Genomic DNA, 41833 nt, shown 5'->3' on the forward strand with positions numbered 1-41833 from the left:
ACGGCTTTCGCGGCGGGCCAGGAAATCCAGCCCGTCCGGCGTTTGAGGACGAGGCCCGTCCAGGGCCGAAGCGGGGTCTGGGGGCGCAGCCCCCAGGGACGCTCACCACAACCCCGGCGGGCTGCACACACCGGCGCCGACAAGCGACCCATGGCCGACGCGCCGCAGGCATTTGGCACTCCGCTTGACCGAGTGCTAATCCCGGTCATAGTCTCGGCTCTGGCACTCCCCACTGGAGAGTGCCAACTACGCGACGGGCAGGTCCGGCACCCGCGACGACGGATCGACCTGGTCGCCACCTCAGACAGTTAACCCCGTGAGATCTCCGAAGGGGGAGGTCGGATCGTGACGACCGCCAGCTCCAAGGTTGCCATCAAGCCGCTCGAGGACCGCATCGTGGTCCAGCCGCTGGACGCCGAACAGACCACGGCCTCGGGCCTGGTCATTCCGGACACCGCCAAGGAGAAGCCCCAGGAGGGCGTCGTCCTGGCCGTGGGCCCGGGCCGCATCGAGGACGGCAAGCGCGTCGAGCTCGACGTCAAGGTCGGCGACGTCGTTCTCTACAGCAAGTACGGCGGCACCGAGGTGAAGTACAACAACGAGGAGTACCTCGTCCTCTCGGCCCGCGACGTGCTCGCGATCGTCGAGAAGTAAGACACCTCGTACCACCTCGAAGCATCTTTGCTCGAACTGCGCCCCTGGCCCCCGCATCCCATAAGAAGCCGGGCGCCCGGGGCGCAGTGATGTCACCCAGAATTCCGAGAGGGCTCCCGCTGCCATGGCGAAGATCCTGAAGTTCGACGAGGACGCCCGTCGCGCCCTCGAGCGCGGCGTCAACAAGCTTGCCGACACGGTGAAGGTGACGATCGGCCCCAAGGGCCGCAACGTCGTCATCGACAAGAAGTTCGGCGCCCCCACCATCACCAACGACGGTGTCACGATCGCCCGCGAGGTCGAGATCGAGGACCCGTACGAGAACCTCGGCGCGCAGCTGGTGAAGGAGGTGGCGACCAAGACCAACGACATCGCGGGTGACGGTACGACCACCGCCACCGTGCTGGCCCAGGCCCTGGTCCGCGAGGGTCTGAAGAACGTCGCCGCCGGTGCCTCCCCGGCCGCCCTGAAGAAGGGCATCGACGCCGCCGTCGCGGCCGTCTCCGAGGACCTGCTCGCCTCGGCCCGCCCGATCGACGAGAAGTCCGACATCGCCGCCGTCGCCGCGCTGTCCGCCCAGGACCAGCAGGTCGGCGAGCTCATCGCCGAGGCGATGGACAAGGTCGGCAAGGACGGTGTCATCACCGTCGAGGAGTCCAACACCTTCGGTCTGGAGCTGGACTTCACCGAGGGCATGGCCTTCGACAAGGGCTACCTGTCGCCGTACTTCGTGACGGACCAGGAGCGCATGGAGGCCGTCCTGGAGGACCCGTACATCCTCATCAACCAGGGCAAGATCTCCTCCATCGCGGACCTGCTGCCGCTGCTGGAGAAGATCATCCAGTCCAACTCCTCCAAGCCGCTGCTGATCATCGCCGAGGACGTCGAGGGCGAGGCCCTGTCGACCCTGGTGGTCAACAAGATCCGCGGCACCTTCAACGCCGTCGCCGTCAAGGCCCCCGGCTTCGGTGACCGCCGCAAGGCGATGCTGCAGGACATGGCCGTCCTCACCGGCGCCACGGTCATCTCCGAGGAGGTCGGTCTCAAGCTCGACCAGGTCGGCCTGGACGTGCTCGGCTCCGCCCGCCGCGTCACCGTCACCAAGGACGACACCACGATCGTCGACGGTGCGGGCAAGAAGGAGGACGTCGAGGGTCGCGTCGCCCAGATCAAGGCGGAGATCGAGACCACCGACTCCGACTGGGACCGCGAGAAGCTCCAGGAGCGCCTCGCGAAGCTGGCCGGCGGCGTGTGCGTCATCCGCGTGGGTGCCGCCACCGAGGTCGAGCTGAAGGAGCGCAAGCACCGTCTGGAGGACGCCATCTCCGCGACCCGCGCCGCGGTCGAGGAGGGCATCGTCTCCGGTGGTGGCTCCGCGCTGGTCCACGCCGTCAAGGTCCTCGAGGGCAACCTCGACAAGACCGGCGACGAGGCCACCGGTGTCTCCGTGGTCCGCAAGGCCGCCGTCGAGCCGCTGCGCTGGATCGCCGAGAACGCCGGCCTCGAGGGCTACGTCATCGTCTCCAAGGTCGCCGAGCTCGAGAAGGGCAGCGGCTACAACGCCGCCACCGGCGAGTACGGCGACCTGATCAAGGCCGGCGTCATCGACCCGGTCAAGGTCACCCGCTCCGCCCTGGAGAACGCCGCCTCCATCGCCTCCCTGCTGCTCACGACCGAGACCCTGGTCGTCGAGAAGAAGGAAGAGGAAGAGCCGGCCGCCGCGGGCCACGGCCACGGCCACGCCCACTGAGCGACACGCTCGTAGAAGGCCCGGCACCCCTCGGGGGTGCCGGGCCTTCGCCGTACCCGTTCGCGGAACCGCGCCACGGCCGACGGGGTCTTCCCACGCAGCAGTCGGAGCAGGAGGGGGAAGATCCGGATGAACCAGGTGCTCTACGGGGAACGGTCCCGGAACCCGCTGGCGCGAACCGTGGAACTCACCGAGGGCGGCCTCCGCAGAGGACTCTGGACCACCCCGCTGGACGAGCTGAACCTCGGCGCCATGGCCGAGGCCTTTCTGCGGGGGAGCTGGCTCGGCGGCGGTGGCAGCGAACGCCCCCTGTCGTCCCTGCCGCAGGACCGCGGAGTCGTGCCGGTCACCCGTGCGACCGGCACCACCACCCCGCTGAAGACACGTCAGGCCGCGGAATTCGCCCGCGCGCTGGGCGAACTGGCGGTGCGCAGGTGTGGCGGACCGGACCAGGTGTACGCCCTCGCCGCGCGGGCGCGGGCCGAGGGCGTACCGCTGTGGATCGCCCGACGGTACGCGCCGGGGCCCGCCGGCCCCGTGACCGTCGCCGTGGACCGGCGCTCGGTACGCGTGGACGTCTGGGGCCCGCACGCTCCCGCCGTACGGCTCAGGGCACCGCACGGCTACCTCGCCGACTCCGGCGAGCGGGCGCACGGCCTGGTCCTGACCGTCGGTGACGTCACCGCCCGGCTCGAACTGCGCAGGAAGCTCCGCAAGTCCAAGAGCAGGGTCGAGATCCATCTGCCCGACCGGCAGTGGACCCTGCGCCGGGAGAACGCGGTGAGCTCGTCGCTGCTGCGCGACGGCACCCGGATCGCACTCCTCACCCGCCCACCGCGTGGCGCGTCCCCCGCGCCCGGCACCGTGCTGCTCCCGCTCGCCGACGTGCACCACGACAGCCCCGACCCGCTCGACGCCGTCATGGCCCACGCGGTCGCGGTGTCCTTCGGCCTCGGCGACACCACGGGCGGGGCCAGGTTCCGCGCTGTGAGCTCCCGCCGGGACACCGAAGAGGACATCTGGGACCACCCCTGGTTCAGCAACCTCGGCAGGGACCGTCACGACAACGAACCCGGCGGCGGCGACGGCTGGGGCCGCGACGGCGGCGACGGTGGCGACGGCGGGGGAGGCGGCGGCGACGGCGGTGGTGGTGACGGGGGCGGAGGCGGAGGCGGCGAATAGCCGAGCCGAGGAACGGGGTCGCGCCGAGCCCGGTCCGGCGGGCCCCCGGGACGTACGGCGTTCGGGCCCACCTCGGGCGGAGTCAGTCCCGTTCCGGCGTCCGCCACCCCCGCCCGCCACTGCTGAGGATCGGACCAGCGCTCACGGGGAGCGGGGGCAGCCGGTTTCGGGGCAGCGGGCACCAGGCACCTCAGGGAGACGGCGGCGGACGCGGGGAAACCCACGCCGCGGCGTTCCGGGCCTCCCCTGACGACAGGCCCAGAATCCTGGTCGTCGCCTCTGACAACGGACGCGCCGTACCGGCGGGGATCACATCTCCGTCGGCTCCAGGGCCCCCAGTTGTGCCATCAGGCCCAGGCGGTCGTACTGCCACCAGCCCTCGGCGATCCTGCCGTTGCCGTCGAAACGGAAGATGGTCGTGCCGGTCATGGAGACCTTCCTGCCGGTGGCCGGGATGCCCAGGAACTCGCCCTTGTGCGTCGCCTCCCAGGACCACCGTGTGCACACCCGGTCACCCTGAGCGATCTGGTCCTCGATCCGGAGGGTGAAGTCGAAGCCGCTGCGCCACACGTCCATCTCGCGCCGGAAGTGGTCCAGGCCGATGAGATCCTGCTCGTTGGCGGGATCATGATCGTGGTAGTGCTCCGCGACCAGGCCCGCCATCGGCGACAGATCGCCCTTGCCGGCCAGCACCTCGAAGAACCGCCGCGCGGAGTCCGCGTTCAACTGAGCGTCCCGCACCACGTCCAGGTCCGTGAACGTCGGCGTCTCCTCACAGAGCTCCACCATCTCCCGGAAGATCAGATCCGTCTCCGGCAGCCCCGAATTGCGCATCGCCTCCTCGTACGACGGAAACTCCACGATCTCGACGACGTGCGCCGCGTCCGAGTGGTCCCTGCCGACCACCGCGTGCGTCGCCGTCCGTTTCCCCTTGGTCTGCTCGACCCACTTGTCCAGGAGCCGGTCCATCTCCTCGAACCGACTCGTCCTGCAGTCGATGAGCTGTACGAAGGTCATGCCGCCAACCTCCGGCCCCCCTGGGTCCGGATACTGTCAGCACCCATCCTCCCACCGGGTCGCCGACCCCACAGCTCGCCGAGGCGGAGCGGGACGGGGACGGGCACCGGTCCGCTACTGCGGCCCGTACTTGCGGCCGGTCCGTGAGGAGATGCCGCCCAGCATGCCCCGCGGCACCAGCTTCGCCGCTCCCATGAGCGTCTTGTAGCGCGGGTCAGGGATAGACACCGTCTTGCCGCGGGCCAGATCGGCCAGGGCCGCCGTCGCCACCTTGTCCGCGTCCAGCCACATCCACTTCGGGATGTTGTCCGTGCCCATCCCGGCCCGGTCGTGGAACTCGGTGCGCACGAACCCCGGGCACAGCGCCATCAGCCGTACTCCGCTGTCCGCCAGGTCCTTCGCCGCCCCCTGGGTGAACTGCACGACCCACGCCTTGGACGCCCCGTACGTCCCGCGGGGTACGAACGCCGCCACCGAGGCCACGTTCACGACACCCCCGCGACCGCGCTCCCGCATCGCCTCCGCCGCTGCCGAGGTCAGCCGCAGCACCGCCTCGCAGTGCACCTTGAGCATTCTCAGCTCGTCGGCCATGGGCACGTCCAGATAGCGTCCCTTGTTCCCGAAACCGGCGTTGTTGATCAGCAGGTCGACAGGATTCTTCCGGTCGCGGAGCCGGTCGGCCACCGCCTCGATGCCGGTGTCCTCCGCGAGGTCGGCGGTCAGCACCTCCGCCTCGATCCCGTGCCGGTCGTGCAGCTCGGTCGCCTGCTCCCGCAGCCGGACCGTGTCGCGGGCCACCAGCACCAGGTCATGTCCGTCGGCCGCCAGCCGCCGCGCGAACGCGGCACCGATCCCCGCCGTCGATCCCGTAATCAGAGCCGTTGTCATGGCGCAAGAGTAGGTCCCCGGAGCGGAGTGGTCCGCTCACGCCGCCGCCTGTGCCGGGGTGCACCGGAGCCCGCCCGGCTCAGTCCGCCTCCTCTCCGTGCTCCTGCCGGCCCCCGTGCCCCGCGTGATCCGGCGGACCGCCGGCCGACCGGCCCTTCTCGACCACCACGAACTGGCCCATCATTCCCTCGTCTTCGTGGTACAGCAGATGGCAGTGATACATGTACGGCGTGTCCGGGTCGGCCGGGCCGGTGAAACGAAGCGCCAGCTTCATCGTGGTGCCGTGCGGGACGAACACCGTGTCCTTCGGCCCGCGCAGAGCCGGCGGCGGAGCCTTCCCGTTCACCTCCATCACGCGGAACTGCACATCGTGCACATGGAAGTTGTGCGGCATGCCGTTCGAGTTGCGTATCGTCCACACCTCCGTGGCCCCGCGGGTGACGGTCTCGTCGACGCGCCCCATGTCCATCTCCCGGCCGTTGATCCCGGACAGCTTCAGATCGAAGTGCCTCCCGCGCACGGCCTGTTCACCGTCGGGCAGCTGCGAGGCAACCAGCGCGGCGGGGACCTCCGGGGACGACCGCAGCCGCTCGGCCGCCCGCAACTCCAGTACGTCGAAGGTGTCGTCGCCCCCGCCGAACCGCCGCTGCCACGCGCCCCCGTAGTTCTCCTGCGGGAAGCTGCGGAGCATCACCCGCTCACCCGGTTCCATGCGCACGACGATCTCGGCGCGTTCACCCGGCGACAGCTGTATCCGCTCCATGACGGCGGGCCGCTCCAGCAGGCCGCCGTCCGTGGCTATCAGGGAGAAGCCGCGGTCGTCGGGGAACCCGAAGGCGTAGGTGCGGGCGGTGGACGCGTTGAGCAGCCGCAGCCGTATCAGCTCGTCGTGGATCTGCCGGTAAGGGCGCAGGGTGCCGTTGACCATGGTCTCGTCGCCGAGGAAACCCACGTTCTGCATCAGCCCGCGGTCGCCCGCCAGCCGCGGGCCGTCGAAGCGGACGTCCTGCACGACGACCGGCAGATCGTCGACGCCGTACCGCTTCGGCAGCGGCAGGCGCGCCGACTTGTCGTCGTCGAGGAGGAACAGACCCGCCAGCCCGCGCCGGACGTGGTCCTCGGTCCTGCCGTGCGGATGCGGGTGGTACCAGAGCGTCGCCGCCGGCTGGTCCACCGTCCACCGCGGACTCCATGTGGCTCCCGGGTCGATCATCTGGTGCGGGCCGCCGTCCATGCGTGCCGGCAGATGCATGCCGTGCCAGTGGACCGAGGACGCCTCGTCCAGACCGTTGTCGACCCGCACCCGTACCTTCTCGCCGCGTTTCGCGCGCAGCGTCGGGCCGAGATAGGAGCCGTTGAAGCCCCAGGTCGGCGTCTTCACCCCGTCCCGGAACTCCGTCTCACCCGCCTGCATCCGCAGGTCGAAGACCCGGGTGCCGTCCTTCTCGACGGCCGACTCGGCCAGGGGCGGTATCGCCAGGGCGTTGTCGAACGGCGCCTTGCCTGCCGTGTTCACCTTCGCGTCGGTCCACAGCCAGGCGAACAGGGCGCCCACGGCCACGGCCACCGTGGTCACCAGTGAGCCCAGCACGATGACAAGGCGCTTCCAGCGGAAGGCGCGGCGCGGTACACCGGGCGGATCTCCCCCGTCCGGTGCCGCGTGGTGCGACGTGTGGCGAGTCATGCTTCGAGCCTCGTGGATCATGACCCGCCGGTCATCGGGGAACTGCCCCGACCCGCCCCTGAGCCAACCCCCGCGGGACGCCGGGGGTTTCCCCCTAGGAGCCGTGCGGCACTTGGCCGAGGGCCGCGATGTCCCTCCCCGAGGCTCGACTCGGACTCAGAACGGACGATTGGTCAGTTCTGCTTCGCCTCCCCGTACTTCTCCATCCATGTCCGTGCCGCGGCCAGCGACTCCGGGTGCAGTGCCTCGCCCGCCGCCAGCAGGCGAGGCAGCAGCGTGCGCTCCGTCGTCATGGCCCGGAACTGCAGGGCGACCGTCACCTCGTGATCGGGCCGGTGCAGGACCCGCACCTCGTCACCCGCCCGTATCTCACCGGGCCGGATCACCCTCAGGTACGCGCCCGGCGCTCCCCGCTGCGTGAAGCGCTTCACCCAGCCCTTCTCTCCGATGTGGCCCTGGAAGGTCAGGCAGGGGATGCGGCCGCTGGTGATCTCCAGTACGACCTCGGGGCCGATACCCCAGCGTTCACCGATCCGGGCGCCGGACACGTCGATCCCCTCCGTGGTGAGGTTCTCGCCGAACGCGCCGTTCGCCAGCGGGCGGCCCAGCTCGCGCTCCCACACGTCCAGGTCCTCGCGGGCCACGGCGTAGACGGCCTGCTCGTCGCCTCCGTGATGCCGCGTGTCGCACACCGCGTCACCGGCCAGCCCGCCGGCGCCCGCCCCCTTCGCTCCCGGCGCCGCCACCCGCACCGGCCCCTCCACGGGCCGCTTGTCGATTCCGGTCAGGCCCTCCGGCTGGTCGGTGTACGGCACGGCCTTCGGGCGCCCGAGGTTCACAGAGAGAAGCTTCATGGGCCGCACGGTAAGCGACGGCGGTCAAAGCGTCGACGCATTATTCGGCGTCGCATCAAAGGACCCCTTATCCTTGAGGGGTGATCGAAGCCCGTCATCTCCGTGTGCTGCGTGCTGTGGCCGCCACCGGCTCCTTCTCCGCCGCGGCCCGCGAACTGGGCTGCACCCAGCCCGCCGTCAGCCAGCAGATGAAGGCGCTCGAAGGGTCCGTCGGCACGCCTCTGCTCATCCGCAGCGGCCGCGAGATGCGTCTGACCCAGGCCGGTGAGGCGCTGGTGCGGCACGCCGCCGGGATCCTCGCCGGACTCACCGCCGCCGAGGAGGAGGTGGCCGCCATCGCCGGGCTGCGGGCGGGACGGGTCCGGCTGGTCTCGTTCCCGAGCGGCAGTTCCACGCTCGTGCCGACGGCCCTGGCGGCCCTGCGCGACGCGCACCCCGGCACCCGCGTGTCCCTGGAGGAGGCCGAGCCGCCCCGTTCCGTGGAGATGCTGCGCGAGGGGGACTGCGACGTGGCCCTCGCCTTCCGTTACGAGGGAGCGGCCGGCGCCGAGGAGTGGGACGACCTGGTGGTGCGCCCGCTGCTCACGGACCGGCTCGTCGGGCTCGTGCCCGAACGGCACCCGCTGGCCCGCGCCCGGTCGGTCGCGATCGGTGAGCTCGCCGAGGAGCCCTGGATCGCGGGCTGTCCGCGCTGCCGGGGGCAGTTGGTCGAGGTGTGCGAGTCGGCCGGTTTCACGCCACGCATCGATTTCGCGACCGACGACTATCCCGCGGTGGCCGGCCTGGTCGGCGCCGGCCTCGGTGTCGCCGTACTGCCGCAGCTCGCGATCGAGTCCGTGCGGCCCAGGGGGGTGCGCACCGTCTCCCTGGAGCCCGCCGTGCGGCGGGAGATCGTCGCGCTGACTCTCCCCGACCTCGCCCAGGTGCCGGCGGTCACGGCGACGCTGGACCAACTGGCGCGGGCGGCCACCCGGTAGCGGGGTCCGGCACCGGCGGCCGTGTCGCGGCGTGGAACGGGTGCCGTGTCGCGGCGTGGGGCGGGTGACCTCCCACGATCACCTCCCGTCCCAGCCCCTTGTGACCACCTCCGGCGAAAAAACAAGGGCACGCGTGCGTGCCCGATGTGCAGAAACGTTCCTTCAGGTGTTCGAAGCCGCGTGCTCGCCGGCTGTCGACGCCGATGCCGACACCAGCCGGTTCCGCGCCCGGCCCATCAGCTCTTCGCGCTCGTCCTCGGTCAGGCCGCCCCACACGCCGTACGGCTCGCGCACCGCCAGTGCGTGGGCGGCGCACTCGGCGCGTACCGGGCACCTCATGCAGACCTCTTTGGCCGAGTTCTCGCGAGCACTTCGAGCCGCACCACGCTCGCCCTCCGGGTGGAAGAAGAGCGAGCTGTCCACCCCGCGGCACGCAGCCAGGAGCTGCCAGTCCCACAGGTCCGCGTTCGGTCCGGGAAGGCGGGAGAAATCTGCCATTGCGTGACCCCTTGTAGCCGTTCTGGGCGGATCCGGTGTCCACGACCGTACAACTACGATCCAAGGAGATGAAAATATGACTCATTGCGAATCTAGCTCCAGACACTGGCAAACGGGAAGAAAAGGGTCTGAATGGGGCATGGGTTGTGATGAAAGGTTGAGGGTCTGCCGCGCGTATCTGCACCGTGTCCGCCTCCTCACGTAGAGTGCCGAAGATGGCAGACGGCCCCGTAACTCTTTCGAGTGACCGTCGTTGAGAGTGCGAGGCGGTTGAAGGAACAAGCGCTCGGGCAGGCGTCCGAGACGGTCGACCGCACAGGTGACGATTTCGTACCAGCCTGGAGGCTCAAGGTGACGCGCATCAGCTGCGGAGGGCGGCCATGACTTCCGTCCTCGTCTGCGACGACTCCCCGCTTGCCCGAGAGGCGCTCCGCCGCGCGGTCGCGACCGTGCCCGGCGTCGAGCGCGTGACGACGGCTGCCAACGGCGAGGAAGTCCTCCGCCGCTGGGGCGCCGACCGCTCGGACCTGATTCTGATGGACGTACGCATGCCCGGTCTGGGCGGCGTGGAGACCGTCCGGCGGCTGCTGTCCGCTGACCCCGGCGCCCGCATCATCATGCTGACCGTCGCCGAGGACCTCGACGGCGTGGCCCTCGCGGTGGCCGCCGGCGCCCGCGGCTATCTGCACAAGGACGCCTCCCGCGCGGAGCTGCGCGCCACGGTGACACAGGCTCTCGCCGACCCGACCTGGCGGCTCGCCCCGCGTCGGCTGCGCTCCGCCGAGATGGGCGCCGCGCCGACGCTCACCGCGCGTGAGATCCAGGTGCTCGAAGGGATGAGTCACGGCCGCTCCAACGCGGAGATCGGCCGTGAGCTGTTCCTCTCCGAGGACACCGTCAAGACGCACGCCAGGCGGCTGTTCAAGAAGCTCGGCGCGTCGGACCGGGCGCACGCGGTGGCGCTCGGATTCCGGTGGGGTCTCGTGCGCTAGGGCCTGTCCTTCGGATCGGACCGGCCGCGGCGCGTGCCGCGGAGCGGCTGCCCGTGAGGCGGCTCCCGGCGAGCGGGGGCATGTGGATGCCCCCGCCCGGGCGGTACGCGTGCGTGGCGCCGCCGAGGACGGGCGGCGCCTTCGGTGACGGCTTCCGGCCGCACGTGGTCTCGCCGCCCGGTTTCTCGCGGCACGCGCGTATGCGGTGCACGGTCTCGTCGTACGAGCCCTGGCCGGAGGCGATGCCGTGCGAGCCCCGGACCGGCACGGTGTCGCCGTACCGGTCGCGGCCGTGCGTGATCCCGTCGTGGGCGTCCCGGCAGCGCGAGGTCTCGCCGTACGTGCCGTGCGAGCGAGGGCCGCGCCCCGGCCGGACGCGTACCCGGACCCGCGGACCCCGATCCATCCGAACGACAGGTCCGATGACCGGCCGCGCGCTGTGCGCGGAGGGCGCCGAAAGCCCCGCCCACCAGGGCTTCGGCGGTGGTCGCCGGATGCCCGCTGCTCGTTTCGCCGCGGATGCCGCATCCTTGAGGTGTGGAGTTCCTCGGGGACGAGTCGGTCGAGCGGAAGGGGAGGGCGCAGGGGATGAGTTCCGGCGCACCTGCTCATAACGCTTCGGTGCACAACAAGGGACGCGGTGCCGCGGACCCCGTGTCCGCAGGGCACCATGGACCGATGCGCGACGACGAGGCGGGCACTGCCCAAGGGGCGATCGGCGCGCTCGTCCACCGCGCCGTCGACGGGGACGAGCAGGCCACGCACGATCTGCTCGCTCATGTCCACCCCCTGGCGCTGCGCTACTGCCGCACCCGGCTGTCCCGGCTTCCCGGTGACGCCCGGCACTTCGTCGAGGACCTCGCCCAGGAGGTCTGCGTGGCGGTGCTGCTCGCTCTGCCCCGCTACCGGGACACCGGGCGCCCCTTCGAGGCGTTCGTCTTCGCCATCGCCGCCCACAAGGTCGCCGACCTGCAGCGCGCGGCGATGCGGCACCCGGGCTCCACGGCCGTGCCGTCCGACGAGATGCCCGAGCGCCCCGACGACTCCCTCGGCCCTGAGGAGCGCGCCCTGCTGAGCAGCGACGCCGAATGGGCCAAGAAACTCCTCGCCAACCTGCCCGAGAACCAGCGCGAGCTGCTCCTGCTGCGCATCGCGGTCGGCCTCACGGCGGAGGAGACTGGACAGATGTTGGGAATGTCACCCGGCGCCGTCCGGGTGGCGCAGCACCGGGCGCTGAGCCGGCTGCGGGCCCTGGCGGAGCAGTAACCGCCGCTGCCTCACCGCGTCTTGGACACCCTGCGTTCGGCGAATGAACCGGCGCACGACCGTTTCCGTACGAATCTACGAAGCCCGGAGCCGTGCGAAACCGTGGAATGAGACACCCACGCTTCCCGTTAGCATGGACATCCGCACCGATCAAGGCCATTTGGGGAAGGTGTCATGACTGCAAACGTCGACGGAGTGCCCGGAAAATTCGCGACACTCGGGCTGACCTACGACGACGTGCTGCTGCTGCCGGGCGCATCCGAGGTGCTCCCCAACGCGGTCGACACCTCGTCCCGCATCTCCCGCAATGTCCGGGTCAACATCCCGCTCCTGTCCGCCGCCATGGACAAGGTCACCGAGTCGCGCATGGCGATCGCGATGGCCCGTCTGGGCGGCGTCGGTGTCCTGCACCGCAACCTGTCCGTCGAGGACCAGGTCAACCAGGTCGACCTCGTGAAGCGGTCCGAGTCGGGCATGGTCACCGACCCCATCACCGTGCACCCGGAGGCCACGCTCGCCGAGGCCGACGCGCTGTGCGCCAAGTTCCGGATCAGCGGTGTCCCGGTCACCGACCCGGCCGGCAAGCTGCTCGGCATTGTGACCAACCGCGACATGGCCTTCGAGAGCGACCGCAGCCGCCAGGTGCGCGAGGTCATGACCCCGATGCCGCTGGTCACCGGCAAGGTCGGCATCTCCGGTGTGGACGCCATGGAACTCCTGCGCCGGCACAAGATCGAGAAGCTGCCGCTGGTCGACGACGAGGGTGTCCTCAAGGGCCTGATCACGGTCAAGGACTTCGTCAAGGCGGAGAAGTACCCGAACGCCGCCAAGGACGCCGAGGGCCGCCTGCTCGTCGGCGCCGCCGTGGGTGCCAGCCCCGAGGCCCTGGAGCGCGCCCAGGCGCTCGCCGAGGCCGGTGTGGACTTCCTGGTGGTCGACACCTCGCACGGCCACAACAGCAACGCCCTCAGCTGGATGTCGAAGATCAAGTCGAGCGTTTCCGTCGACGTGATCGGCGGCAACGTCGCCACGCGCGACGGTGCGCAGGCGCTGATCGACGCCGGTGTCGACGGCATCAAGGTGGGCGTGGGCCCGGGCTCGATCTGCACCACGCGCGTGGTGGCCGGCATCGGTGTCCCGCAGGTCACCGCGATCTACGAGGCCTCCCTCGCCGCCCGCCCGGCGGGTATCCCGCTGATCGGCGACGGTGGTCTGCAGTACTCCGGCGACATCGGCAAGGCGCTCGCCGCCGGTGCCGACACGGTCATGCTGGGCAGCCTGCTCGCGGGCTGCGAGGAGTCGCCCGGCGAGCTGCTCTTCATCAACGGCAAGCAGTTCAAGTCGTACCGCGGCATGGGCTCGCTCGGCGCCATGCAGTCGCGCGGCCAGGGCAGGTCGTACTCCAAGGACCGCTACTTCCAGGCCGAGGTCGCCTCCGACGACAAGCTCGTGCCCGAGGGCGTCGAGGGCCAGGTGCCCTACCGCGGCCCGCTGGCCAACGTGCTGCACCAGCTCGTCGGCGGTCTCCGCCAGACCATGGGCTACGTGGGCGCCGCCACCATCGAGGAGATGGAGTCCAAGGGCCGCTTCGTGCGGATCACCTCGGCGGGCCTGAAGGAGAGCCACCCGCACGACATCCAGATGACGGTCGAGGCGCCGAACTACAGCAGCAAGTGACACGCACGTACGAGCAGCGAGTGACACGCACGCGCGCGTGAGGCGTACGACAGGGGCGGCCCCGGAGCACCGGGGCCGCCCCTGTCGTACCCGTCGGGGATACTGGAAGGCGCTGCAACGCATCAGGGAAAGGCCACAGACGTGACTGAGATCGAGATCGGGCGCGGCAAGCGCGGCCGCCGGGCGTACGCCTTCGACGACATCGCCGTCGTCCCCAGCCGCCGTACGCGGGACCCGAAGGAGGTCTCGATCGCCTGGCAGATCGACGCCTACCGCTTCGAGCTGCCCTTCCTGGCCGCCCCCATGGACTCGGTCGTCTCGCCGGCCACCGCCATCCGCATCGGCGAGCTCGGCGGCCTCGGCGTGCTGAACCTCGAGGGCCTGTGGACGCGGTACGAGGACCCGCAGCCGCTGCTCGACGAGATCGCCGAGCTGCCCGTGGAGGCGGCCACCCGCCGCCTCCAGGAGATCTACGCCGCGCCGATCAAGGAGGAGCTGATCGGGCAGCGCATCAAGGAGGTGCGCGACTCCGGCGTGGTCACCGCCGCCGCGCTCTCCCCGCAGCGCACCGCACAGTTCTCCAAGGCCGTGGTCGACGCGGGCGTGGACATCTTCGTCATCCGCGGTACGACGGTCTCGGCTGAGCACGTCTCCGGCTCGCACGAGCCGCTGAACCTGAAGCAGTTCATCTACGAGCTCGACGTGCCGGTGATCGTCGGCGGCTGCGCCACCTACACCGCGGCCCTGCACCTGATGCGCACCGGCGCGGCCGGCGTCCTCGTCGGCTTCGGCGGCGGCGCCGCGCACACCACGCGCAACGTGCTCGGCATCCAGGTCCCGATGGCCACCGCCGTGGCCGACGTGGCCGCGGCCCGGCGTGACTACATGGACGAGTCCGGCGGCCGGTACGTGCATGTGATCGCGGACGGCGGCGTGGGCTGGTCCGGCGACCTGCCCAAGGCGATCGCCTGCGGTGCCGACGCGGTGATGATGGGCTCCCCGCTCGCCCGCGCGACCGACGGTCCGGGCAAGGGGCACCACTGGGGCATGGAGGCCGTCAACGAGGAGCTTCCGCGCGGCAAGAAGGTCGACCTCGGCACGGTCGGCACGCTGGAGGAGATCCTCACGGGCCCGTCCCACACCCCGGACGGTTCGATGAACCTCTTCGGCGCTCTGCGCCGCGCGATGGCCACGACCGGCTACAGCGAGCTGAAGGAGTTCCAGCGCGTCGAGGTCACGGTGGCGGACTCGCAGCATCGGCGATAGTCCCCGCGAGACATCAAGGGCCGGTCACCCGACGGGGTGACCGGCCCTTTCGCGTGTCCGGGCGGCGGGTGGGGGCGCTCGTGGCGGCGTGTCCGGGTGGGCGGGTGCCCGGGTGGAGTGTGAGGGCGCTGATGGCGGCGTGTCCCGGTTACGGGACGGGGCGCTCATGGCAGCCGGGGGCGCGCCATGGGCCGTCGCGCACGCCCACCGGGTGCTGGCGCACCCGTACCTCCCCGCGCGCTCTCCTACAACCGATACGCCGCCCCTGTGGGCGTGGCCCCGCGCGTGTCGAGCAGGAGCTGCGCCTTCACCGACAGGCCCTGGAGGTCGTAGGTGCGGTGCTGCTGGAGCAGGATCGTCAGGTCGGCCTCGGCGGCGGCCTCGTAGAGGGAGTCGGCGCGGGGCAGGGGACGGTCGAGGACGCTCCAGGACGGGACGTGCGGGTCGTGGTAGCTCACGGAGGCACCGAGTTCCATCAGCCGGACCGCGATCTCCTGGGCGGGACTGCCCTGCTGGTCGGCGAGGTCCGGCTTGTACGTGACACCGAGGAGCAGGACGCGTGCGCCCCGTGCCGACTTGCCGTGCTCGTTGAGGAGCGCGGCGGCTCGCTGCACGACGTAGCGTGGCATGCGGCTGTTGACCTCCTGGGCCAGTTCCGCCATGCGCAGCGTGCGCCCGGCGTGGGCGGTCAGGTCCTGCGGGACGGCATGGCCGCCGACGCCGGGGCCGGGACGGAACGCCTGGTAGCCGAACGGTTTCGTCTCCGCACAGCGGATGACGTCCCACAGATCGACGCCCATCTCGTGGCAGAGGACGGCCATCTCGTTGACGAGCGCGATGTTCACGTGCCGGAAGTTCGTCTCCAGGACCTGGACGGTCTCCGCTTCCCGGGGTCCACGCGCGCGTACCACCTTGTCGGTGAGCCGTCCGTAGAAGGCCGCGGCCGACTCGGTGCAGGCGGGTGTGAGGCCGCCGATGACCTTCGGCGTGTTGGCGGGGGTGAAGTCGCGGTTGCCGGGGTCGACGCGGCTGGGGGAGTAGGCGAGGTGGAAATCGCGTCCCGCGCGGAGACCGGATTCCGACTCGAGCAGGCGCCGGAGGACCCCCTCCGTCGTGCCGGGCGGCACGGGGGACTCCAGGATCACCGTGGTGTGGGGGCGCAGCCGCGCGGCGAGGGTGCGGGCGGCGGTCTCCACCTGCCCCAGATCCAGTCCGCCGTCCGCGGCGCGCGGGGTCGGCGCGCAGATGACCGCGGTGCGCACGCGCCCGAGCTCCGCCGGGTTCGCGGTGACGCGGAATCCCTGCGCGAGCATGCGGCGCACCTCGGCGGGGCTGAGGGAGCCTGCCTCGGGGCCGGTCCGGTAGCCGATGGTCGGCATGCCGGAGGCGACGGCGGCCTGGGCCAGGGGCAGGCCGTACGGGCCGAGTCCGATGACGGCGAGATCTGCGGGCATGGCGTGGGCCGTCCTTCCCAGTAGCCGAAGTGGGACAGGTGCGCAAGCCCTGTGGACAGAACGAGCGAGCGCAATGTCAGACTAGGAGTAAATATGACCGATTTGCGGGATTGATCGGCCGAGTTTTGGTGAGTCGTTCCGCGCGGTTGTCCACAGGCTGGGGGGTGCGTGGTGGCTGAAGTCGGGCAAGCCGGTCAGAATTTGGGCATGAGGGAGGGGAACCGGGCTTCGCCCGACGGGTGCGGCCGACGCGACCGATGAGCGGGAGGCAGCGGTGAGGACAGCGACACTGGGGCCGGCGCAGCGCGCCGAGTCACTCGCAGCCATGGCCGAGCGCGAGCTGGACGTGCTGGTGGTGGGCGGCGGCGTCGTCGGCGCGGGCACCGCGCTCGACGCCGTGACGCGCGGTCTGTCCACGGGATTGGTCGAGGCGCGTGATTGGGCCTCGGGCACCTCCAGCCGGTCCAGCAAGCTGATACACGGCGGCCTGCGCTATCTGGAGATGCTGGACTTCGGGCTCGTGCGGGAGGCGCTGAAGGAACGCGGCCTGCTGCTGGAGCGGCTCGCTCCGCATCTGGTGAAGCCGGTGCCGTTCCTCTATCCGCTCCAGCACAAGGGCTGGGAGCGGCTGTACGCCGGTTCGGGCGTCGCGCTCTACGACGCCATGTCCATGGCCCGCGGACACGGCCGGGGCCTGCCCCTGCACCGCCACCTGAGCCGACGTCACGCCCTGCGGGTGGCCCCGTGCTTGAAGAGGGACGCGCTGGTCGGAGCCTTGCAGTACTACGACGCACAGATGGACGACGCCCGCTTCGTGGCGACCCTGGTGCGCACCGCCGCGGCATACGGTGCGAACGTCGCCAACCGCGCGCGCGTGACCGGATTCCTGCGCGAGGGCGAGCGGGTCGTCGGTGCCCGGGTGCAGGACGTGGAAGGGGGCGGCGAGTACGAGGTCCGCGCCAAGCAGGTCGTCAACGCCACGGGTGTGTGGACCGACGACACCCAGGCGATGGTCGGCGAGCGCGGCCAGTTCCACGTCCGGGCCTCCAAGGGCATCCACCTCGTCGTCCCCAAGGACCGCATCCACTCCACGACCGGCCTCATCCTGCGCACCGAGAAGTCCGTGCTGTTCGTCATCCCCTGGGGCCGGCACTGGATCGTCGGGACCACGGACACCGACTGGGACCTCGACAAGGCCCACCCGGCCGCGTCCAGCGCGGACATCGACTATCTGCTGGAACACGTCAACTCGGTGCTCGCGGTCCCGCTCACACGGGACGACGTGGAGGGCGTCTACGCCGGTCTGCGGCCACTGCTCGCCGGCGAGTCCGACGCCACCAGCAAGCTGTCGCGCGAGCACACCGTGGCGCATCCGGTGCCCGGGCTCGTCGTGGTCGCCGGCGGCAAGTACACGACCTACCGCGTCATGGCCAAGGACGCGGTGGACGCGGCCGTCCACGGGCTCGACGTGCGCGTCGCCGACTGCGTCACCGAGGACACCCCGCTGGTGGGGGCCGAGGGATACCGGGCCCTGTGGAACGCGCGTGCGCGGATCGCCGCCCGCACCGGACTGCACCCGGTGCGCGTGGAGCACCTGCTGAACCGGTACGGGGCGATGGCCGAGGAGGTCCTGGACCTCATCGCGGCGGACCCCTCCCTGGGTGAGCCGCTGCAGGCGGCCGACGACTATCTGCGCGCCGAGATCACCTACGCCGCCTCCCACGAAGGGGCGCGGCATCTGGACGACGCCCTGACCCGGCGCACCCGCATCTCGATCGAGACATTCGACCGGGGCACGCGCAGCGCCCGGGAGGCCGCGGAACTGATGGCGCCGGTGCTGGGCTGGGACAAGGACCAGATCGAGCGCGAGGTGCAGCACTACGAGAAGCGGGTGGAGGCCGAGCGCGAGTCCCAGCGCCAGCCGGACGACCTGACGGCGGACGCGGCACGGCTGGGGGCGCCGGACATCGTGCCGCTGTGATCCGTCGCCGTGGACGAAGCGACGCCGACGCCGTTGACGGAACGCCGCCGCTGCTGCTGACGGAAGGCCGCGGCCCGCTGACGGAGCACCCGCGCCGTTGATGTCGACGACGTCGCCCGACCCCGCCCGCTCATTCACTCGAACGAGTGTCGCGAACCGGGATCTTCGTTCGGAACCCGGCCGTTCTACGAGGTGCGAGGGCAGAACTCGGCCGCGAGCACCGCGGGTTCGAGACCGGGATCGGCTATCGCGTCCGTGTTCACCCGGAAGGTGAGGACACGCCGGCCGTCGACGGTGGCTGCGGTGCGCACGTAGCTGCCGGAGATGTGCCCGTTGTGCCCCCACACGGTGGTGCCGCACGGAAGTCTCACGGGATACAGACCCAGGCCGTACGAGCCGTGTGCGGTACGGGTGTCGAGCATCTCGCGCAGCATGCGCGGGTGCAGCAGCTCACCGCCGAGCAGTCCCGCGTAGAAGCGGTCCAGATCGGCGAGCGTGGTCACCAGCTCGCCCGCGGCGCCGGCCACCCGCGGATCGAGTTCGGTGACGTCTTCGCCGTCGGTGGTGTAGGCGCGGCCGTGCGGTGAGGGCAGGGAGGTCTCGGAGCCGGGGAAGGAGGTGCCCGTCAGTCGGAGCGGAGCGATGATGCGCTGCTCGGCCTCGGCGGCGTAGGAGCGGCCGGTGACCTGTTCGACGACCAGGCCGAGCAGGACGTAGTTGGTGTTCGAGTAGGAGAAGCGGCCTCGGTCGGCCGGAGGGTGGGTGAGTGCGATGCGCAGGGCCTGAAGAGGCGTCACGGCGACGGTGCCGTGGGTCCGGGCGGTGAAGTCGTGCAGGCCGCTGGTGTGCGCGAGCAGGGAACGCAGGGTCAGCGCGCGGCCGTCGTTCCCCGCTCCCCTCACCAGCCCCGGCAGATGATCCTCCACGGTGTCCGACAGCGACAGGCGCTGCTCTTCGGCCAGTTGCAGCACCACCGTCGCGATGAACGTCTTCGTGATGCTGCCGGCGCGGAAGTGGTCGGCGCGTGCCATGCCCCGGCCGGCGTGGGCATAGCGCGAGCCGGTCTCCTCCCGGGCCAGCAGGGCCGCTCCCGGTGCCCCGCCTCGTGTGACCAGCAGGGGCAGGAGCGCGTCCGTGGGGGAGGCCGAAGGGGCCGAGGAGGCCGTCGGGGTGAGTGCGAGCAGAGCCAGGGACACAGGGACGGCCAGTAGTGTCCGAAGCGGCGGCATCCCGGTTCCTCCCTTGTCGGAGGCCCATCATGCAGGGCGGGAAAACGCGCCCATCACCCGGGTTCCCGGTGCGTGCGGGCCGCGCCGGCGCCTGAGGCACCCTGGGCGTCGGCCACTTGCCGGGTGAGAGACAATGAAGGCTCTGTCAGGGCGGGTTGCATGAGGGGACGCATGTCGGAGGCGGAGCGGGCGGGGACATCCCGTCAGGACGAGAGCGCACGTCTCCTCGCCGGGCGGTACCGGCTGGGAGAAGTGCTCGGCCGCGGCGGCATGGGGACGGTGTGGCGAGCCGAGGACGAGACCCTGGGGCGGACGGTCGCCGTCAAGGAACTCCGGTTCCCGGCGAACATCGACGAGGACGAGAAACGGCGGCTCATCACGCGAACGCTGCGTGAGGCCAAGGCGATCGCCCGGATCCGCAACAACAGCGCCGTGACCGTCTTCGACGTGGTCCAGGAGGACGACCGGCCCTGGATCGTGATGGAGCTCGTCGAGGGCAAGTCGCTCGCCGAGGTCATCCGGGAGGACGGCCTGCTCGAGCCCAGGCGTGCCGCGGAGGTCGGGCTCGCCGTGCTCGACGTGCTGCGGTCCGCTCACCGGCAGGGCATCCTGCACCGTGACGTGAAACCGTCGAACGTGCTCATCGCCGAGGACGGCCGGGTCGTGCTCACCGACTTCGGCATCGCCCAGGTCGAGGGCGACCCGTCCATCACCTCGACCGGAATGCTCGTCGGCGCGCCCTCCTACATCTCCCCGGAGCGGGCCCGCGGACACAAGCCGGGTCCGGCGGCCGACCTGTGGTCGCTCGGCGGGCTGCTGTACGCGGCGGTGGAGGGATCGCCGCCGTACGACAAGGGGTCCGCGATCGCCACGCTCACGGCGGTGATGACCGAGCCGCTCGAGGAACCGAAGAACGCGGGACCGCTCAGGGACGTCATCCACGGGCTGCTCAACAAGGACCCCGACCAGCGGCTCGATGACGCCGGTGCGCGGGCAATGCTGAACGCGGTCATCCACGCGCCCGAGCCCGAGGAGGCCGAGCAGGAGCCGGCGGACGCGACGAAGGTCGTTCCGCTGCCGGAGCAGCCCGGTGAGCGGGCCCGGTCCGGTGGCAAGCGGGGCGAGGAGGCCGGGGAGCGGCTGCGGGGCGCGCTGCGTTCCGTGCGCAAGGCGGCTGCCGTGGCCGCGGGGACCGCCGGTGCCGGGGCGGCGGCCGGCGCCAAGTCGGGTGGAACTACCGCGACTTCCGGCTCGGGCGGTGCCACCGCGACCTCCGGCTCGGGCGGGTCCGCCGGGTCCGCCGAGGGTGCGGGAGCGGCGGCGGAGGCGGGAGCGGGCACGTCGGGTGCGGGGGCCGGTGCCGCATCGTCCCCGGCGCGCACCGCGTCCACGGGCGCGGCTGCGCAGTCCGACGAGGCGTCGGGCTCCGGGGACGAGGCCGGGGCGCAGGAGGGTTCGCAGAAGACGAAGCCGGCGGCCGGGGGCGCGAGTTCGGGGTGGCCGGTGATGACGCCGCCGGATCTGCCGGCCCGGCCCGCGCCCAGGGCGTCGCTCACCGATGTGGTGCCGCGGCGGACGCTGGTCGCCATCGCGGTGATCGTGGTGCTCGCCGTCCTCGGGCTGGTGATCGGCATCGCGCTCGGCGGAGACGACGAAGGCGGCAAGGCCGCGAAGGGCGGCGCCGGTGTGACGGCCGGGGCGTCCTCCAGTGCCGAGACCAAGGGGGACGAGAAGGACGGCACCCGTACGGACGGTTCCGCCACCGAATCGGCGGGAGCGGCGGCGGGAGCCGGTTCGGCGGAGAGCGACGCGGGATCCGGGCACGGTGGGTCGGACGACGCGGCCGGGGACGGCGGCGGCTCGGCGGACGACACGTACAAGGGCGGCCAGGGGTACTCGATCGGGCTGCCCGAGGGGTGGAAGTTCCAGTCGACGGGGTCGGCGGGAGACCGCTTCACGGGGCCTGACGGGCAGAAGCTGCTGGTCGCCTGGACGTCCACGCCGAAGGACGACCCGGTGGCGGACTGGAAGAACCAGGAACGCTACATGGTGCGTTCGCAGTACAAGAAGATCCGCATCGAGGAGGTGGGCTACCGGGGGTGGAAGGCGGCCGACTGGGAGTTCACCTATGTGGAGGGCGGGACGAAGTGGCGGACCGTCGACCGGGGGTTCGTCGTCGACGACCGGCTCGGGTACGCGCTGATGTACACGGCGAAGGCCGCCGCGTGGGGTGACGAGGAGCGCAGGGAGACCTGGCGGACGCTGACGCGCTCCTTCGAGCCCAAGTCCTGAGCCGGTCCCGGGCATGAGCCGCCCCCGGTTTGGGGAGTGAGATGTGGCAATCCCCTCTTTGCGGGTTGCCTCGGGCACGTATCGTGAGTGCTTGCGGACCGTACGCAGCCGGAACGGGTCGCGAGGCGAACGGAATTGACCGACCGTACTGCCGGGGGAGGCAACGTGGACGACTATGCGGGACGGGTTCTCGCCGACCGCTACCGCCTGCCGCTGCCGCCCTCCGACGAGTACGAACTCACCGAGACTCGCGCCTTCGACACGTACAGCGGGCAGGAAGTCCTGGTCAGGCAGGTGCCGTTGCCGGAGGTCGTCGAGGCCGAGGTGCTCGACGCAGAGGGTCTGCCGGACGGCTTCACCGCGCGGGACGGCAGCGCACGGCGTGGTTCCGGGCGGGCGCCCGCGCGGGCGGGTACGCGGCGGCCCACGGATCCGGTCGTGCGGCGGGCGGTGGAGGCCGCGCAGGCGGCGGCCGCCATCCCGGACCACCCACGGCTCGACCAGGTGTTCGACGTGTTCGCGGAGGGCGGTTCGCTGTGGGTCGTCAGTGAGCTGGTGGCCGCGCGTCCGCTGGCCGCGCTGCTCGCCGAGAAGCCGCTGACGCCGTACCGGGCGGCGGAGGTGGCCTCCGACGTGCTGATGGCGCTGCGGGTGCTGCACTCCCACGGCTGGGTGCACCGGAACATCACCGCGCGCACGGTCCTGGTCTGCGACGACGGCCGGGTGATGCTCACCGGCTTGGCGGTCGGTGCGGCCGAGGAAGCGCTGTGCGGGTACGACCCGGTGCCGGCTCCGGACTCCGAGACGCCGAAGGAGGGGGAGGCCGGGACATCCGGGCCGGTGCCGCCCCCCGCAGTGCCGGATGCGGAACGCACGGCGGCCTGGCCGCCCGGAGCCGCCGCCGGCCCGGTGCCGGCACCGGGGCCCAGGACCGACCCCGACGCCATGCGCCGGGCCGCGATCGAGGCGCGAGCCGGGCGGCTGCCCGGAGCCGGCGCCGACACACCGGGCGGTGTCCCCGCCGCCACGGCTCCCCGGGCCCTCGGCAGTGCCGGGGACGTCAGGGCGGCCCGCGCGGGCGCCATCGCCGCGTACCGGGCGGGAGCGCGTGCCGCGGCGCGGGTGCAGGAGGCGCAGCAGAGCGGCCGGACGGCCGCCGCCCTGCCCGGTGCCCGGACGGCACCGGAGGGCGGCCAGGCTCCGCCGCCCGCCGGACCCCACACCAACGGCTCCGCTCAGCCGCCGTACACCGCCGGGCCTGGGCGACACGCGGGCCCGGGCGGTCAGGGAGCGCCGAACGGCGCGGGCACGCAGCCCGGTGCGCTGCCGCCGGGCCAGATCGCCGATCCCTACGGCGTCGCCGCCACCGGCTGGCACGGAGCCACGCCCCGCACCGGCACCACCCCACCAGCCGACGGCACCGGCGCGCAGGGACGCACCGCGCTCCCGCCCGCCGGCACCCGCACCACCCCGGCCGCCCCCACGCCCAGCACCACCCCGCCGACGCCCGCGCGGTGGGACGAGCTGGCGGCGCAGACGCCCGTGCCGCGCGGACCCACCAGCGCGTTGGCCGCCGAGCGGGCCCGGCAGGCGCGGATGGCCGTCGTCGGACCGGTGACGGAGCGGTGGGCGCCCGAGCAGGCCGGGCCCGTGCACGAGAACTGGCAGCTGGCCGCGCCGATCGGTCCCGCCACCGACCTCTGGGCGCTGGGGGCGCTGCTGTTCCGGGCCGTGCAGGGGCATGCTCCGTACCCGGAGGAGTCCACGGCCGAGCTGGTGCAGATGGTGTGTGCCGAGCCGCCCGCGTTCGCCGAGGAGTGCGGGCCGCTCCGGCCGGTCGTGGAGTCGCTGCTGCGGCAGGACCCCACGGAGCGGCCGGACATAGAGGAGCTGCGCGGCTGGCTGCGCTCCCTGGTGCGGTCGGCGCCCGAGCCCGAGGCCGGCCTGCACGTCATCACGGCCCCGCCGCTGGAGGGCAGCCGGCTGCCGGTGGTGCGCCGCCGGGGCGAGCTGGTGCGCAGACGGCGCGCGGCACTGCCGGCCCACCACGGCCGGCACAAGCGGGCCAAACAGAGCGCCCGTTCCCCGCGCCGGCTCGGTCGCACTCTGCTCCTGCTGGTGCTGCTCGTGATGGCCGCCGCCATCGCGTACGCCATGCTGTTCATGCCGAAGGCCGGTGAGGAGACCACGGGCGCCGGTGCGACCGGCGAGGTCAGCCAGGCGCCGCCGTCGCGGGACACGGGCGGCGCGCCGGGCGGGGACGACGAGGCCGCGCCCGAGCCCAAGGACAGCCCGGAGAAGAGCCCCGAGGAGTCGGCCGGCTCCACCGAGACCCAGACCACCGGTCCCGAGGCCGCCGAGGGCTTCACGCTGCGCAAGGATCCCGAGGGGTTCCAGATCGCCGTCGCCGAGGACTGGCAGCGCACCGGGAAGAACGGCAGCGGCCAGATCGTCTACTCCCGCGGTGACTTCGAGCTGATCGTGGTGCCGGGCCGGGACAGCGCCGAGCGGTACGGCAGCGACCCCATGGCGTATCAGCGGGAGGACGAGCGTGAGCTCCAGCCGTACCGCGACTCCAGTTGGGCCACCTCCACCGGGCTGAAGACCATCGAGGTGGGCGGGCGCACCATGGCGGAGGGGCAGTTCACCTGGACCGGCGGCGACGGGGGCGAGTTGTATGTCCGCAATCTCGCGGCGCTGATCGACGGCCGCTACCACGTGGTGCAGGTCCGCGGACCGGAGGGCGAGCGGGACGAGGTGACCCGGCTGTACGAACAGGCAGCGGCCACCTACCGGTTCACCGGCTGACGGGGAGCTGACCGCGAGCCGACCGAAAACTGACGGAGAGCCGACGGAGAGCTGACCCCGACCCGACTGAGAACGGACGGAGAGCTGACCCCGAGCCGACCGGGAACGGACGGGGAGCCGACCGAGAACTGACGGAGAACGTACGCATCCCTACCCCCTGTGGTTGCCTGGCGCCCCGGACAGCGACAACCATCACAGTGCGGTCTCCTTGGCACCCCGCCCGTTCCCAGGATGGGGGTCGGTCCTTACCCTGACCCTGTCAAGACCATTGCGGGGCAACGTGAATCAGATGCAGGGCTCGCTCGTCGCGGGCCGCTACCGGCTCGGAGAGTCCATCGGCAGCGGTGGCATGGGCCGGGTGTGGCGTGCGCACGACGAGGTGCTGCACCGGTCCGTCGCCATCAAGGAGTTGACCGCCGCACTCTACGTCTCCGACAGCGAACAGGCGATGCTGCTCGCGCGGACCCGCGCCGAGGCACGCGCGGCGGCGCGGATCAACCACTCCGCGGTCGTCACGGTGCACGACGTGCTGGAGCACGACGGCCGGCCGTGGATCGTGATGGAGCTGGTCGAGGGCCGTTCGCTGGCCGACGCGGTCAAGGAGGAGGGCCGCGTCGAGCCCCGCGAGGCCGCGCGTGTCGGCATGTGGGTGCTACGCGCGTTGCGCGCCGCCCACACGGCAGGTGTCCTGCACCGCGACGTCAAGCCCGGCAACGTTCTCCTCGGCCGTGACGGGCGGGTGCTGCTCACCGACTTCGGCATCGCGCAGATCGACGGCGACACCGCCATCACCCGGACCGGAGAGGTCGTCGGCTCGGTCGACTACCTCGCGCCCGAGCGGGTGCGCGGCCACGACCCGGGTCCGGCCTCCGACCTGTGGGCGCTCGGCGCCACCCTGTACACGGCGGTGGAGGGCAGATCGCCGTTCCGCCGCACCTCACCGCTGACCACCATGCAGGCGGTCGTCGAGGAGGAGGCCACCGAGCCGCGGCACGCCGGACCGCTCGCCCCGGTCATCGGCGCCCTGCTGAGCAAGGATCCGGCCGACCGCCCCGACGCCGCGGCGGCCGAGCAGATGCTCGCGGAGGCGGCGGAGGGGCGCCGGCCCGACTCGGCGCAGCTGTACGTGCCGACCCGGGCCGCCGGCGCGCACGTACCGCTGCCGGACGAGACCCGGCCGGACGGTGCCGGGTCCCGCTTCCCGCACGCGACCGGACCGAGCGGGCCGACCGGTCAGACCGGTCAGACCGGACCGACCGCCGTTCAGCCGCCGCACGCGACCGGACGGACGGCCGCGCAGCCGCCGTACGCGCCCGCGGGCGCAGCCGTCACGCCCACCGGAACCGTTGCCACCGGGCCCGGATCCGCCGCCGGGCCCGCCCGGCGCAAGCGCCGGCGCCTGATCGCGCTGGTGGTCGCCCTCGCCGCGGTCATCGGCGGCGGTACCGCGGTGGTGCTCCAGCAGTGGGACCAGTCCAGGGGCGACGGCGGTACGGCGGCCCCCTCCGAGACGCCGCGTCCCAGCGCCTCGAACAGCGACGGGGCCGGGTCCACCGCTGGCCTCCCGGCGGGCTGGGTACGGCGCACCGACCCGCTCGGCTTCAGCATCGCCCTGCCCGGCGAGGACTGGCAGCGCACCTACGACGAAGAGACCGGCCAGGTCGACTACACGCCCGACCGCGGCAAGCACTCCATCCGGATCGCCATGGACGACTCCCCCGACTTCGACGATCCCTTCGAGCACCTGAGCGACCTGGACTGGCAGATAGGGCAGCGGCTCGTCGACTACCGGCGGGTCAAGCTGCAGCGCGACCTCTACCGCGACCGCCCGAGCGCACGCCTGGAGTACACCTGGACGGCGCTCGCCAAGGACACGGACTTCCCGGGGCCGTACCGGGCCGTCGACCAGATGTACATCTCGCGCGAAGGGGTCGAGTACGCGCTCCTCATGACCGCCCCCGCCGACGACTGGGCGACGACCAGCGAGCAGTTCGAGACGGTGCTCAAGGGCTGGCGCGAGCCGTAACACCCGCACACCGGCCGCCGCTTGGCTGAATCGGCGTACCGGAGGGAACACATCCGGTGGGGCATGATGGGCCCCATGGGGACCGAGGGGCAGTCCGGCAACGGGTCCGCGCGGGACAACAACGCCCGTGTCATCGCAGGCCGTTACCGTCTGGAGTCGAGACTCGGCCGCGGTGGCATGGGCGTGGTGTGGCGGGCGACGGACCAACTGCTCGGGCGCGGCGTGGCCGTCAAGGAACTGCCCGTCGACGAGACCCTCTCCGCGGAGGACGCCCGCCGGCAGCGCGAGCGCACGCTGCGCGAGGCCCGGGCGCTCGCCCAGCTGAGTCATCCGCACATCATCGTGGTCCACGACGTCGTGGAGGACGACGAACGCCCCTATATCGTCCTGGAGTTGATCGACGGCTGCTCCCTCGCGGACCGTGTCGCCGGCCGGGGCGCGGTCGACGCCGACGAGGCCGCGCGCATCGGCATCGAGCTGCTCGGGGCGTTACGGGCCGCCCACGCCGCCGGGGTACTGCACCGCGACCTCAAGCCCGCCAACGTCCTGCTGGAGAACGGCACGGACCGGGTCGTCCTCACCGACTTCGGCATCGCCCAGGTCGCGGGCGCCACCACGCTCACCGAGTCCGGCTCCTTCGTCGGCTCGCCCGAGTACACCGCCCCCGAGCGGATGTCCGGCACCAGAACCGGGCCCGAGTCGGATCTGTGGTCCCTGGGCGCGCTGCTGTGCACGGCCCTCAGCGGCGAATCGCCCTTTCGGCGCGACTCGATCGGGGGCGTTCTGCACGCCGTGGTCGTCGACGAGATCCGGCCGCCCGCGCAGGCCGGGCCGATCCTGCCCGTCGTACGCGGCCTGCTGGAGCGTGACCCCGACCGGCGGCTGGACGCGGACAGCGCCGAGCTGATGCTGCGGGCGTTCCGCGAGACGGGCCGTACGCCGGAGGTGCCGCCGCTGAGATACCCGCCGGCGGATCGGGGCCGGCCCCGGCTGCGGCGCACGGCATGGCGGGAACCGGGCAGCGCGCACCCGCCCGAGGCACCCGGCACGTCGGCCGACGAGCGCCCGGAGACCCGGCCGCCCACCCGAAGCGTGCTGGTGGCCGCGCTGGCCGTCGCCGCGATGGCGGGAGCGGGCGTGTCCGCGGCGGCGCTGCTGATGGACCGTGAGGGCGGCGGGGGCGGCACGCCGAGCAGTACGGCACCTCAGACGCCCCCGAGCTCCTCCGACTCCGCGTCACCCACCGCTCCTCGGGCGTCCACCGCTCCTCGGGCGTCCACCGCTCCTCGGACGTCCACCGCTCCTCGGACGTCCCCCTCCGCCCCCAGTCCGCATAAATGGGAGATAAGCCCCAGTGAGAGTCACGGGTCTGTGACCGGTTCGGGTTCGTAGTGGATCCATGGCCGCCCCGCGCGATATGGATGAACCATGAGCAACAACGGGGGAGCCCGCCACGGGGCCGACGAGCCGACGAGTTTTGGTCTGCAACCGCCGAACCCCGGCCCGCCCGGGGCCGTGCCGCACCCAGGCAATCCGTACGCCGCACCGACGCAGGTGGTGCCCCAGCAGGCCCCCGACGGCCCCCAGCGGCAGGCACAGCACGCCCAGCCCCAGCCCCCGCAGCCCCACCCGTCCCCCGAGCCCGGCACCGGACGCCTCGTCGCGGGCCGCTACCGGCTGCTCGCCAAGCTCGGGCACGGCGGCATGGGCACGGTGTGGCGGGCCAAGGACGAGACGGTGGACCGCGAGGTCGCCGTCAAGGAGCCCCGCGTACCCGAGCACCTTCCCGAGCGTGAACGGGCCAACGCGTTCGAGCGGATGCGCCGCGAGGCCCGCGCCGCGGCCCGGCTCGACCACCCGGCGGTGGTGGACGTCCATGACGTGGCCGTCGTGGACGGTCAGCCGTGGATCGTGATGGAGCTGGTCAACGGCCGTTCGCTCGGCGCCGTCCTCCAGGAGGAGGGCACGCTCTCCGCACGCGAGGCGGCCCGTGTCGGCCTGGAAGTGCTCGGCGCGCTGGAGGCGGCCCACGCGGCGGGCGTCCTGCACCGGGACGTGAAGCCGGACAACGTTCTGCTCGGCCGGTACGACCGTGTCGTGCTGACCGACTTCGGCATCGCCCAGATCGAGGGCGAGACCAATCTGACCGACACCGGCGGGTTCGTCGGTTCGCCCGAGTACATCGCCCCGGAGCGCGTGCTCGGCCAGCGCCCCGGCCCCGCCTCCGACCTGTGGTCGCTCGGAGTGGTGCTGTACGCGGCGACGGAGGGCGTCTCGCCGTTCCGCCGCAGCAACACCCCCGCCACGCTGCAGTCCGTCCTCAACGCCACGCCCGCGCCGCCCGCTTCCGTGCAGGGACCGCTGGCCGAGGTCATCACCGCACTGCTGCAGAAGGACCCGGCGCGCCGTCCGAACGCCGCCCAGGTCCGCACCCTGCTGGAGGCCGCCGCCAACCCGCCCGCGCCGCAGCCGACGCAGGTCGTCCAGGTGCCCGTCCCCGGCTCCGGGGGCAAGGGCATCCGGATCGGCCGCAAGACGCTGATCGGGCTGGGCGCCGCGGTCGTCGCGGCCGCGGTGGCGGTGTATCTGGTGCTCGCCGATCCGTTCGCGGGGCCGCTGCCGGACGGCTGGGAGACCCACGACGAGAAGGCCGTCGGCGCGACCCTGGCGGTGCCGAAGGGGTACAAGCGGTCCGTGCCCGAGGAGACCGACCAGAGCCACTGGGTGAGATACACCGATCTGAGCGGCGCCATCTCCATCGGTCTGACCCTTGAGAAGCAGGCCGAGGACACCGGCAACATCGCGGGCTCCGCCGACGCCGAGATGTACGAGGACGACGCCGACTTCAAGGACGGCGCCTACAACTACGGCATCCCCGACGACCCGAGCACCAGGACGAGCCCCAGACCGAACCTGACCTACAAGGGCAAGAAAGCGGCCGAGAACACCGTCGTCTACACGACCGACGACAGCCAGAACCCGCTTCCCCGCGAGCTGAGGATCTTCTACTACAAGACCTCCAAGGGCGACATGTACAAGCTCACCATCGGCTACCCCGGCAAGGGCGACTTCACGGAGCGGGGCCGCGAGGTGGCGAAGACGGCGATCGCGAATCTGGACGTCAACAAGCTCTGAGCGCTCGGCAACGCCCTGATCAGGGGCTTTGTTGCCAGCGTTCACTGGCGGCGTGTGTGAGCGGTCGGTGAATCTGTTACCGACGGGTACACAAAGTGTTCGCCCGGGCATACCCTGCGGCTCATGACGGACGCGCAGACCCGGGAATCGACCGGCACCAACCCCCTCGCCCCCGCCCCGGCGGGCGCCCGCACCGCCGCCGACGTGGTCACGCCCGAGCTGATAGCCCAGCTCACCAAGGGCATCGTCGGGTCCGGCCGGACGGCCAATCACACCCCGTTCACGGGCGAGAAGCTGGCCGACCTGCCGGAGTCGACGCCTCAGGACGTGGAGAAGGCCTTCGCCGCGGCCCGCGCCGCCCAGTCCGTCTGGGCGCAGACCCCGGTGCGGCAGCGCGCCGCCGTCCTGCTCCGCTTCCACGACATCCTGCTGGAGCGCCAGGCCGAGGTCCTCGACCTGGTTCAGCTGGAGACCGGCAAGGCCCGGCTGCACGCCCACGAGGAGGTGCAGGCCGTCGCCGTCGCCGCCCGTCACTACGGCCGCCGCGCCGCCGCGTACCTCAGGCCCAAGCGGCACACGGGCGCCATCCCGACCCTGACGAAGGTCACCGAACTGCGCCATCCGCGCGGCGTCGTGGGCCAGATCGCACCCTGGAACTACCCTCTCGAACTCTCCGTCGGCGACGCGCTCCCCGCCTTCGTCGCGGGCAACGCGGTCGTGATGAAGCCCGACACCGAGACCTGCCTCACCGCGCTGTGGGCCCGCGACCTGCTGATCGAGGCCGGGCTGCCCGCCGACGTCTTCCAGGTCGTCCTCGGCGAGGGCCCGGTCGTCGGACCCGAGGTCGTCAAGCACGCCGACTACGTCTCCTTCACCGGCTCCACCGCCACCGGCCGCCAGGTCGCGCAGGGCGCCGCCGCCCGCCTGGTCGGCTTCTCCCTCGAACTCGGCGGCAAGAACGCCATGCTGGTCCTCGAGGACGCCGACCTCGACAAGGCCGCCGCGGGCGCCGTCCGCGCCTGCTTCTCCTCCGCGGGCCAGCTGTGCATCTCCATCGAGCGGCTCTACGTCCACGAGTCGATCGCCGACGCCTTCCTGGAGCGCTTCGTCGCCCGCACCGAGGCGCTGCGCCTCGGCACCTCCCTCGCCTACGGCGCCGACATGGGCTCCCTGGTCGGCGAACGCCAACTCACCGCCGTCACCCGGCACGTGGAGGACGCGGTCGCCAAGGGCGCCAAGGTGCTCGCGGGCGGCAAGGCCCGCCCGGACGTCGGCCCGTACTTCTACGAGCCGACCATCCTCGACGGCGTCGAGGCCCCCATGGCCGTCTGCACCGAGGAGACCTTCGGCCCGGTCGTGTCGATCTACCGTTTCAAGGACGACGACGACGCGATCGAGCGCGCCAACTCCACCTCGTACGGCCTGAACTCCTCGGTGTGGACGAAGAACGCCCGGCGTGGCCGCGAGATCGCCGCCCGCCTGCGCACCGGCACGGTCAACATCAACGAGGGCTACGCGCCCGCCTACGGCAGCGTCCAGTCCCCGATGGGCGGCATGAAGGACTCGGGCCTCGGCCGCCGCCACGGCGCGGAGGGGATCCTGAAGTACACCGAGGCCCAGACGGTCGCCCACCAGCGTCTGCTGCCGATGGCCCCTTCGCTGGGCATGGACGACGAGAAGTACGCGGCGTTCATGAGCCGCAGCCTGAGGGCGATGAAGGCACTCCGGTTCAGGTGAGGCGCTCTTAGGCGCGCGGGGCCGCATCGGCATGCGGCCGGCGCCGCGTGGGCGCGAGAACCACGCACGACCCGCACGTGAAACTCAAAGAGGAGACACCCGTGCCTCAAGACGCTTACGACTATGACGTCATCGTCGTCGGCTCAGGCTTCGGCGGCTCGGTCTCAGCACTCCGGCTGACCGAGAAGGGCTACACGGTCGGCGTCCTGGAGGCCGGCCGCCGCTGGACCCGTGAGTCCCTGCCCAAGAACTCCTGGGACATCAAGAACTACCTCTGGGCCCCGAAGCTGGGCATGTACGGCATCCAGCGCATCCATCTGCTGGGCAACGTCATGGTCCTGGCCGGCGCGGGCGTCGGCGGAGGTTCCCTCAACTACGCCAACACCCTGTACGTGCCGCCCAAGCCGTTCTTCGAGGACCCCCAGTGGGGTGACATCACCGACTGGCAGGAGGAGCTGAAGCCGTACTACGACCAGGCGCGGCGCATGCTCGGCGTACGGCTCAACCCGACGATGACCCCCTCGGACGTCCATCTGAAGGCGGCGGCCGAGCGGATGGGCTGCGGCGACACCTTCCACATGGCCCCCGTCGGCGTCTTCTTCGGCGACGGCAAGGACGCCGACGGCAAGGTGAAGGCCGAGCCCGGTCAGGAGGTGCCGGACCCGTACTTCGGCGGGGTCGGGCCGTCGCGGCGGGCCTGTGCCGAGTGCGGCGAGTGCATGACCGGCTGCCGGCACGGCGCCAAGAACACCCTCAACGAGAACTATCTGCACCTCGCCGAGAAGGCGGGCGCGGTCGTCCACCCCATGACGACGGTCGTGTCGGTGACGGAGGACTCACAAGGGGGCTTCGCGGTCGCCACCCTGCCCACCGACAACCGCCGCAAGGGCAAGGGCCGTGTCTTCCGGGCCCGCCGGGTCGTGCTGGCCGCCGGCACGTACGGCACCCAGACCCTCCTGCACCGCATGAAGGCCAACGGGCAGCTGCCGCATCTGTCGGACAAGCTGGGTGAGCTGACCCGCACCAACTCCGAGGCGCTGGTCGGCGCCCAGACCGACGACCGCCGCTACCGCAAGATCACCGGGGCGCCGAAGGTGGACTTCACCCGCGGTGTGGCCATCACGTCCTCGATCCACCCCGACGCCAACACCCACATCGAGCCGGTCCGCTACGGCCGCGGCTCCAACTCGATGGGCGGCCTGTCCATCCTCCAGGTCCCCTACGCGGCAAGCGGTTCGGGCGCGGCCCGGGTCCTCGGCTGGCTGGGCAACGTGGCCCGGCATCCCTGGCTGCTGCTGCGGTCGCTGTCCAACCGGCGCTGGTCGGAGCGGACCATCATCGGCCTGGTGATGCAGTCCCTGGACAACTCCCTGACGACGTACCTCAAGCCCTCCGGGGTGGGCCGCGGACTGCTCACGGCCCGGCAGGGTCACGGGGCCCCCAACCCCAAGCAGATCAAGGCGGCCACGGACGGCGCCTCCGCCCTCGCGGCCGAGATCAACGGCTTCGCGGGCTCCAACGTCGGCGAGCTGACCGGCATGCCGCTCACCGCGCACTTCCTCGGCGGCTGTCCCATCGGCGCCGACAGCGACACCGGCGTGATCGATCCGTACCACCGGCTGTACGGCCACCCCGGGATCTCCGTCGTGGACGGGGCGGCCGTCTCGGCGAACCTCGGCGTGAACCCGTCCCTGACCATCACGGCACAGGCCGAGCGTGCGATGTCGTACTGGCCCAACAAGGGCGAGGCCGACCCGCGGCCGGAGCAGGGTGAGGGCTACCGGCGCCTCCAGCCGGTCGAGCCGAAGTCCCCGGTGGTCCCGGCGGACGCGTTCGGCGCGCTGAAGCTGCCGTTCCTGGGGATGCCCGCGGTGCCGCCGAAGAAGTAGCGGTCACGAGCACGAACGAACGAAAAGTGAGGACCTGCGCCCCCCTCCGAGCGCAGGTCCTCACCTTTGTCCTGGTGGTGCGGGCGTCCTTACGCCTCGGCACCGGCCTTGCGGCGGCGCACCACGAACACGGTCCCGGCACCGGCGACGACGGCGAGACCACCGACGAGGCCGACCATCGGGACGGCGGAGCTGGAGCCGGTCTCGGCGAGGCTGCCGGTGACCTTCGGCGTGTTGCTGCTCGGCTTCTCGTCCGTGACGGGCGCCTTGCCGCCTTCCTGCGGCTTGGTGCCCTCGGTGTTCGTGCCCGCGGCCACGATCTGGAAGCGGTACGAGACGTCACCGAAGCCGGTGCACTCGGCGTCGGCGTCGCCGTAGATCGTCGCGCCGAAGGAGAAGGCGGCGCCGACGGGGGCGGACGACGTCACGTTGAGGCGCATCGGGATGTCGACCTCGTAGCCGGGCTCGAGCTCGGTGGTGTAGCCGATGTACCCCACCGCGTAGCCGCCCTCGTTGAGGTCGAACCACACCTTGTCGTTCGGGTCCCAGGCCTGGACCTGGACCTGCTTCTCGGTGAACAGCTCGTCCCACTCCGCGTCGGCGGACGCACCGGCGAAGAAGTCCAGGTTGTCCAGGGTGGAGTCGGAGTTGTTCGCGACGTTCAGCGAGAACTTGTGCCAGCCGCTGCCCTTCGCGATCTTGCCGGGCAGGCCGGAGATGCTGACGTCGACCTTGCTGTCCTCGCACGCGGACGGCTCGGGGTCCGGCGACTCCGACTCCTCCGGCGCGGACGTGCTCGGCGCGGGGCTGGTCACGGAGGAGCTCGGGGACGGGGCCGCGTCGCTCGGGGAGGAGCTGGGCGACTCGGTGTCCTCGGGCTTGGTGGTGTCCTCCGGCTTGGTGGTGTCCTCGGGTTCGGTGGTGTCCGTGGAGTCGGTTGACTCGCTCTCGGACGGTGACGGTGACGTCTCGGTCGTCTGCTCGTCGGTCCCGCCGTCGGCGGTCGACTCGCTTGCGCTGACGGCGGGAGCTGGCTCGGTCGCGTACGCGGCCGGCGCCGCGAGGAGGGCAACCGGGGCTATCACTGCCGTTGCGGCCGCTGCTGCCATGGCGCGGCGAAGCTTCATGAAGACCTCGGGATGTCCGGTGCGCCGCGGTTTGCGGCGCGTGTTGGGGGAGGCCTTCCGCGTGTGGGGCGCGGGTGGGGCCCGTGGTTCCGGTGGTTTGATCGTCGAGTTGTGTGAATGGTTGTTCGGTAACTCACGGAATTCTTATGTGAGGTGGATCACCGGGTTCGAGTGATCAACGCGGGCGTACGCTCGCGGACGACATCCCCTACAGAAAGCCGTTGCTGTGGCCGAGCAGTCGCCCGAGGAACCCAGACCGGAGTCGTCCGCGATACCCGACGACGTATGGGAGAAGTTCGTCCAGGACAGCGAGCGCGACATCCGGGCCTCCGCGCCCAAGGAGCCGTCCGCGAGGGCCCGGATGGTGACCGAGCGGCTGCGGGCGATGGACGAGGCACAGGCAAGGGCCGGTGGCGGGCCGGGGAGCGGCGGGCGCGGCTGGGGCAGGAAGAAGGCACCCGCCAGGCCCGCGGCACCGGAGGGCTGGCGCACCGGGCCCGCCTGGCAGGAGATGAACGGGGCCCGGGTCACGCGCCGGCGCAGGATCTGGAGCGTCGTCGGTGTGCTGCTCGCCGCCGCGCTGGCCGTGGTCGCCCTGAACCCCTCGGCCACGCTGTCCCACCTGCCCGGCGGACTCGGCGACCACTTCGGCGGCACGTCCGACGAGGCCGATGCCACGACCCCGCTCGCTCCGGAGACCGCCCGGCCCACCGGCGCACCCTCCGCCGTCCCCGAGGGCGTACCCACGCGCGAGCGGCCGTTCGCCGGATCGCCCGCCGCCCGCTGGGAGTCGGGAGCGGACGCCATCCGGCTGCCCGAGGCGAAGGCGACGGGCGGGATCCCGGCCGCGCGGATCCAGCAGGCCCTGCGGCAGACGAAGGAGTTCCTGGTCGCCGCCAACCTCGATCCCGAGGTGCTGAAGGGCGGCGAGCCGAAGAAGGCGCTGGCCCTGGTGGACCCGCTGGAGAAGAAGTACCTCTCCCAGCTGCGCGACGCGCTGCGCAAGCCTTCCGTGAAGAACGACCCGGTGTGGACCTTCACCCGCTTCGACCCCGAAGAGGTCGACCTGGTGGACGACGTGCGCGTGCGCGGCCACATCACCGTGGAGCCCGGGGGCGGAGACGCGGGGAAGGCCGTGATCAAGGCCGACTACACCTTCGTCTACGCGGCGACCCGCGTCGGCGGCGGTGACGAGGTGGCCCGCACCATCGTGCGCCGGGTGGTCGAGGCGGACGTCCTGGACCTCACCGAGTACCAGGGGACCGAGGGACACCTGTGGATCTCCGACGTCCGGGGCGAGATATCCAACGACGACTGCCGGGACGGCGACGGGGTGATCCGTCCCCAGTTCCTCACCGATCAGGAGGCCGGCCCCGACGCGAGCGGCGAGCCGAGCGATCCGTACGACCGCAGCGGGGACGTGCCCGAGGCCGACGCCGCCGGGTGCGGGGTCGTCAGCCGCACCTGAGCCCGACGGCGACGGGGCGACAGCCGCGGGTGCGGGCAGGCGAAGGGCCCCGCGGGGCGGAGCCGCGGGGCCCTTCCTTCGTCAGCACCGGCGTCAGGGCAGCACCGGTGCCTGGGGGAGCGGCGCCGGGGGGTAGCGCCGCTGGTCTGGAGCTCTGGCAGTCGCTGCCGGTCCGTCCGCCGGTCCGCTCCTCCGGTCCGCGTTCCGGTGCGTCTGCGCAGGGCAATGCAGTTGTCTGCGGGGGGACTTGGGCTCGTACGCATCGTGCTCGATGGGTGCGGCCTCCGCAACCGTTCGACCCGGACGGGGGACATTCCCGCCGGTCGGCCCCGGGCGTCCCCGGAGCCGACCGTTCTCTTGGGTGACCGGGCTGCTGTCCCCTGCCGTCCGGTCACTTCCCGGAGCGAGGTCCCACGACGCACGGCACGATCCGCACGTCTCATCGCTCCGGCGAGCCACGCGTGGTTCTTTCGGGCCCGCCCCTGGCTGGCACGGACACCGGTACCAACGAAGCGGTTCGGCCGCCGGTCACGCGCCGTACGGGTGAGAAGGATGCGTACGTCTGTGCCCGGAACGTGGATTCAGGCCCGTCCAGACCCGCCCAGATCAGTCCAGATCAGGCCAGATTTGTTTAGATCCTTCAGATCTTTCCGCGGCACAGCTCCAGCAGGGTCATCGCGAGGGCCGTGCCCGGCTTGCCCAGCGCGTCCCTGTAGTGGGCGAGGATCTCCATCTCGCGGGACAGGTTCACGCGCCGGCCGCCGGAGGCGATGCGTTCCTTCTGGATCACGGCGGAGACGGCCATCCGTTCCTGGATCAGGCCGATGATCCTGTCGTCGAGCGCGTCGATGCGCTCACGCGCGCCGGTGATCACGCCGGCGGCCGCGGGGGTGCGGGCGCCGGTCTTCTCGGTGGCGGCCTCGGGGGTGGTCTCGGCGACGTTCTTCTCGGTGGCGGTGGCGGTGGCGGTCATGTCGGGGCTCCTCGCTGGTGTGGGGTCGCCCCGGAGCGGCAAGGTCCGGATACGCCAGGCGCCCCGGGCCTTGTCGGCCCGGGGCGCCTGGGAAGTCGCTTGTCAGTTGCTCAAGCAGCACGACCATGGCAGCCGGCGGGCCGGGTGCCATAGGTAAAGACGAAGGTCGGGTGCGTGAGCATGGGAGCCAGTATGCCGTGCGAACCAGGGGTGTCCAAGCCGGGCCGCATGCTGAGACGGGGCGGCTTCGGCGGCGGCGGAGGGTATTCGCGGCCACCCCGGTAGAATCGGGAGGCACAAGACCCCCGCCCCACCGCCGGAAGGCACCCCGTGTCATCAGCGACTCCCGCTGCCAACGCGCCCGACACCGTCCTGGTCGTCGACTTCGGCGCACAGTACGCCCAGCTCATCGCCCGTCGCGTCCGCGAGGCGCGGGTCTACAGCGAGATCGTGCCGAGCACCATGCCGGTCGAGGAGATCCTCGCCAAGAACCCCGCGGCGATCATCCTGTCCGGCGGCCCCTCGTCCGTGTACGAGGAGGGTGCCCCCCGCCTCGACCGCCGGATCTTCGAGGCCGGTGTCCCCGTCTTCGGCATGTGTTACGGCTTCCAGCTCATGGCCCAGACCCTGGGTGGCACGGTCGACAACACCGGCGCCCGCGAGTACGGCCGTACGGATCTGCACGTCTCCAAGACGTCCTCCACCCTCTTCGAGGGCACGCCGGAGGAGCAGGCCGTGTGGATGTCGCACGGCGACGCCTGCTCCGCCGCCCCCGAGGGCTTCGCCGTCACCGCCTCCACGGACGTCGTGCCGGTCGCCGCCTTCGAGAACGACGAGAAGAAGCTCTACGGCGTCCAGTACCACCCCGAGGTGATGCACTCCACGCACGGGCAGCAGGTGCTGGAGCACTTCCTGTACCGGGGCGCGGGCCTGTCCCCGAACTGGACCACGGGCAACGTGATCGAGGAGCAGGTCGAGGCGATCCGCGAGCTGGTCGGCGACAAGCGCGCCATCTGCGGTCTGTCCGGCGGTGTCGACTCCGCCGTCGCCGCGGCGCTCGTCCAGAAGGCCATCGGCTCCCAGCTGACCTGCGTCTACGTCGACCACGGCCTGATGCGCAAGGGCGAGACCGAGCAGGTCGAGAAGGACTTCGTGGCCGCGACCGGCGTCCAGCTGAAGGTCGTGGACGCCGAGGAGCGGTTCCTGAAGGCGCTGGCCGGGGTGTCCGACCCCGAGGAGAAGCGGAAGATCATCGGCCGCGAGTTCATCCGCGTCTTCGAGCAGGCCCAGGCCGAGATCATCGCCGACGAGGGTCCCGCGGTGGAGTTCCTGGTCCAGGGCACGCTCTACCCGGACGTCGTCGAGTCCGGCGGCGGCACCGGCACCGCGAACATCAAGTCGCACCACAACGTCGGCGGTCTTCCCGAGGACCTCGAGTTCAAGCTGATCGAGCCGCTGCGCAAGCTGTTCAAGGACGAGGTCCGGATGGTCGGCCAGGAGCTCGGCCTGCCCGACGAGATCGTCCACCGCCAGCCCTTCCCCGGCCCCGGCCTCGGCATCCGGATCGTCGGCGAGGTCACCAAGGAGCGGCTCGACCTGCTCCGGGAGGCCGACGCGATCGCCCGCGAGGAGCTGACCGCGGCCGGCCTCGACCGGGACATCTGGCAGTGCCCGGTGGTCCTGCTCGCGGACGTCAGGTCGGTCGGTGTCCAGGGCGACGGCCGGACGTACGGTCACCCGATCGTCCTGCGCCCGGTCTCCAGCGAGGACGCCATGACCGCCGACTGGTCTCGGCTGCCGTACGAGGTCCTCGCGAAGATCTCGACGCGGATCACGAACGAGGTGCGGGACGTCAACCGGGTCGTGCTCGACGTGACGTCGAAGCCGCCGGGGACGATCGAGTGGGAGTGAGTCCCCTGGTTCTTCAGGGTTCTCGGGCTCCCTCCGGGATCAGGTCCGTTTGAGCGTGCGCACCGGCGCTCCGGGCTTCCAGACCTGGACGACCAGGTACTTGTCGTCCTCGACGTAGGTCCGCACGACCTCCGTCAGCTCGGTGCGGAAGAGGTGGAACGGCTCCGGCGGTTCCACCTCTTTCGTGTATCTGCTGCGGGTCTCCGCGTCCTCGACCTCGATCGCCCGGCCGCTGATCCGGACGTCGCCGCCGTCCATGGCGGTGCCCGGTCCGGGGTTCGCCTGAAGCGCGAAGCGCGGGTCGCGGCGCAGGTCGAGCGCCTTGCGCGAGTCCGGCATCATGCCGAGCCACAGCTCGCCGTTCAGGAAGCGCACCTCCAGGCCGGTGGTGCGGGGCGAGCCGTCCTTGCGGAGCGTCGCGAGGACGTGGTGGGTATGGGCGCCGAAGCGCTTCTCGACGGTCCGCGCGAGATCCGGCTCGGCGGTGACGAAAGCCTCCCAGTTCGTGTTCATAGGGGGAGTGTTCCGCGAATACCGGACATCTCCTGTCGGGTAAGCGGAGTGTTGTGCCGCGTCTTTACGGAACCGATCTGTCGTACCGGGCTTCCCGACGGTAACTTCCGCCCCATACGCAAACCCCCCGCGGGAGGACTTATGCACGGGCCCGGGCCCACCCCGCCCCCGCCGCTGCCCACCGACAAGCTGCGCTTCGCCATGCCGCCGATGCACGAGTCGGTCGAGGACGAGCGCCGGCACCGCAAGGAGCGGCTCGCGGGCGCGCTGCGGCTGTTCGGACGGCTCGGCTTCGAGGACGGTGTCTCGGGGCACATCACCGCACGCGACCCCGAATACACCGACTGCTTCTGGGTCAATCCCTTCGGCATGCCCTTCCGGCACGTCACCGTGAGCGACCTGGTGCTCGCCAACCGGGACGGCCAGGTCGTCGAGGGCGCCTACCACGTCAATCAGGCCGCGTTCACCGTGCACGCCCAGGTGCACACCGCCCGGCCCGACGTCGTCGCCGTCGCCCACTGCCACTCGGTGCACGGGCGTGCCCTCGCCGCACTGGGTGAGCTGCTGGACCCGATCACACAGGAGAGCTGCGCCTTCTACGAGGACCACGCGCTGTACGACGCCTACAGCGGCGTCACCGTGGACGCGGAGGAGGGCAGGCGCATCGCCGCGGTGCTCGGCACGCACAAGGCGCTGGTGCTGCGCAATCACGGGCTGCTCACGGTGGGGGATTCGGTCGATGCGGCGGCGTGGTGGTTCGTGTCGATGGAGCGGTCGTGCCGGGTGCAGCTCGCCGCGAAGGCGGCGGGGCGGCCGGTGCTGATCGATCACCGGCAGGCGGTGGCCACGCGGGAGCAGCTGGGCGGGGATCTCGTGGCGTGGATCAATTATCAGCCGATGTGGCAGGAGATCAGTCGGAGTGAGCCTGAGCTGCTGGGGTGAGCTGGGGTGAGCTGGGGTGAGCTGGGGTGTGGGTCAACGTGGCGTTTCGGGGTTCACTCTCGCTGACCCGGGGCGGCCGGTGAGTGAGGCGTGGGTTAGGGCACAATTCGCTGTCGTCGTCGGCGAGTTGTGGAAGGCGGGCATCGGGCGTGGCGGTGCGGGAGGCGAGACGGGGCGGCGTGGGCGCGAGTGCCGGTGCGGCGGCAGGCGGCGTCGGCGGTGACGGTGGCGGTAGCGGCGACGGGGCGCACGCGGGTGGCTGCACCTGCGGGGACTGTCCGCACGGGGTGCGGGAAGGGCATCGGCGCGCGGTCGCCGCGTTTCTTCGCAAGCGGGACGAGTTCGCGGCCGGGCAGGGGCTGCCGGCCGCCGTCGCGCACTCGGCGTCCGCCTCACGGCAGTGGGTGTCGGAGGAACTGACGCAGGCCGCCGAAGTCGTCGCCGAACGCGGTCGCGCGGAGGGTGCGGCATGGCTGGCCCGGCTGTGGCGGCGGACAGCCGTGACGGTGTGGGCGGCGGTCGTGCTGCTGCTTCTGGGGCAGGCGCTCACGGCGATCGGTGCGGGCTGGAGCGATGCGCGCACCGCCGGGCTGCTGGCGGCGCTGGTGGTGGCCGGGGCGTTGACGGCGGCGTCGTGGTTCCACCGGGCGCGGGGCGGTGTGCTGGCGCCGGTGATCGGGGAGGACAACCGGCTCTCCACGTCGCGGGCGGTGGCCGCGGGCTGGGTGCTGTTCCTTGTGTTCGCGGTGCTCGTGCTGGTGGGGCGGCTGGCGGCGGCCTCGGGGCACGCCGAGCGTGATGCGCTGATCGCCGGGCTCGAACTCGGCCGGGGGGTCGGTGTCGTGACCGTGCTCGCGGTGGTGTGCGGGATCGCGGTGCTGGTGCGGCGGGTCGTCGGGGTGCGGGTGCAGGGGCAACGGCTGCAGAAGGTGCGCGCCGAACGGCCCCGTGCGGCGGATCTGCTGACCGACGACGACGGGCGGGGGAGCTTCGCGGACATCCAGTACGTGGTGATCAGCGGGGTGGCGCTGGTGTTCGCGGCGGTGCGGTTGGCACGGCGGCCGGATCAGTTGCCGGATCTGCCGTGGGGGCTGGCGGTGGTGGTGCTGGTGTCTGCGGCGACGTATCTCGCGGGGAAGTACGCCGAGGGTGGGCGGCCGGTGATTCTGTCGGTGGTGCGGGCTCGGGAGGCGGGGGATCTGGACGGGCCGATCCGGACCGGGGACGACATCGAGATCCGGGGGGTGGGGTTCGTGCCGGCGGGGGCGCGGGGCGCCGATCGGTTGTCGCGGATGGTCGTGCGGGTGGGGGCGGTGAACGTTCATGTGCCGCTGGTGCCGGTGAGGGGTGGCTTCGACAACCCGACGGACGCGTTGCTGACGGTGCAGGTGCCGGTGGAGGTGGAGCCGGGGCGGGTGGACGTGCAGGTGGTGACGGCGGCGGGGGTGGAGACGAACCGGTATGCGATCGACGTGACGGAGTAGCGGGTGCGGCGCGGGTGCGGGTGCGGTGGGGGTGCGCGTTGGATGCCTGCGGCGCCGCTGCGGCTTCGGTGGGGGTGTGCGTAGCGCCTACGGGGGGTGGGTGGGGCGGGGCCGGGGCGGGGGGGGGGCGGCGGCGGCCGGGGGGGCCGGGGGCCGCGG

The 41833-nt window shown here is 71.7% G+C and carries 30 protein-coding genes; 20 read left to right on the forward strand and 10 right to left on the reverse strand.

The annotated features are described in order from the left end of the window. Positions 1-345: 345 nt before the first annotated feature. The 3 genes from groES (at position 346) to AB0412_RS22605 (ending at position 3586) form a co-directional block, all read left to right on the forward strand. Positions 346-654 carry a co-chaperone GroES gene (groES, locus tag AB0412_RS22595; protein ID WP_029382138.1) on the forward strand — a complete coding sequence of 103 codons (309 nt, stop codon included), beginning with the start codon at positions 346-348 and terminating at the stop codon, positions 652-654. Between the two features lie 124 nt (positions 655-778). Beyond that, positions 779-2404 carry a chaperonin GroEL gene (groL, locus tag AB0412_RS22600; RefSeq protein WP_260825288.1) on the forward strand — a complete coding sequence of 542 codons (1626 nt, stop codon included), beginning with the start codon at positions 779-781 and terminating at the stop codon, positions 2402-2404. 129 nt (positions 2405-2533) lie between these two features. Further along, complete coding sequence (locus tag AB0412_RS22605) at positions 2534-3586, forward strand: hypothetical protein (protein WP_366404351.1); 1053 nt, start codon at positions 2534-2536, stop codon at positions 3584-3586. A gap of 309 nt (positions 3587-3895) precedes the next feature. On the opposite strand, the gene AB0412_RS22610 is transcribed toward AB0412_RS22605, so the two are convergent. The 4 genes from AB0412_RS22610 to AB0412_RS22625 form a co-directional block, all read right to left on the reverse strand. Next, positions 3896-4603 (reverse strand): ester cyclase, encoded by a 708-nt coding sequence (locus AB0412_RS22610; protein ID WP_366404352.1) that lies wholly within the window; start codon positions 4601-4603, stop codon positions 3896-3898. 114 nt (positions 4604-4717) lie between these two features. Continuing rightward, positions 4718-5491 carry an SDR family oxidoreductase gene (locus AB0412_RS22615; protein WP_366404353.1) on the reverse strand — a complete coding sequence of 258 codons (774 nt, stop codon included), beginning with the start codon at positions 5489-5491 and terminating at the stop codon, positions 4718-4720. A 79-nt stretch (positions 5492-5570) separates the two neighbouring features. Further along, positions 5571-7175 carry a multicopper oxidase domain-containing protein gene (locus AB0412_RS22620; protein WP_366404354.1) on the reverse strand — a complete coding sequence of 535 codons (1605 nt, stop codon included), beginning with the start codon at positions 7173-7175 and terminating at the stop codon, positions 5571-5573. Positions 7176-7348: 173 nt separating this feature from the next. Next, the gene (locus AB0412_RS22625) at positions 7349-8029 is read right to left on the reverse strand and encodes an MOSC domain-containing protein (RefSeq protein ID WP_366404355.1); all 681 of its coding nucleotides are present in this window, start codon (positions 8027-8029) and stop codon (positions 7349-7351) included. Between the two features lie 80 nt (positions 8030-8109). Here AB0412_RS22625 and AB0412_RS22630 point away from each other — a divergent pair, with 80 nt between their 5' ends. Further along, a complete protein-coding gene (locus AB0412_RS22630) occupies positions 8110-9006 on the forward strand; it encodes a LysR family transcriptional regulator (protein ID WP_366404356.1) in 897 nt (298 codons plus the stop codon). Between the two features lie 162 nt (positions 9007-9168). Here AB0412_RS22630 and AB0412_RS22635 read toward each other — a convergent pair whose 3' ends face one another. Beyond that, a complete protein-coding gene (locus tag AB0412_RS22635; RefSeq protein ID WP_260825280.1) occupies positions 9169-9504 on the reverse strand; it encodes a WhiB family transcriptional regulator in 336 nt (111 codons plus the stop codon). Positions 9505-9884: 380 nt separating this feature from the next. On the opposite strand from AB0412_RS22635, the gene AB0412_RS22640 reads away from it, so the two are divergent. From AB0412_RS22640 to AB0412_RS22655, 4 genes are all read left to right on the forward strand, one after another. Further along, positions 9885-10496 (forward strand): response regulator transcription factor, encoded by a 612-nt coding sequence (locus AB0412_RS22640; RefSeq protein WP_003948568.1) that lies wholly within the window; start codon positions 9885-9887, stop codon positions 10494-10496. 678 nt (positions 10497-11174) lie between these two features. Then, the gene (locus AB0412_RS22645; protein WP_260825279.1) at positions 11175-11762 is read left to right on the forward strand and encodes a sigma-70 family RNA polymerase sigma factor; all 588 of its coding nucleotides are present in this window, start codon (positions 11175-11177) and stop codon (positions 11760-11762) included. Between the two features lie 174 nt (positions 11763-11936). Next, a complete protein-coding gene (gene guaB / locus AB0412_RS22650) occupies positions 11937-13439 on the forward strand; it encodes an IMP dehydrogenase (protein ID WP_366404357.1) in 1503 nt (500 codons plus the stop codon). Between the two features lie 141 nt (positions 13440-13580). Continuing rightward, positions 13581-14705, forward strand: a complete 1125-nt coding sequence (locus tag AB0412_RS22655) for a GuaB3 family IMP dehydrogenase-related protein (RefSeq protein ID WP_366404358.1) — start codon at positions 13581-13583, stop codon at positions 14703-14705. A gap of 245 nt (positions 14706-14950) precedes the next feature. Here the strand turns inward: AB0412_RS22655 and AB0412_RS22660 are convergent, their stop codons facing one another. Next, positions 14951-16159, reverse strand: a complete 1209-nt coding sequence (locus tag AB0412_RS22660) for a nucleotide sugar dehydrogenase (RefSeq protein ID WP_366404359.1) — start codon at positions 16157-16159, stop codon at positions 14951-14953. A gap of 274 nt (positions 16160-16433) precedes the next feature. Between AB0412_RS22660 and AB0412_RS22665 the strand changes: the two genes are divergently transcribed. Beyond that, complete coding sequence (locus AB0412_RS22665; RefSeq protein WP_366404360.1) at positions 16434-18140, forward strand: glycerol-3-phosphate dehydrogenase/oxidase; 1707 nt, start codon at positions 16434-16436, stop codon at positions 18138-18140. A 185-nt stretch (positions 18141-18325) separates the two neighbouring features. Here AB0412_RS22665 and AB0412_RS22670 read toward each other — a convergent pair whose 3' ends face one another. Beyond that, on the reverse strand, positions 18326-19369 hold the full coding sequence (locus tag AB0412_RS22670) for a serine hydrolase domain-containing protein (RefSeq protein ID WP_366404361.1): 1044 nt from the start codon (positions 19367-19369) through the stop codon (positions 18326-18328). 171 nt (positions 19370-19540) lie between these two features. Between AB0412_RS22670 and AB0412_RS22675 the strand changes: the two genes are divergently transcribed. From AB0412_RS22675 to AB0412_RS22705, 7 genes are all read left to right on the forward strand, one after another. Then, on the forward strand, positions 19541-21661 hold the full coding sequence (locus tag AB0412_RS22675; protein ID WP_366404383.1) for a serine/threonine-protein kinase: 2121 nt from the start codon (positions 19541-19543) through the stop codon (positions 21659-21661). A 165-nt stretch (positions 21662-21826) separates the two neighbouring features. Continuing rightward, positions 21827-24469: a protein kinase gene (locus AB0412_RS22680; protein WP_366404362.1), complete on the forward strand. Its 2643-nt coding sequence runs from the start codon at positions 21827-21829 to the stop codon at positions 24467-24469. 289 nt (positions 24470-24758) lie between these two features. Next, positions 24759-26495, forward strand: a complete 1737-nt coding sequence (locus AB0412_RS22685) for a protein kinase (RefSeq protein WP_366404384.1) — start codon at positions 24759-24761, stop codon at positions 26493-26495. Between the two features lie 75 nt (positions 26496-26570). Continuing rightward, a complete protein-coding gene (locus AB0412_RS22690; RefSeq protein ID WP_366404363.1) occupies positions 26571-27887 on the forward strand; it encodes a protein kinase in 1317 nt (438 codons plus the stop codon). A 36-nt stretch (positions 27888-27923) separates the two neighbouring features. Further along, positions 27924-29630, forward strand: a complete 1707-nt coding sequence (locus AB0412_RS22695; RefSeq protein WP_366404364.1) for a serine/threonine-protein kinase — start codon at positions 27924-27926, stop codon at positions 29628-29630. 123 nt (positions 29631-29753) lie between these two features. Further along, complete coding sequence (locus tag AB0412_RS22700) at positions 29754-31367, forward strand: succinic semialdehyde dehydrogenase (RefSeq protein ID WP_366404365.1); 1614 nt, start codon at positions 29754-29756, stop codon at positions 31365-31367. A 101-nt stretch (positions 31368-31468) separates the two neighbouring features. After that, positions 31469-33256: a GMC family oxidoreductase gene (locus AB0412_RS22705; RefSeq protein WP_366404366.1), complete on the forward strand. Its 1788-nt coding sequence runs from the start codon at positions 31469-31471 to the stop codon at positions 33254-33256. Positions 33257-33345: 89 nt separating this feature from the next. Here the strand turns inward: AB0412_RS22705 and AB0412_RS22710 are convergent, their stop codons facing one another. Then, complete coding sequence (locus AB0412_RS22710; RefSeq protein WP_366404367.1) at positions 33346-34383, reverse strand: LAETG motif-containing sortase-dependent surface protein; 1038 nt, start codon at positions 34381-34383, stop codon at positions 33346-33348. 226 nt (positions 34384-34609) lie between these two features. Between AB0412_RS22710 and AB0412_RS22715 the strand changes: the two genes are divergently transcribed. Beyond that, positions 34610-35851 (forward strand): hypothetical protein, encoded by a 1242-nt coding sequence (locus tag AB0412_RS22715; protein ID WP_366404368.1) that lies wholly within the window; start codon positions 34610-34612, stop codon positions 35849-35851. Positions 35852-36491: 640 nt separating this feature from the next. On the opposite strand, the gene AB0412_RS22720 is transcribed toward AB0412_RS22715, so the two are convergent. Then, a complete protein-coding gene (locus tag AB0412_RS22720) occupies positions 36492-36824 on the reverse strand; it encodes a chorismate mutase (RefSeq protein WP_366404369.1) in 333 nt (110 codons plus the stop codon). 330 nt (positions 36825-37154) lie between these two features. Here AB0412_RS22720 and guaA point away from each other — a divergent pair, with 330 nt between their 5' ends. Further along, positions 37155-38735, forward strand: coding sequence for a glutamine-hydrolyzing GMP synthase (gene guaA, locus AB0412_RS22725; RefSeq protein WP_366404370.1), 1581 nt, complete (start codon positions 37155-37157; stop codon positions 38733-38735). A gap of 39 nt (positions 38736-38774) precedes the next feature. Here the strand turns inward: guaA and AB0412_RS22730 are convergent, their stop codons facing one another. Then, on the reverse strand, positions 38775-39248 hold the full coding sequence (locus tag AB0412_RS22730) for a pyridoxamine 5'-phosphate oxidase family protein (RefSeq protein WP_366404371.1): 474 nt from the start codon (positions 39246-39248) through the stop codon (positions 38775-38777). Positions 39249-39389: 141 nt separating this feature from the next. Between AB0412_RS22730 and AB0412_RS22735 the strand changes: the two genes are divergently transcribed. Further along, positions 39390-40190 carry a class II aldolase/adducin family protein gene (locus AB0412_RS22735; RefSeq protein ID WP_366404372.1) on the forward strand — a complete coding sequence of 267 codons (801 nt, stop codon included), beginning with the start codon at positions 39390-39392 and terminating at the stop codon, positions 40188-40190. A 287-nt stretch (positions 40191-40477) separates the two neighbouring features. Continuing rightward, positions 40478-41674, forward strand: coding sequence for a hypothetical protein (locus AB0412_RS22740; protein ID WP_366404373.1), 1197 nt, complete (start codon positions 40478-40480; stop codon positions 41672-41674). The last annotated feature ends 159 nt before the right edge of the window (positions 41675-41833 follow it).

Origin of the sequence: Streptomyces sp. NPDC052012 (assembly GCF_040689265.1) — a bacterium.
GTDB lineage: Bacteria > Actinomycetota > Actinomycetes > Streptomycetales > Streptomycetaceae > Streptomyces.

Excerpts from the sequence above, each read along its gene's own strand:
- groL (WP_260825288.1), top strand. The coding sequence starts at position 779 with ATGGCGAAGATCCTGAAGTTCGACGAGGACGCCCGTCGCGCCCTCGAG.
- AB0412_RS22605 (WP_366404351.1), top strand. The coding sequence starts at position 2,534 with ATGAACCAGGTGCTCTACGGGGAACGGTCCCGGAACCCGCTGGCGCGA.
- AB0412_RS22610 (WP_366404352.1), bottom strand. The coding sequence starts at position 4,603 with ATGACCTTCGTACAGCTCATCGACTGCAGGACGAGTCGGTTCGAGGAG.
- AB0412_RS22615 (WP_366404353.1), bottom strand. The coding sequence starts at position 5,491 with ATGACAACGGCTCTGATTACGGGATCGACGGCGGGGATCGGTGCCGCG.
- AB0412_RS22620 (WP_366404354.1), bottom strand. The coding sequence starts at position 7,175 with ATGACTCGCCACACGTCGCACCACGCGGCACCGGACGGGGGAGATCCG.
- AB0412_RS22625 (WP_366404355.1), bottom strand. The coding sequence starts at position 8,029 with ATGAAGCTTCTCTCTGTGAACCTCGGGCGCCCGAAGGCCGTGCCGTAC.
- AB0412_RS22635 (WP_260825280.1), bottom strand. The coding sequence starts at position 9,504 with ATGGCAGATTTCTCCCGCCTTCCCGGACCGAACGCGGACCTGTGGGAC.
- AB0412_RS22640 (WP_003948568.1), top strand. The coding sequence starts at position 9,885 with ATGACTTCCGTCCTCGTCTGCGACGACTCCCCGCTTGCCCGAGAGGCG.
- AB0412_RS22645 (WP_260825279.1), top strand. The coding sequence starts at position 11,175 with ATGCGCGACGACGAGGCGGGCACTGCCCAAGGGGCGATCGGCGCGCTC.
- guaB (WP_366404357.1), top strand. The coding sequence starts at position 11,937 with ATGACTGCAAACGTCGACGGAGTGCCCGGAAAATTCGCGACACTCGGG.
- AB0412_RS22660 (WP_366404359.1), bottom strand. The coding sequence starts at position 16,159 with ATGCCCGCAGATCTCGCCGTCATCGGACTCGGCCCGTACGGCCTGCCC.
- AB0412_RS22670 (WP_366404361.1), bottom strand. The coding sequence starts at position 19,369 with ATGCCGCCGCTTCGGACACTACTGGCCGTCCCTGTGTCCCTGGCTCTG.
- AB0412_RS22675 (WP_366404383.1), top strand. The coding sequence starts at position 19,541 with ATGTCGGAGGCGGAGCGGGCGGGGACATCCCGTCAGGACGAGAGCGCA.
- AB0412_RS22685 (WP_366404384.1), top strand. The coding sequence starts at position 24,759 with ATGCAGGGCTCGCTCGTCGCGGGCCGCTACCGGCTCGGAGAGTCCATC.
- AB0412_RS22690 (WP_366404363.1), top strand. The coding sequence starts at position 26,571 with ATGGGGACCGAGGGGCAGTCCGGCAACGGGTCCGCGCGGGACAACAAC.
- AB0412_RS22695 (WP_366404364.1), top strand. The coding sequence starts at position 27,924 with ATGAGCAACAACGGGGGAGCCCGCCACGGGGCCGACGAGCCGACGAGT.
- AB0412_RS22700 (WP_366404365.1), top strand. The coding sequence starts at position 29,754 with ATGACGGACGCGCAGACCCGGGAATCGACCGGCACCAACCCCCTCGCC.
- AB0412_RS22710 (WP_366404367.1), bottom strand. The coding sequence starts at position 34,383 with ATGAAGCTTCGCCGCGCCATGGCAGCAGCGGCCGCAACGGCAGTGATA.
- AB0412_RS22720 (WP_366404369.1), bottom strand. The coding sequence starts at position 36,824 with ATGACCGCCACCGCCACCGCCACCGAGAAGAACGTCGCCGAGACCACC.
- AB0412_RS22730 (WP_366404371.1), bottom strand. The coding sequence starts at position 39,248 with ATGAACACGAACTGGGAGGCTTTCGTCACCGCCGAGCCGGATCTCGCG.
- AB0412_RS22735 (WP_366404372.1), top strand. The coding sequence starts at position 39,390 with ATGCACGGGCCCGGGCCCACCCCGCCCCCGCCGCTGCCCACCGACAAG.